The sequence below is a fragment of the Pseudoalteromonas sp. NJ631 genome (assembly GCF_000276645.1).
GTDB classification, from domain to species: domain Bacteria; phylum Pseudomonadota; class Gammaproteobacteria; order Enterobacterales; family Alteromonadaceae; genus Pseudoalteromonas; species Pseudoalteromonas piscicida.
Genome location: NZ_AKXJ01000004.1, coordinates 1 through 57,671, shown reverse-complemented (window position 1 = coordinate 57,671; position 57,671 = coordinate 1). Strand labels below are relative to the sequence as shown.

Annotated in this window: 46 protein-coding genes (1 of these 46 running past the window's edge); 18 read left to right on the top strand and 28 right to left on the bottom strand. The window is 43.5% G+C overall.

The window, feature by feature from the left end:
* Nucleotides 1–185 carry the final stretch of a TonB-dependent receptor gene (locus tag A587_RS0109025; protein ID WP_017217311.1) on the top strand. 2,269 nt of this gene lie to the left of the window's left edge, so 185 of the gene's 2,454 nt are visible here — the last part of the coding sequence; the start codon falls outside the window, past its left edge; its stop codon occupies nt 183–185.
* A 107-nt stretch (nt 186–292) separates the two neighbouring features.
* Here A587_RS0109025 and upp read toward each other — a convergent pair whose 3' ends face one another.
* The 4 genes from upp to A587_RS0109005 form a co-directional block, all read right to left on the bottom strand.
* Nucleotides 293–925: a uracil phosphoribosyltransferase gene (upp, locus tag A587_RS0109020; RefSeq protein WP_017217310.1), complete on the bottom strand. Its 633-nt coding sequence runs from the start codon at nt 923–925 to the stop codon at nt 293–295.
* A gap of 12 nt (nt 926–937) precedes the next feature.
* Nucleotides 938–1,486: an NAD(P)H nitroreductase gene (locus A587_RS0109015; protein WP_017217309.1), complete on the bottom strand. Its 549-nt coding sequence runs from the start codon at nt 1,484–1,486 to the stop codon at nt 938–940.
* A gap of 185 nt (nt 1,487–1,671) precedes the next feature.
* Nucleotides 1,672–2,379, bottom strand: coding sequence for an HvfX family Cu-binding RiPP maturation protein (locus tag A587_RS0109010; protein ID WP_017217308.1), 708 nt, complete (start codon nt 2,377–2,379; stop codon nt 1,672–1,674).
* A gap of 63 nt (nt 2,380–2,442) precedes the next feature.
* Nucleotides 2,443–4,404 (bottom strand): FAD-dependent oxidoreductase, encoded by a 1,962-nt coding sequence (locus A587_RS0109005; RefSeq protein ID WP_017217307.1) that lies wholly within the window; start codon nt 4,402–4,404, stop codon nt 2,443–2,445.
* A 212-nt stretch (nt 4,405–4,616) separates the two neighbouring features.
* Here A587_RS0109005 and sppA point away from each other — a divergent pair, with 212 nt between their 5' ends.
* Both sppA and ansA read left to right on the top strand, forming a co-directional pair.
* Nucleotides 4,617–6,497, top strand: coding sequence for a signal peptide peptidase SppA (gene sppA, locus A587_RS0109000; RefSeq protein WP_017217306.1), 1,881 nt, complete (start codon nt 4,617–4,619; stop codon nt 6,495–6,497).
* Nucleotides 6,498–6,568: 71 nt separating this feature from the next.
* Nucleotides 6,569–7,579 (top strand): asparaginase, encoded by a 1,011-nt coding sequence (gene ansA / locus A587_RS0108995; protein ID WP_010376991.1) that lies wholly within the window; start codon nt 6,569–6,571, stop codon nt 7,577–7,579.
* Nucleotides 7,580–7,668: 89 nt separating this feature from the next.
* Here ansA and gndA read toward each other — a convergent pair whose 3' ends face one another.
* Entirely contained in the window at nt 7,669–9,042 is a 1,374-nt protein-coding gene (gene gndA / locus A587_RS0108990; RefSeq protein WP_010376989.1) for an NADP-dependent phosphogluconate dehydrogenase, read from the bottom strand.
* Between the two features lie 442 nt (nt 9,043–9,484).
* Here gndA and pyk point away from each other — a divergent pair, with 442 nt between their 5' ends.
* Nucleotides 9,485–10,918 (top strand): pyruvate kinase, encoded by a 1,434-nt coding sequence (gene pyk, locus A587_RS0108985; RefSeq protein ID WP_010376985.1) that lies wholly within the window; start codon nt 9,485–9,487, stop codon nt 10,916–10,918.
* Nucleotides 10,919–11,049: 131 nt separating this feature from the next.
* On the opposite strand, the gene A587_RS0108980 is transcribed toward pyk, so the two are convergent.
* The 6 genes from A587_RS0108980 to A587_RS0108955 form a co-directional block, all read right to left on the bottom strand.
* Entirely contained in the window at nt 11,050–11,874 is an 825-nt protein-coding gene (locus tag A587_RS0108980; protein ID WP_010376983.1) for a LytR/AlgR family response regulator transcription factor, read from the bottom strand.
* A complete protein-coding gene (locus A587_RS0108975) occupies nt 11,874–12,944 on the bottom strand; it encodes a sensor histidine kinase (RefSeq protein ID WP_017217305.1) in 1,071 nt (356 codons plus the stop codon). The genes A587_RS0108980 and A587_RS0108975 overlap by 1 nt, the downstream gene beginning before the upstream one ends.
* A gap of 173 nt (nt 12,945–13,117) precedes the next feature.
* A complete protein-coding gene (locus A587_RS0108970) occupies nt 13,118–14,674 on the bottom strand; it encodes a SulP family inorganic anion transporter (protein WP_017217304.1) in 1,557 nt (518 codons plus the stop codon).
* Between the two features lie 204 nt (nt 14,675–14,878).
* Nucleotides 14,879–15,337 (bottom strand): Lrp/AsnC family transcriptional regulator, encoded by a 459-nt coding sequence (locus A587_RS0108965; RefSeq protein ID WP_010376979.1) that lies wholly within the window; start codon nt 15,335–15,337, stop codon nt 14,879–14,881.
* A 111-nt stretch (nt 15,338–15,448) separates the two neighbouring features.
* Nucleotides 15,449–16,090, bottom strand: a complete 642-nt coding sequence (locus A587_RS0108960) for an MBL fold metallo-hydrolase (protein WP_017217303.1) — start codon at nt 16,088–16,090, stop codon at nt 15,449–15,451.
* Between the two features lie 2 nt (nt 16,091–16,092).
* A complete protein-coding gene (locus tag A587_RS0108955; RefSeq protein WP_026000935.1) occupies nt 16,093–17,880 on the bottom strand; it encodes a M14 family metallopeptidase in 1,788 nt (595 codons plus the stop codon).
* Between the two features lie 126 nt (nt 17,881–18,006).
* On the opposite strand from A587_RS0108955, the gene A587_RS0108950 reads away from it, so the two are divergent.
* Nucleotides 18,007–18,840, top strand: coding sequence for an SDR family oxidoreductase (locus A587_RS0108950; RefSeq protein WP_017217301.1), 834 nt, complete (start codon nt 18,007–18,009; stop codon nt 18,838–18,840).
* 95 nt (nt 18,841–18,935) lie between these two features.
* Here A587_RS0108950 and rplT read toward each other — a convergent pair whose 3' ends face one another.
* The 4 genes from rplT to thrS all read right to left on the bottom strand — a co-directional run bounded on the left by rplT (nt 18,936) and on the right by thrS (nt 22,223).
* Nucleotides 18,936–19,295 (bottom strand): 50S ribosomal protein L20, encoded by a 360-nt coding sequence (gene rplT / locus A587_RS0108945; RefSeq protein WP_010376973.1) that lies wholly within the window; start codon nt 19,293–19,295, stop codon nt 18,936–18,938.
* A gap of 15 nt (nt 19,296–19,310) precedes the next feature.
* Nucleotides 19,311–19,511, bottom strand: coding sequence for a 50S ribosomal protein L35 (rpmI, locus tag A587_RS0108940; RefSeq protein ID WP_010604868.1), 201 nt, complete (start codon nt 19,509–19,511; stop codon nt 19,311–19,313).
* Between the two features lie 181 nt (nt 19,512–19,692).
* Nucleotides 19,693–20,256 (bottom strand): translation initiation factor IF-3, encoded by a 564-nt coding sequence (gene infC / locus A587_RS0108935; protein ID WP_017217300.1) that lies wholly within the window; start codon nt 20,254–20,256, stop codon nt 19,693–19,695.
* A gap of 56 nt (nt 20,257–20,312) precedes the next feature.
* On the bottom strand, nt 20,313–22,223 hold the full coding sequence (gene thrS / locus A587_RS0108930; protein ID WP_017217299.1) for a threonine--tRNA ligase: 1,911 nt from the start codon (nt 22,221–22,223) through the stop codon (nt 20,313–20,315).
* A gap of 229 nt (nt 22,224–22,452) precedes the next feature.
* On the opposite strand from thrS, the gene A587_RS0108925 reads away from it, so the two are divergent.
* The 4 genes from A587_RS0108925 to A587_RS0108910 all read left to right on the top strand — a co-directional run bounded on the left by A587_RS0108925 (nt 22,453) and on the right by A587_RS0108910 (nt 27,226).
* The gene (locus A587_RS0108925) at nt 22,453–23,445 is read left to right on the top strand and encodes an endonuclease/exonuclease/phosphatase family protein (protein ID WP_010376969.1); all 993 of its coding nucleotides are present in this window, start codon (nt 22,453–22,455) and stop codon (nt 23,443–23,445) included.
* A 34-nt stretch (nt 23,446–23,479) separates the two neighbouring features.
* Complete coding sequence (locus tag A587_RS0108920) at nt 23,480–23,926, top strand: DUF3010 family protein (RefSeq protein WP_010376968.1); 447 nt, start codon at nt 23,480–23,482, stop codon at nt 23,924–23,926.
* A gap of 178 nt (nt 23,927–24,104) precedes the next feature.
* A complete protein-coding gene (locus tag A587_RS0108915) occupies nt 24,105–25,292 on the top strand; it encodes a hypothetical protein (RefSeq protein ID WP_017217298.1) in 1,188 nt (395 codons plus the stop codon).
* A gap of 89 nt (nt 25,293–25,381) precedes the next feature.
* On the top strand, nt 25,382–27,226 hold the full coding sequence (locus A587_RS0108910; RefSeq protein WP_017217297.1) for an ABC transporter ATP-binding protein: 1,845 nt from the start codon (nt 25,382–25,384) through the stop codon (nt 27,224–27,226).
* Here A587_RS0108910 and A587_RS0108905 read toward each other — a convergent pair.
* Nucleotides 27,210–27,812: a TetR/AcrR family transcriptional regulator gene (locus A587_RS0108905; RefSeq protein ID WP_017217296.1), complete on the bottom strand. Its 603-nt coding sequence runs from the start codon at nt 27,810–27,812 to the stop codon at nt 27,210–27,212. The genes A587_RS0108910 and A587_RS0108905 overlap by 17 nt on opposite strands.
* A 418-nt stretch (nt 27,813–28,230) precedes the next feature.
* On the opposite strand from A587_RS0108905, the gene A587_RS0108900 reads away from it, so the two are divergent.
* The 5 genes from A587_RS0108900 to A587_RS0108880 all read left to right on the top strand — a co-directional run bounded on the left by A587_RS0108900 (nt 28,231) and on the right by A587_RS0108880 (nt 38,347).
* Nucleotides 28,231–29,403: an efflux RND transporter periplasmic adaptor subunit gene (locus A587_RS0108900; protein ID WP_017217295.1), complete on the top strand. Its 1,173-nt coding sequence runs from the start codon at nt 28,231–28,233 to the stop codon at nt 29,401–29,403.
* 4 nt (nt 29,404–29,407) lie between these two features.
* Nucleotides 29,408–32,581 (top strand): efflux RND transporter permease subunit, encoded by a 3,174-nt coding sequence (locus A587_RS0108895; protein WP_017217294.1) that lies wholly within the window; start codon nt 29,408–29,410, stop codon nt 32,579–32,581.
* Nucleotides 32,582–32,810: 229 nt separating this feature from the next.
* The gene (locus A587_RS0108890; protein ID WP_017217293.1) at nt 32,811–34,520 is read left to right on the top strand and encodes an AMP-binding protein; all 1,710 of its coding nucleotides are present in this window, start codon (nt 32,811–32,813) and stop codon (nt 34,518–34,520) included.
* 234 nt (nt 34,521–34,754) lie between these two features.
* Nucleotides 34,755–36,686, top strand: coding sequence for a S41 family peptidase (locus A587_RS0108885; protein ID WP_017217292.1), 1,932 nt, complete (start codon nt 34,755–34,757; stop codon nt 36,684–36,686).
* A 218-nt stretch (nt 36,687–36,904) separates the two neighbouring features.
* On the top strand, nt 36,905–38,347 hold the full coding sequence (locus A587_RS0108880) for a catalase (RefSeq protein ID WP_017217291.1): 1,443 nt from the start codon (nt 36,905–36,907) through the stop codon (nt 38,345–38,347).
* A gap of 57 nt (nt 38,348–38,404) precedes the next feature.
* Here A587_RS0108880 and A587_RS0108875 read toward each other — a convergent pair whose 3' ends face one another.
* The 12 genes from A587_RS0108875 to A587_RS0108820 all read right to left on the bottom strand — a co-directional run bounded on the left by A587_RS0108875 (nt 38,405) and on the right by A587_RS0108820 (nt 53,759).
* Entirely contained in the window at nt 38,405–38,851 is a 447-nt protein-coding gene (locus tag A587_RS0108875; RefSeq protein WP_017217290.1) for a hypothetical protein, read from the bottom strand.
* A 343-nt stretch (nt 38,852–39,194) separates the two neighbouring features.
* Nucleotides 39,195–40,532 (bottom strand): sensor histidine kinase, encoded by a 1,338-nt coding sequence (locus tag A587_RS0108870; RefSeq protein WP_017217289.1) that lies wholly within the window; start codon nt 40,530–40,532, stop codon nt 39,195–39,197.
* Nucleotides 40,529–41,848 (bottom strand): sigma-54-dependent transcriptional regulator, encoded by a 1,320-nt coding sequence (locus tag A587_RS0108865; RefSeq protein ID WP_017217288.1) that lies wholly within the window; start codon nt 41,846–41,848, stop codon nt 40,529–40,531. The genes A587_RS0108870 and A587_RS0108865 overlap by 4 nt, the downstream gene beginning before the upstream one ends.
* Nucleotides 41,849–41,908: 60 nt before the next feature.
* Nucleotides 41,909–43,129, bottom strand: a complete 1,221-nt coding sequence (locus A587_RS0108860) for an ABC transporter permease (RefSeq protein ID WP_017217287.1) — start codon at nt 43,127–43,129, stop codon at nt 41,909–41,911.
* Between the two features lie 2 nt (nt 43,130–43,131).
* A complete protein-coding gene (locus A587_RS0108855; protein WP_017217286.1) occupies nt 43,132–44,493 on the bottom strand; it encodes an ABC transporter permease in 1,362 nt (453 codons plus the stop codon).
* 9 nt (nt 44,494–44,502) lie between these two features.
* Nucleotides 44,503–45,198, bottom strand: a complete 696-nt coding sequence (locus tag A587_RS0108850) for an ABC transporter ATP-binding protein (RefSeq protein ID WP_010376940.1) — start codon at nt 45,196–45,198, stop codon at nt 44,503–44,505.
* Nucleotides 45,199–45,239: 41 nt separating this feature from the next.
* Nucleotides 45,240–46,508, bottom strand: coding sequence for an efflux RND transporter periplasmic adaptor subunit (locus tag A587_RS0108845; protein ID WP_017217285.1), 1,269 nt, complete (start codon nt 46,506–46,508; stop codon nt 45,240–45,242).
* A 774-nt stretch (nt 46,509–47,282) separates the two neighbouring features.
* Nucleotides 47,283–49,178, bottom strand: a complete 1,896-nt coding sequence (locus tag A587_RS0108840) for a propionyl-CoA synthetase (protein ID WP_017217284.1) — start codon at nt 49,176–49,178, stop codon at nt 47,283–47,285.
* Nucleotides 49,179–49,452: 274 nt separating this feature from the next.
* Nucleotides 49,453–50,118 (bottom strand): GntR family transcriptional regulator, encoded by a 666-nt coding sequence (locus A587_RS0108835; protein ID WP_017217283.1) that lies wholly within the window; start codon nt 50,116–50,118, stop codon nt 49,453–49,455.
* Between the two features lie 139 nt (nt 50,119–50,257).
* Nucleotides 50,258–51,754 carry an aldehyde dehydrogenase (NADP(+)) gene (locus A587_RS0108830; protein ID WP_017217282.1) on the bottom strand — a complete coding sequence of 499 codons (1,497 nt, stop codon included), beginning with the start codon at nt 51,752–51,754 and terminating at the stop codon, nt 50,258–50,260.
* Between the two features lie 84 nt (nt 51,755–51,838).
* Nucleotides 51,839–52,840 carry a 4-hydroxyproline epimerase gene (locus A587_RS0108825; RefSeq protein ID WP_017217281.1) on the bottom strand — a complete coding sequence of 334 codons (1,002 nt, stop codon included), beginning with the start codon at nt 52,838–52,840 and terminating at the stop codon, nt 51,839–51,841.
* A 4-nt stretch (nt 52,841–52,844) separates the two neighbouring features.
* Nucleotides 52,845–53,759 carry a dihydrodipicolinate synthase family protein gene (locus A587_RS0108820; protein WP_017217280.1) on the bottom strand — a complete coding sequence of 305 codons (915 nt, stop codon included), beginning with the start codon at nt 53,757–53,759 and terminating at the stop codon, nt 52,845–52,847.
* A 228-nt stretch (nt 53,760–53,987) separates the two neighbouring features.
* On the opposite strand from A587_RS0108820, the gene A587_RS0108815 reads away from it, so the two are divergent.
* The 4 genes from A587_RS0108815 to A587_RS0108800 all read left to right on the top strand — a co-directional run bounded on the left by A587_RS0108815 (nt 53,988) and on the right by A587_RS0108800 (nt 57,578).
* Nucleotides 53,988–55,223, top strand: a complete 1,236-nt coding sequence (locus A587_RS0108815; protein ID WP_017217279.1) for an NAD(P)/FAD-dependent oxidoreductase — start codon at nt 53,988–53,990, stop codon at nt 55,221–55,223.
* Nucleotides 55,224–55,400: 177 nt separating this feature from the next.
* Complete coding sequence (locus A587_RS0108810) at nt 55,401–56,612, top strand: M24 family metallopeptidase (RefSeq protein ID WP_017217278.1); 1,212 nt, start codon at nt 55,401–55,403, stop codon at nt 56,610–56,612.
* 119 nt (nt 56,613–56,731) lie between these two features.
* Nucleotides 56,732–57,043, top strand: a complete 312-nt coding sequence (locus A587_RS0108805; RefSeq protein ID WP_010371442.1) for an antibiotic biosynthesis monooxygenase family protein — start codon at nt 56,732–56,734, stop codon at nt 57,041–57,043.
* Between the two features lie 223 nt (nt 57,044–57,266).
* The gene (locus tag A587_RS0108800) at nt 57,267–57,578 is read left to right on the top strand and encodes a hypothetical protein (protein WP_010371443.1); all 312 of its coding nucleotides are present in this window, start codon (nt 57,267–57,269) and stop codon (nt 57,576–57,578) included.
* Nucleotides 57,579–57,671 lie beyond the last annotated feature (93 nt).

The window sequence follows — 57,671 nt, the reverse complement described above, 5'->3', positions numbered from 1 at the left end:
AGGGCTATACGTTAGTGGATATGTCATTTAACTATGACTTTGAGTTTATGGGCAGTGACATGGTTGGTTATGTTAACCTTGATAATTTGACTAATGAACTCGGCTTTGTGCATAGCTCGTTTATCAAAGAGCAAGCCCCACTTCCAGGTCGTAACATTAAGCTTGGTATCAGAGGCTACTTTTAATACCGATTCCTTTCTTTTATAGAAACCAAAAAGCTACCTCTTATAGGTAGCTTTTTTATTTAACTTGAAACTGTGATACCTCAATTTCATGACATTAAATCAGTAAGTTATGCGCGAGTACCAAAGATTTTGTCACCAGCATCACCAAGCCCTGGGACTATATATCCTTTTTCATTTAGATGACTATCCAGCGAAGCGGTATAAATTTCAACATCTGGATGCGCTTCTTCCACCAGCTTTACTCCCTCTGGCGCTGCCACAAGTACAATCGCTCTGATCTCTTTTGAACCTGCTTTTTTTAGCATGTCGATAGTAGCAATCAGTGAGCCACCTGTCGCAAGCATTGGATCAATAACTAATGCAAGTCTGGCATCGATATTGCCCACCAACTTCTCAAAATAAGGCACAGGCTCAAGTGTTTCTTCGTTACGCTGCAAACCCACAACACTTACTTTAGCTGCCGGGATCAACTGCAGTATGCCATCTAGCATCCCCAAACCCGCTCTTAAAATTGGCACTAAGGTGATCTTTTTGCCCGTCAGCCTTTTAACTGTTAACTCGTTACCGTCCCAAGCAGAGATGACCTGATCGCTCAACGTCAAATCTTTTGTTGCTTCATAAGTGAGTAAGTTGCCAACTTCCGAGACAATTTCGCGAAAATTTTTGGTTGATATACCCTGCTCTCGCAAGAGTCCAAGTTTATGCTGAACTAATGGGTGATCAATTACATGTAATGCCATGGCTGCGTATCCTTATAAACTGCTAAAGAAATCTTCTGGTTTGTGTCTTATAGGCTTAGTACATTGCACCGTAGGCGTGCCTAAATAAAGATAGCCAACGATTTCATCTTTTTCATCGAGACCAAGTTGCTTTTTCACTTCTGGACTCTGGGCAAAGTAGCCCGTTCGCCACACACCAGACAACCCCTGTGAAAAAGCCGCTTGCTGCATAGCAAGTACACTACAGCCTGCACTTTGAATTTGCTCAATACGAGGCACTTTTGGATGTTCTTGATAAGGAGATATTGCGATGATCAACATTGGCGCGCGCTCTGGTAACTGTCTCGCTCTATCTATTATTCGTTGTTCTTGCTGCTCTTTTACCGCCGCTTGATAGTAGATTTCACCTAGCTTTTCACGGCCTTTTTCTTCTACTGTAATAAATCTGAACGGTGTTAAGCCACCATGATCTGGCACTTTTAGTGCTGCTTTTTTAATGATTTCTAACTGAGCCGGATTAGGTCCAGGAAAAGACAGATTGCTATCTGACTGGCGTGTTAAGAGTAATTCTATGGCGTCCATTAACTCATCCCGTGTTGTGCCTTCAAAATGGCCGTGAATTATACCAATTTGACTTATTACGTGTCTCGAAATAGACCAAATACTTAAGCAAATTGGTATTACGTGGCTTGTAGTCTAACATTTTCCCTTAAATTCGACCACGCGACATCACGGATTTCTGAATAGCATCCTTGCAATATTTCGTTTTACTCTGGAAGTAAATCGCGTTGTTTCCTATCAATAAGTATCCTCAACCAATAGTCGACACTGACATAACGTCCACCACCGGTAAAAAATAGTGAAAGTAGTAATACAAAGTAAGTTGCCGCAAATTCAATTCCATTGTTTAAAATAACAATACTGCCTTTTTCGTAGAGATAATTCGGTCTGCCATTTTCTTCGACTATCTCTTTAATTAAATCCAAACGTTGCTTTGCTGCTACGCTATTTTCTAAACTCACTTTGGCTTCGTCAAAGCCGAGCCAATCTAATACTTTAGCGGCGCTAGTATCAGGATTTGTTGGTGTTACCGAAAACCAACCATGCTCCAAATGCACCGTAGTTGCAGCAACAACCATAGTCACCATGAGCGGAATAGACACTAAACGAGTAAGCAGGCCAAACAAAACCAACCAACCACCTAAAAACTCCGTCCAAGCGGCGAGAAACGCAAGCAAGTCAGGGAAAGGTAAACCTAAGCCCCATTCACTATTGCCAAACCATGCGACAATATTGGGATCGGCGAGGAGGCGTTGTAAAAATGTCGCGTCTGGATTAGACAAATTTAATTTATTGTAACCTGCGATGATCATAATTGGCGCGAGAATAAGGCGCATGAGTAATGGCGCGATACCAGAAAAATGTTGAGATAAATGTTGTAGTTGCCGATACGGCTTTAGTAGGTTGGCAAGCATATGCGGTCCATAGTTGATGTTTGAATTATCAGTATAGACCGCAGATTGGGTTGGATTATTTCGTTAGATCTTTCTTGCTACCTGAAGTGCCTCTGCAATCGCTCGCTTAGCATCAATCGCTGCCGCCAGTTTAGCACCACCAATAACGTGCTGATTTTCAGGTAGTGCCTCTTTATCGAACAAGCTATCGTTAGAAACTTGTCCAATACAAGCAATGACTGTATCTACATCTAACAGCTGTTCTTCACCTGCTACTCTTACAGTCAAACCTTGATTATCAAAGCTGATATATTCGCATTCTGCAATTTGCTGAACATTGTGATGTTTTGCAACAGCTCTGTGGATCCAGCCAGTGGTCTTACCTAAGTCTTTACCAAAACGTCCTTCAGAGCGTTTTAACATATAAATCGGTCTTTTCTCTTGTGATGGTTGCGCTTCGCATTCTATTCCCCATTGAGATTTAAAATCAGGAATCGTTTGTTCTCGCTGTTCAGTTAAAAACGCTACCATGTCAAAGCCAATACCACCTGCGCCTAAAATAGCAATTTTATTACCTAATTCTACTTCACCCTTAATAACTTCGTCATAGGCAAACACACGTTTCCCATCTGCGCATTCAATTTTCGACATCCGTGGACTTACACCCGTTGCAAATACCACATCATCAAACGCACTTGCCATTGTTTCTTCGTATGGTGTATTTAGGCAAAGCTCAACACCTAAGCGATTTATTTCGCTGACATAGTATTTAAGCGTATGTTGGAAGTCTTCTTTACCTGGTATTCGCATCGCTAAATTAAACTGACCACCAAGTTCGCTACCTTTATCAATCAGCTTAACTTGATGGCCTTTTTTAGCGAGATAATAACTTACAGACAGTCCAGCTGGTCCTGCCCCAACAACGAGTACTTGTTTTTTCCTTTGGGCACTTTGAAGTGGATAATCCAATTCAAATCCCGCTTGTGGATTCACCAAACATGTTGCTCGTTTGCCTTTAAATACATGGTCTAAACAACCCTGATTACAACCGATGCAAATATTGATTTGCGCCGAGCGCTGCTCTTGATATTTGTTAAAGAATTCAGGATCAGCGAGTAACGGACGCGCCATAGAAATAAGATCGGCATCTCCTTTAACTAAGATGTCATTAGCAAGATCTGGGGTGTTAATCCTATTTACTGCTACAACAGGTATATCAACGGCTTGTTTTAATCTATGTGACGCTTCACGATAGGCACCAGGAGGCACCATGGACGCAATTGTTGGAACACGCGCTTCGTGCCAACCAATACCGGTGTTAAGAATATCCACACCTGCCGCGACCAACGCTTTGGCTTGAAGCACAACTTCTTCTGGTGTTGAGCCATTTGGGATTAAGTCCATGACCGACAGACGAAAAACGATAATGAACTTATCGCTCACTTTTGCTCTAACCGCTTTTACAATATCGGTTGCCAATCGCATTCTGTTTTCTAAGCTACCACCATACTCATCAGTACGCTTATTGGTATGCCCCGCCATAAACTCATTGATTAAGTAGCCTTCTGAGCCCATGATCTCCACGCCATCGTAGCCTGCTTTTTCGGCTAATTTAGCTGAGTGAGCAAAGTCTTTAATCGTACCTTTGATCGCGCTTAAGCTCATTGCTTTTGGTTTATATGGATTAATCGGCGCTTTAATCGCACTAGGTGCAGTGTTGAATGGATGATAAGCATAGCGCCCTGCATGTAGTAACTGTAGACAAATTTTGCCACCATGTTTATGTACTACATCAGTGTATGCTTTGTGTTTAATTACATCGTATAACGAGTTAAAAGAAGAAGAAATGGGAGTCAACTTACCGCGTAGGTTTGGACTGTAACCACCGGTTACGATCAGCCCCACTCCACCTTTTGCGCGTTCTTCATAAAACGCAGCCAGTCGCTTTCGGTTGTGCCACCCTTCTTCAAGCCCGGTATGCATTGATCCCATTACCAAGCGATTTCGCAAACTGGTATGTTTAAGTTGTAGTTCTTGTTCTAACATTTGCCGCCCCACAAAACTGGTCTTACCTGTGAACATTAACGTTTTTTTATTATTTGGCAAGTCTTAAGGAGAAAGAAATTAACGAATTTGGCAGCATTGGCGATATTTCAATCATGAAAATACTTCGTTACGTTTTTCTATTATTCATGAAACTCGCTCTGATATATGATAAATGTATAGAGTTGTATTGAAGTTAAGCATAAGGGATCATTTTGAAACTGATAGCGAATATTTTTAAAGGCATTTGGGCCACACTGAACTTTTCCAGGCGATTAATTTTAAATCTGCTGTTTTTATTCATTCTTATCGCCATCGTGATAAGTATTGTATCGGGTGAGGATCAGGTTAAGGTCGAAAATAAAAGCGTACTACGTTTAAACCTGAACGGTATCATAGTCGAGCAATTAACCTATGTTGACCCTGTTGAGGCGGCCATGAGTGATGCTTTTGGTGACTCAGAAGAGCCAAGTGAAATTTTACTAGATGATGTCATCGATGTTATCAATAAAGCAGCTCAAGACGACCGAATTACAGTGATGTATCTTGATTTACAACGTCTTCATAGCGCCCATCTCGACAAATTACGAGATATTAAAGACGCGCTCGCGAATTTCAAAACGGCGGGCAAAAAAATCTATGCCCACGGCGCCTATTACACTCAAGCTCAATATTATCTCGCCTCAGTAGCCGATGAAATTTCTCTACATCCTTACGGTGGAGTTAATATCACCGGATTTGGCATGTATCCGCTGTATTTTAAAGAAGCCCTTGATAAGCTAAAAGTTACACAGCATATTTTCCGCGTTGGTACATACAAGTCAGCCGTTGAGCCTTATATTCGCAGCGATATGTCACCTGAAGCAAAAGAGTCGAATCTTGGATGGATCACCCCGCTTTGGACACAATATAAAACAGAAGTAGCCGAGAACCGCGGTTTCGATGTCGCTAATTTTGATGAAACCTTCGCTGCATTAACAGACAAAATGGAAGCGGCACAAGGCGATTCCGCCAAATATGCTATCGACAACCAATGGGTCGATGCGTTAACGACCAATCAGGCATTTGCGCAGAAACTGATCGATGAAGTTGGTCTCGATGCAAAAGGAAAATCTTTTAAACAGGTCTCGTTCAATCAATATCTATCGACCTTGCCGCCTAAAGAGTTTGCAGAAAATCCATTTACCGAAAAAGTCGCAGTGGTTGTTGCTAAAGGTCAAATCTCTGATGGCAAGCGTAAAGCAGGTGCTATTGGTGGCGATTCAACAGCTGCACTACTTAAAAAGGCCCGCCTTAACGACAAAGTGAAAGCCGTTGTACTAAGAATTGACTCTGGCGGTGGTAGCATGTTTGCTTCTGAAACCATTCGTAATGAAGTTATTGCACTAAAAGCCGCTGGAAAACCCGTGATAGCATCAATGGGTTCAGTTGCCGCTTCTGGTGGTTATTGGATTGCAGCATCAGCTAATGAAATTTGGGCATCGCCAAGCACTATCACCGGTTCTATTGGTGTATTTGGCATGATCATGACCTTTGAAAATGCAGCAAACTCATTAGGAATTTATTCTGATGGTGTTGCGACAACCGAATTAAAAGGCCAATCTCCATTCAGAGGGATAGATGGTGGCTATAAAAACCTTATCCAGATGGGGGTTGAAGATGCCTATGATAAGTTTATCTCTATGGTTGCAACCGAGCGAAACCTTGATAAGTCAGCGGTTAACGATGTTGCGCAAGGACGTGTATGGCTAGCAACTCAGGCGCTTGATTTTGGCTTAGTTGATAAGTTAGGCAACAAGAACGATGCCATTGAAGCGGCAGCAAGTCTTGCTAATTTAGAGATGTATGATGTTATCACTATTGAACAAACACTCACCGAGCAAGAAAAGCTGATGCAACAATTATTTGGTGCGTCTATGGTGCAAAGCGCCATTAGTGCCCTTGTACCTGAGCAATCGATATTCGCAAAAACTGCATTAAATGCCCTAGACAGTGTTAGCAATACAATAGCACTACAAACTCAGATGTTAGGCCAGCTTAACGATCCTAACCATGTCTATACGCTTTGCTTAGTGTGTAACGTTTCACCTGAGTAAAATCGATTAAGCACTGCAATTGTGGTGCTGTAATTGTTATACTGAGCCCAGATTTTATTCTGGGCTTTTTTATGAAAAGAAAAAAAATATATATCGCCTATACCGGTGGTACCATTGGTATGAAGCAATCCAGTCGCGGTTACGTTCCGGTTGCAGGATACCTAACAGATACGGTAAAAAATAACGCCGAGTTTACTCGCGACGAAATGCCGCTTTTTGATATTCATGAATATTGCCCGTTAATTGACTCGTCAGATATGTCACCGCATCACTGGCAGCTTATCGCGGATGACATTCAATCAAAATATCACGACTACGATGGTTTTGTGGTGCTCCATGGCACAGATACAATGGCCTATACTGCCTCTGCACTATCCTTCATGTTTGAGAACTTAACTAAACCTGTGATAGTGACCGGCTCTCAAATTCCGTTGTCACAACTGCGCTCTGATGGTCAAGTAAATCTGTTAAACGCGATGTATTTGGCTGCTAACTACCCTATCGCCGAAGTGAGTTTGTTTTTCAACAATAAACTTTACCGCGGTAATAGAGCAATCAAAGCTCATGCTGATGGCTTCGATGCATTCGCTTCTCCAAACCTTTCGCCGCTGGCACAAGCAGGGATCAATATTCAGCTGATCGAAGGGAAGCTAAGCCCTTACGTTGAGCAAAGCTTGCAAGTCACCAAGATTTCACCTCAACCTATCGCGGTAATGCATTTGTATCCAGGGATCTCAACTGAAATCCTTAAGAACCTAATGCGTGGCGAGATGAAAGCGTTAATCTTATTGAGCTTCGGTGTTGGTAACGCGCCACAAGACGAGCATTTTTTAACTGAGCTTAAAGCAATCAGTGACCGCGGAGTAGTGATTATCAACCTCACCCAATGTATTCAAGGAAAAGTGAATATGGGCGGCTACGCGACAGGAAATGCGTTATTAAACTGTGGTGTGATCAGTGGCTACGATATGACACTAGAAGCGTGCTTAACAAAGCTACACTATTTATTTAGCCAGCAGCTAGAGCTTGAAACTATCCGCCATTTGATGCAAGACAATCTGCGCGGTGAGCTAACTCGATAGCAGTAAAGCGAAAAAGTAACACAATAAAAAAGCCGTGGTATCGTTACCACGGCTTTTAAATCAGCTCGAAATGCTCCGAACGTCGATTATTATCTAACTTTTGCTTCGATATCGACAAGATCAGTAAGGTGACAGGTTTCACCACTGTGTGTCTTTATGCCGTGCTCACCAAAGTAATCACGCTGTGCTTGCACCAAGTGTCCGTTGCTTGGCGTGCTCAGTGTTGCAATATAAGTTTGCGTCGCAGCAAGCACTGGGAAAGACAAACCAGTCGCCACCGCTTTACCTGTAATACTACGTAGTGCAAGTGCAGGCTTCTCAAGTGAATCGATAAATTCAACACCTTCAGCGATATCGTCTAAGTAATCAGCTCGGATAATACAGCCCGCACGCCAGGTTTGTAGCGTTTTATTGAGATCCACTTTCCATTGGTGTGCACGAGACGCACCCTTAATCAGTGCAAGACCTTGGCGGTAACATAGTAAACTGGCAAAATAGAATGCGTCTTTTAACTCGTCTAAATCAACCTCAATTGTTTGCGTTGATTTATTCGCATACGTCATTTCTTTCGCAGCTGGAGTATCAATAGTGTTGGTGAGATGGCGAGCTTGTACCGCAGCCACAAGCGAAGGTACGGCAATACCAAGCTCCAGTGCGTTTTGCGCCGTCCAAAGGCCAGTACCCTTAGCTCCTACCTTATTGTCGATGAGGTCGACTAAAGACTCGCTCTGCTCTGTTTCTAGACTTAAAATGTGGCTAGAAATTGCAAGTAGATAACTATTTAATTTACCTTCAGACCAAGATTCAAAAATCTCAGCAACTTCTTTAGGAGAGCGACCGGTACCCAGACGAAGCAATTGATAAAGCTCCGCAATGAGCTGCATCAACGCATACTCAATACCGTTGTGCACCATTTTAACAAAGTGACCGCTGGCCGATTGCCCCACACGCGCGAAACATGACTCGTTGTTGTAGCTCGCAGCAACCTTTTCGAACCAAGGCTCGATACGCTCCCAACCACCTTCTGACCCACTTGCCATCATTGCAGGACCATGACGTGCACCTTCGGCACCGCCTGAAATTCCCATAGTGGCAAACTCAAATTTATTCTGATATTTCAATTTACGTGCAATACCATCTTTGTAATTACTGTTACCACAGTCAACGATGATATCGTCTTTCTCAACTCCAGCTTCAACCAAATCGCTACAAACTTTATCTACTAGTTCACCTGCTGGAACGAGTAATAAAATCGAGCGAGGAGTCTCTAATCTTCTGATCATATCACCGAGATCAGACACTATGTGTAAGCGCTCCGCCATACCTAACGACTGTGCGCAACTCAATAATTCCGCACCTACTTCGGGGTTCTTGTCGTAAGCGACTAAGGTCATCCCCTTCTCAATTAGATTTAGCGCGAGGTTTTTACCCATCACACCCAAACCAACTAATGCAACCTGCATTTAGTTTCCTCCTCGGTAACATCAAAACTTTATGCGTTCGTGTATGTGCATTATACCTGAGCGACCATGATTGACCAGCGAGACACACAATTCACTGATATCATATCGGTCCCAAAAATATGACAGCTAACACAATTCACTGTATAGCAATATAGTGACAGCAGCACGAATTCACCAATTTTGTGATAAATCTCAAATACTCCCCTAAGCTGTAAGGTAAAATATTCGAGATTGACGGCCACTGACACCGGTGTCATAATGATGACATATAGATCATATAACTTAATTCGAGTGTTAAAAAGGGTTTTGCATAATTCTTTATGCTCTAATTAGTTAAATCGTGATTTTACAATGTGACATGTGTAAAAAAACAGCAATTTTGATTTACTTTTAACACATTCATAAGTTTTTGCTTACCTTGATAAGCTAACAGGAGAATCTGATGCTTAGACGCACAAAAATCGTCGCAACACTGGGGCCAGCGACGGATAGAGATAACAACTTAGAAAAAATCATTCGTGCCGGTACCAACGTAGTCAGACTAAACTTTTCACACGGTGTCGCTCAAGATCACAAAAATAGAGCCGAAGCCGTTCGCGAAATTGCTAAACGCTTGGGTGTAAATGTAGCGATCCTTGCAGATTTACAAGGTCCTAAAATCCGCGTTTCAACATTTAAAGAAGGCAAAGTGTTCCTAGAAGTGGGTGCAAAATTCACTCTCGACGCAAAAATGGAACCTGGCCAAGGTCACGTTGAAGCTGTGGGTATCGACTATAAAGAATTACCGAATGACGTAAAACAAGGTGATTTACTGTTACTGAACGATGGACTTATTCAGCTTGTTGTTGAAGAAGTACAAGGTCACTTGGTTCATACCAATGTTAAAGTTGGCGGCGTGTTGTCGAATAATAAAGGGATCAACCGGTTAGGTGGCGGCTTAACAGCACCTGCATTTACTGACAAAGACAAAGAAGACTTGCTCACAGCAACAGAAATTGGTGTGGACTATATCGCGGTTTCGTTCCCTCGCAGTGGTGACGACATGCGTTACGTTAGAGGACTGGCGGAGAAAGCAGGTTCTAATGCACAATTACTTGCAAAAATTGAACGTGCAGAAGCGGTTGAAACCGTAGAAGCGATTGACGACATCGTACTGGCTTCTGATGCGGTGATGGTTGCCCGTGGTGATCTAGGTGTAGAAATTGGCGATGCAGCTCTTGTTGGTAAACAGAAGCAAATTATCAGCCGTGCTCGCTCACTAAACCGTACGGTGATCACTGCCACTCAAATGATGGAGTCAATGATTGACAACCCAATGCCAACTCGTGCTGAAGTTATGGATGTCGCAAACGCAGTGCTTGATGGCACTGATGCGGTAATGCTTTCAGCGGAAACCGCTGCTGGTGATTACCCAGAACAAACGGTCGCGGCAATGGCACGTGTGTGTTTAGGTGCAGAATCCCAACCGCAGATCCATATCTCTAAACATCGTTTAGACAGCCGTTTTGCTGATACCTGTGAAACTATCGCGCTGTCGGCAATGTACGCTGCAAACCATTTAGACTCAGTAAAGGCAATTGTTGCACTAACTGAATCGGGTAATACCGCAAAATTGATGTCTCGTATCAGTTCTGGATTGCCTATTTACGCACTGTCTCGCCATCAATCAACACTTGGGCAGGCATCACTCTATCGTGGTGTATATCCGGTAAGATTTGACTCGACGCAATGCTCAGATGATTCAACTGTTCGTGAAGCGCTTGATACGCTAGTAGCTGCAGGCTCATTGGAAAAAGGCGACACAGTGATCATCACACACGGTGATAAGATGGAAACTATCGGCGCCAGTAACACGCTGAAAATCGTCACAGTGTAAAAGCGTTGAACTAGGTAGCCTTGCTGCCTAGTTCATCTTTCCTTAGAATACTCTAAAGTGTACAAGCACATAAAATACACTACGTCACCGTAGGCTAAACACGGTGCAAATCACTTTAGCTCGCTATCGTATCAGCTTGCGAGTGCGGCCTTTACTTTATCACGGTAACTACGGCTGACTTTAAGCTCTTGACCATTCTCAAGTACCAATAAATATTCGCCACTGCTTTGCGTGACCAGTTTACTGATCTGCTTAGTGTTAACAATTGCAGAGCGATGTACGCGCACAAATAACGTTGGATCTAACTCTTGTTCTAGATCTTTCATTGTTTTACGTAAAATATGAGTCTGACCATCGCTACAGTGTAAGCACATGTAGTCACCGGCTGCATCAATCCACTGAATTGACGATGTAGATACTCGAATGATTTCACCCTGCTCTTTTACCGCGAGCGACTCCGGGAATTTTTTATCTTCAATTGTATCTCCTGTTGCAAGTTTTTTAAGGATTTCTTCACAGTTATTACCAGTGATCCCTGCAACAAAGCTGGCTAGCTTTTTCTTATGCGCATTGTCTTGTTGTGTTTTTAAATAGCTTTGCACTTTCTCCACCGCCTGTTTTAATCTGTTGTCATCAACGGGTTTTAAGATGTAATCCAGCGCATGGATCTCAAATGCCTTTACAGCATATTGATCGAACGCGGTTACAAATACGATAGCAGGCAATGGTTTAACACTTTCACTTAACGCTCTCGCTACTTCAAAACCGTTCATGTTCGGCATTTGAATATCGAGAAAGACCAGATCTATGTCCTCAGATTTACATAGATCGATTGCTTGTTGACCACTGCCACACAATTCTACAACTTCGATTTCAGAAAAATCTCTTAACCTTACCGCTAGCCCTTTTCTCGCTAACGGCTCGTCATCTACGATTAGTGTTCTAATTTTGCTCATTACTTCTTCGCCCTTTCATATGGAACGCGAATGTTTACCTTCAAACCAGTTGGCTCATTATCCGATAGCACAAATGAATAGTTGTTTTCGTACAAGGTTTTTAAACGGTCTTTGGTATTCGCTAAACCCACTCCCTGTGCACTTTTCAGTTGCCCATCTTCCAGTTCCGCGCCAGGACCATTGTCTCCTACTTCCAAGAGTAGTTCATTGGCAAACACCTGCGCTTTTATTTCAATTTTGCCGCCATGCTCCATATGGGCAATTGCGTATTTAATGCTATTTTCAATGAGTGGTTGTAGGATCAAGCTTGGTACTAGTGCCTGTTCGGCTTCTTCTGTCACATCAAGCTCAATAGATAAGCGCTCATCAAAGCGCACCTTCTCAATTTCTAAGTACAGCTTTAACGCATGTAGTTCTTGCTCAAGCGGTACCTTTTTTATTGGATCTGTGTTCAATGTATGACGCAAGAAATCACTGAGCCTTGAGACCATTTGATTCGCATCTTTATTCTCTTCAACCAATATAAGCGTTGAAATTGCATTAAGGGTATTGAATAGAAAATGCGGATTCAATTGATATCTCAGCATTTTCAATTGCGCTTCATGGGCCATAGTATTGGCTTTCAAAGCTTTTTGACGCTCACTCTGTAGCAACTGGTAATACTTAATACCAAAGTACAGCCCACTCCAACAGAGTATGATATAAACAGAGTCTAGTCCCTGCTGTAAGTAATAAAACCACTCATCCGGTCGATATCCGTGGCGATATATTTCCCAATGATTAAACTTCTGAACTACCGCCCATAGTGTTCCAGTTACATATGACGCCGTAAACACAACGAATATCAGCACCAACGGTGTTGCATTCCAAATTTTACGATAGAGGTATCGTAGCGGTACGGTCATCAAGCAACCTGCATAGGCATTCAATGCAATGACAAACACATAAATATCACGCATTTCAAAGACTTTTGAGCCAATATAGTTAACTAGCGCGTAGCCCAGCCAACCGGCTATTTGTAATACCCAGAAAAATCTCTGCCTGTTATCAACCAGTGATTGCCACTTCAAAATGATTATACCTCTTCTATCTTAACTGGATTATATCTCAGCATGTCGTCTCTATTCACTGCTGGTGGTCTCAGTTTTTACACACCTTGCCGCAAATAAAAAAGGCACCTTAGTGCCTTTTTTTAAAATAAATTAACCAGTTAATTTATATTCATCTATTCAAACTGTCGCTCTTAAGCAAGCTTGTCGGATGCCACTTTATAAGTAGGATCTGCTTGGCCGTCTAGCTCAACGAGATCTTTAGCCTTACTTAGCAATACTTTACAGTCTTGGCTTAAATGGCGAAGATGAAGCGTTTTACCAGCCTTTTTATAACGTTCAGCTAACGCATCTATCGCTTCAATTGCACTGTGGTCAGCAACACGGCTATGTTTAAATTCAACAATGATATCATCTGGATCATTGTTAACATCAAACAGCTCAGCAAAGTTTTTCACCGACCCAAAAAACAGAGGTCCGTGTAATTCATATACTTTCGAGCCTTGCTCATCAATATAATTATTGGTGTAAATATGTTTCGCATGCTCCCACGCGAATACGAGTGCCGAAACAATGACACCAACGCAAACTGCGATGGCCAAATCTGTAATCACTGTAACCCCCGACACCAAGACGATTACAAATGCATCTGATTTAGGGATCTTTCTTATTAATCTAAAACTTGACCATTCAAAAGTCCCTAATACCACCATAAACATTACACCAACTAACGCCGCAAGCGGGATCATCTCGATAAGGCTTGCCGCAAACAGAATAAATACAAGTAGTAATAATGCAGCTGTGATACCTGACAAACGGCTACGTCCACCAGAATTAATATTGATCATTGATTGCCCAATCATCGCACAGCCACCCATCGCACCAAACACACCACAAGTAACGTTAGCCGCACCTTGACCAATACATTCTCGGTTACTGTGACCACGTGTTTCGGTGATTTCGTCGATTAACGTGAGCGTTAGTAGAGATTCAATCAAACCAATCGCCGCTAGGATAAGTGCGTATGGGAAGATGATTTTAAATGTTTCAAATGTCCATGGCACTTCTGGGATATGGAAAGCAGGAAAACCACCAGCTATCGTTGCATCTACGTTACCTGACATATCTTTCAGATAATCAAGCACATTACGAGCATCTAAATCTAAACCAATAACAATACCGGTTACCACTAAAATCGCCGCTAGACTCGAAGGCACAGCGGCAGTCAACTTTGGCAAAAAGTGAATAATGGCCATAGTCAATGCCACCAAGCCAGCCATAATATATAGCGCCTCACCTTGCATCCACGTAAGATTACCCTGTTCGTCAAGTACTTTGAATTGTCCAAGCTGGGCGAGGAAGATAACGATAGCTAAGCCATTTACAAAGCCTAGCATTACAGGATGCGGTACCATACGTATAAACTTGCCGAGCTTAAATATACCCGCGAGTATTTGTAAGAGGCCCATGAGTAATACGGTTGCAAAGAGATACTCTACACCATGCTCAACAACAAGACTCACCATTACCACGGCAAGAGCCCCTGTTGCACCCGAGATCATACCTGGCCTACCACCAAAGATTGAAGTCACAAGACCGACAATAAATGCTGCATATAAACCGACTAATGGGTCTACTTGTGCAACAAAAGCGAAAGCCACAGCCTCAGGCACAAGTGCCAAAGCGACCGTAAGCCCAGACAGTACATCGTTTTTAGCAGAGCTAGGCGCTTTGCTGATAAGATTAAACATCAATATCCTCTGGTGTGAATTGACTATGAACACAAAGGCGGCGGATTTTAGCAAAAAGCAGCGCCTTTAACAAATAAGATACAAGCTTGTATCGCAAACTCGTTTGCAATACATAGCTCAATAAAGCGGCCTACATTGTAGTATAGAACAATGGTGAAAAGATGACGGGAAGCCCTACCAAACGATGTAGGGCAACAAAATGTATTAAAGTGGTAAGGAAGTGCTGCGCTTAACGCAAGTCATAGTAACGTTTGAGTGTACTTCTTGGACGAATTCTAAATTAAGTAAGTTATCACGAACAAATTGCTCATAGCCTTCAATGCCTTTCGAAATGATACGCAACATAAAGTCCATGGTGCCTGCCATAGAGTAGCACTCTGTCACTTCGTCATAACTTAAGATCAATTTTTCAAACTCGGCAAGGTTGTTGCGGCCATGGTTTGAAAGCCTAACATGCGCATAAACCAACATATCAAATCCGAGTTTTTTCTCATCCAGCAATGCAACTTTGCCTTTGATATAACCGTCTTGCTCTAATTTAGCGATGCGACGCCAACAAGGTGACTGAGATAGTCCCACTTTATCAGCGATTTCAGCGGTAGAAAGACTTGCGTCTTGCTGTAACAATGCCAGTATCTGGCGATCTACTTGGTTCAATGACATATCTATTCTAGTTTAATTAGCACATCAGTCTATTAACCGATGCTGATTGTTATTCCCTGAAGCATAGCAAATTAAAAAATGCACATCACTACTATGCCACTTCCACTATATTTAACCAAATCGGCCACTCATAAAAGGATTTGTCGCCTTTTCGAAGCCAATTGAGGTATTTTCACCATGGCCCGAATGCACCACGACCTCATCAGGCAAAGTAAACAGTTTATCTTGTATAGACTGTTTTAGTTGAGCGGCATCGCCTTTTGGAAAGTCGGTACGACCAACAGACCCTTTAAACAACACATCTCCTACTAAAACCTGTTTTGAGTTTGGTTCATAAAATACCACATGCCCCGGAGTATGCCCTGGGCAATGTCTGACTTCGAGTGCTAGGTTTCCCACCTTAACCTTATCACCATCATTTAACCACTTTGATGGTAAAAAAGCAGCATGATTAGGAAAACCAAACATCTGTGATTGCATTGGTAAGGCTTCTAACCAAAATTGGTCGCCCTGATGAGGCCCAATAATCTCGATGTTAAAATATTCACTTAATTCTGTACTCGCTCCCACATGATCAAGGTGCGCATGGGTAAGCAAGATCATGCTTGGCACTAACCCCTGAGTGTCCAACTGCGCGATAATTTTTTCCGCTTCACCACCTGGATCTACAATTGCAGTGGCTTGTGTTTCTGGACACACGATAACACGACAATTTTGCATAAACGGGGTAACTGGAATTGTGAACACTTGCATGGTTAGTTTGCTCCAAACGACATCAAAACAGGATATTTAAGATACGCATTATCATAAAACGGAGTTCTTGCATAAAGCCACTCCATTCGAGCTTTTGGATCATTTGCAAACTGCTTGTCTTCACGTATTTTTTTATCGAAGGCTAGCGCCATTGCTGGATTTTGTTTTAGCATTTTTCGCGCAAAAGGTTCAAGTGCATAATTTTCAACATATTCTGTACGTTGGAAAATAGTATTGAACTCCCCCCAAGCAAAAAATGAGTCTGGCGCCTCTGGATGTAGCAAGTGAGTCACCAGCTCTCCAGATTTTTGCGCCGTTGCTACTTTATACCACCCACTGAGATCGACCTTGTCTGAGAGCTCCTTAATGTCAAAAGTCGCATTCACTCTAAAGCGCCCTTCAAAAGGAGCAGTATCGAACTTGTAGTCTTTTACTGTAGCTTGGCTTACTTTTTCCACTACCGTTCCATCCGGCAGTGTAGAAACGGTAATTCCGTGCAGTTTTAATTTTTCGACCACTTCCGGATATGCCGGGGGAATGTAAAACTGCTCAGGTACATTCACCGTTGTTTTTACTTCCTTCTGCCAATAAATTGGCAGCTTTTCATAGTCTTGCGGCTCGCCTAAATACTTCGCTTCCAAATGACCAGACAATGCACTTTCAAACTGCTTGTATTTGATGCCTTTAAATTGAATGTAGTCCGGCTCTTTTGCATAGCTGCGTTCGACAACCAATTGTTTCGGTGTGAATTCAGCCTCTTTTTGAACCGCTTCTCGTAATGCCTGAATATTGCTTGAAAGGCCACTGATAACGCCATCCATAAACACATAAGTGCCTAACACGCGCTGCTTATAGGGCTTCAATGAGTGATTCTCTACCAGTATGGTCGGCAGTCCTTTTAAATCTCCCCAACCATTTGAAAATCGTGGTGTTGCCACCCAACCAGCCAACCCTTTTTTAAAGTCTCGCTTATCCATCACAAATACAAGTGGACCTGGAATATGCCCTTGAGCGGCAAGCGCTGCATTAATTTGTGGCGAAATCTGATTTTCTAACACCTCTGCTATTGCAGGTGACTCACTTGCAAAAGTTGGGTTAAAACCATAAGTGACATCGTATTGGTAGTCTGCGCCATCCGTTACATGAACATCGATGTACAGATCCGGATTGTATTCGTTAATCACCTGCATGACCGCCTTGACTCCTGGCGTGTCCAATTTAGTGTAATCACGATTCAGATTTAAGTTATTGGCATTGGTTCTAAAGCCCATAACAGTCGGGCCGCGTTGATTTATACGGTTAAACTCGCTGCGCCTTTCATGCCCATCGACGTTGAGAATAGGGATAAAGAGTAAATTCACTTTCGTCAAGATATCGCGGCGTTTACCGGTTGCAACATCGCGAAGCAACATAAACATTGCATCTTTGCCGTCAATTTCTCCGGCATGAATACCAGCTTGTACTAAAATGGTTGGCTTACCATTATTAATAACATTTGACTTGTCACCGCCCTGCTCCGTTGCAACAATCATTTTAATTGCACGATTACTATTGCTAAACCCAATCGTCTCTAGCTTAAACTGGGTCGGATTGGCAGCCACTAGGCGGTCAACGAATGCCATCGTGTCTGCATAATCAGGAGAGTCTATCGCACCGCTTAGTTCAAAATCAGTCGTTAATGGGCCTTGTTGTTGTAATAGTTGTTCACTTTTGCCCTGCCACTCTATCAAAGGTGGTAAATGACCGTTCATACCTAGCATTGCAGTAAGCATAATAATGCTGGAACTCATCATATTTCTCTATTCCTCTGCTTTTATCTGCCAATTATATCAATATTTTAGATATCGGCTTACAATGTGCGGTGATTCAACAAAAATTTGCAGTTAATCGCAGATAACCATAACTTTAGGGATCAAATGAGCGTACAAAAATCAATTTTAATCACAGGTTGTTCTAGCGGGATTGGTTATTACTGCGCTGTGCAATTGTCAAAAGCAGGATATCAAGTTATTGCTTCGGTTAGAAATGCAAAAGACTTGAATAAATTTGAAGGCACAGACATTCAATGTATTTTGCTCGACTTAGCGTGCGAGCAAAGTATAAATGATGGCTTTAACCAAGCTTTGACAATCGCAAATGGTCAGCTAGACGCGTTGTTCAATAACGGTGCCTACGGCCAACCTGGTGCGGTAGAAGACTTGCCTACAGAGGTGTTACGGCAACAATTTGAAGTTAATTTTTTTGGCTGGCATACGCTCACCTGTCTCGCAGTTGAGCAAATGCGTAAGCAAGGCGCAGGCCGCATTATTCATAACTCATCCGTACTTGGGTTAGTTGCTCTGCCATATCGCGGCGCCTATAACGCGAGCAAATTTGCACTTGAAGGACTTACCGACACCTTACGCATGGAGCTTTCAGATAGCAATATTCAAGTTAGCCTAATAGAGCCAGGTCCAATCGTGTCTAAATTTAGAGAAAACGCAAAACACGCCTTTTTAGCGAATATCGATCACGAAAATAGTGTACATCACAATGCATATCAGGCGCAGCTTAACCGCTTAGGCTCAGAAGAAGCACCACAAAAATTTACCTTAGGACCAGAAGCTGTTTATAAAGCGCTGCAACACGCACTGAGTGCGAAGACTGCAAAGCCGAGATATTACGTTACGTTTCCAACCTATTTGATGGGATACTTAAAACGAATATTGAGCAGTAAGATGCTGGATAAAATCTTAATAAAAAACCGCTAACGCTTGCGTTGATAACGAGTATAAAACTAAAAAAGGAGCCTAAGGCTCCTTTTCAATACCAGGTTTAGTCCTAAGACTAATTCTAGTTCCGCTTATTAAGCAGCTAGACCATCTTTTGCTTTAGCAACTAGTGCTGCGAAAGCTACTTGGTCGTATACTGCGATATCAGCTAGGATCTTACGATCGATTTCAATCGATGACTTTTTAAGGCCATTGATGAAACGGCTGTAAGAAAGACCATTTTGACGTGCAGCTGCGTTGATACGAGCAATCCATAGTTGACGGAAAGTACGTTTCTTAGCACGACGGTCACGGTAAGCATATTGACCAGCTTTAGTTACCGCTTGGAAAGCTACGCGGTAAACGCGTGAACGCGCTCCATAGTAACCTTTAGCTTGCTTTAATACTTTTTTGTGACGTGCACGTGCAACTACGCCGCGTTTAACTCTTGCCATTTCTGATATCCTCTATTAAGCGAATGGTAACATACGATCGATTAGGCCTAGGTCATTCTTATGAACCATAGACTTAGCACGAAGGTGTAATTTACGCTTTGAAGATTTCTTAGTCAGAATGTGACGAAGATGCGACTGTTTACGCTTGTAACCGCCAGAAGCAGTCTTTTTGAAGCGCTTAGCAGCACCTCTGTGTGATTTTAGCTTATAAGCCATTTGCAATAACTCCGAATGATATTGCTTTAACACAATGTAAGTAGGCGGAGATAAACTCACTTGTAGGCCTAGCTTACTACCTAAAACCGGTGAAGGATCAATACCTTACTTTAAAACCGGATAACGCAGGTGGCGTTAGCACTTGAGACCTGCGTTAAATTCGATGCGTATTATGCCGAGATTAAGACTTTTTAGCAATAGGCGCCATCATCATTATCATCTGACGACCTTCTACTTTTTTCGGGAAAGACTCAACTGATGCGATATCTTCCAATTCAGTCTTGATACGTTCTAGTAGATCAATACCAATCTCTTGGTGCGCCATTTCACGACCACGGAAGCGAATTGTGACTTTAGCTTTGTCGCCACCCTCAAGAAACTTGCGAAGGCTACGTAGCTTGACTTGGTAATCACCAACATCTGTACCAGGACGGAATTTAACTTCCTTAACCTGAATTTGCTTTTGCTTTTTCTTTTGTTCTTTTTGGATTTTTGCTTTTTCAAAAAGGAACTTACCGTAGTCCATCACTTTACAAACCGGTGGCTCAGCATTTGGACTGATCTCAACCAGATCTAGACCTGCTTCATCCGCCATGTTTTGTGCGTCTCTTGTTGAGACAATGCCAGCTTGCTCGCCTTCAGCGTCAATTAAGCGAACCTCTTTCGCTGTAATCTCTTCGTTAATACGATTTTTCTGAGCGTTATTTTGCCCTTTTTTGCCGCCTCTAATGGTACGTTCCTCCAAAAAATTCAAAAGTAAATGCGTGCACCAGAAAAAGTAAAGTACACGCAAGTTTATATTTATAGTCGATTTTTAATCTCTTCGCTAACTTTAACGATGAAATCATCAATCGATAATTTACCTAAATCTTCACCAGTACGGGTTCTTACTGCAACTTCTTGTTGCTCGACTTCTTTGTCACCCACCACTAGTAAATAAGGTATACGTTTTAAAGTATGCTCGCGGATTTTAAAACCAATCTTCTCATTTCTCAAGTCGGCACAAGCTCTTATTCCAAGTTTATTCAACTTTTGTACAACTTCGTGGACATAATCCGCTTGTTTATCCGTGATATTCATGATCACAACTTGTTTCGGCGCAAGCCAAGTTGGGAACTGACCAGCATATTCTTCCGTTAGAATTCCAATAAAGCGCTCTAGTGAACCCAGAATTGCGCGGTGGATCATAACTGGTGTTTTGCGCTCGTTACTTTCCGCAACATAAGTTGCACCTAAACGACCTGGTAGTGCGAAGTCTAATTGCACTGTACCACATTGCCACGCACGCTCTAAACAATCATACAGCGTGAATTCGATCTTAGGACCATAAAACGCCCCTTCACCCGGCAGATATTCAAATTCGATGTTGTTAACTTTTAACGCTTCAGCCAATGCAGCTTCCGCTTTATCCCACATTTCGTCCTCACCAATGCGCTTTTCTGGACGAGTCGAAAGTTTTACAACAATCTTTTCAAAGCCAAATGTCGAGTATGTGTCATATACCATTTTGATACAGGCAGATACTTCATCCATGATTTGCTCTTCTGTACAGAAGATATGCGCATCATCTTGAGTAAAGCCACGAACGCGCATCAAGCCATGTAGTGCGCCTGATGGTTCATTACGGTGACAACAACCAAACTCAGCCATACGTAATGGTAAATCACGGTATGACTTTAGCCCTTGGTTAAAGATCTGCACATGACCTGGGCAGTTCATCGGCTTAATAGCATACTCACGTTTCTCTGACTCAGTCGTGAACATCGCATCTGAGTACTTGTCCCAGTGACCTGATTTTTCCCACAAGCCACGGTCCATCATCAACGGACCTTTTACTTCTTCGTACTGATATTCGCGTAGTTTTTCACGAACAAAATCTTCAAGCTCACGATAAATGCTCCAGCCATCATTATGCCAGAATACCATGCCTGGCGCTTCTTCTTGCCAATGCCACAGGTCGAGTGCTTTACCAATTTTACGGTGATCACGCTTTTCAGCTTCTTCTAAACGCTTAAGATACGCCTTTAGCTGCTTCTTGTCAGCCCAAGCTGTACCATAAATACGCTGTAACATCTTGTTTTCTGAATTGCCGCGCCAATATGCGCCCGCCACTTTCATAATCTTGAAGTGGTGACAGAATTTCATATTTGGAACGTGCGGACCACGACACATATCAACATATTCTTCGTGGTGATATAAACCTGGGCGGTCATCTTTCGCGATATTCTCGTCTAGGATTTCCATCTTATAGGTTTCACCGCGTGCTGCAAATGCATCGCGCGCTTCTTGCCAGCTCACCTTTTTCTTTACTACGTCGTAGTCGGTTTTTGCCAACTCCAACATGCGCTTTTCAATCGCTTCAAGGTCTTCTTGAGTAAGCGAATGCTCTAGGTCAACATCGTAATAGAAACCGTTGTCGATGGTAGGACCAATCGCCATCTTAGCTTCTGGGAATAATTGTTTTACAGCGTGACCAATCAAGTGCGCACACGAGTGACGAATAATCTCAAGACCGTCGTCGTCTTTTGCGGTGATGATTTCAAGCGCTGAGTCATTTTCGATGAGGTCACAAGCATCAACACGAACGCCATTTACACGGCCAGCAATCGTTGCTTTCGCAAGGCCAGGACCGATGTCTTGAGCGACTTCTAGAGTAGTGACAGGGTTTTCAAAAATACGCTGACTGCCGTCAGGGAGAGTAATAACTGGCATGATAAATCCTATTTACAGTGGTGACACCTACAATGCATCACATGTATGTAATTAATTTTAAAGTGTGCCTATCAACGCTTTTACGAATAAGCATTGTCTTGCGCGAATTATCGCGGCTCATCCGAGGACTTTCGAATAAGAATCACTATTCTCGCGTGTTACTTGGCTAAGTGCAAGCCTAGAGCTAAAATTAATCTATTAATTTACAAAAACTATTTTGGGATTATTCGTGGCCAAAAAGCGTTATCGGTTTGCAACCTTTAATCTACTAAATTTTGCAGCGCCGCCTTATTCTTTTTATCAACTGCATGAGCACTATAATGAAACACAGTGGCAAACCAAAACTCAGTTTATCACGGGACTTATTCAGCATATAAACCCCGATGTCATTGTGTTTCAAGAAGTCTTCTCACCCGATAGCTTACAGATGCTGTGCGAAGACTTGGGTCTTGTTCACTTTGCCACAGTCGATGCGCCAAGTCCTGATCACGTATACCCATCGGTATTGTTTAAACCCGTGGTCGCTATTGCATCAAAACTACCATTTAAATCCTTTGCGCCGTTAGAGCCCTGCCCCGAGTTACTTGAATACCTTAATAATCAACATCAATTTAAATTCAATCGCACCCCGATAAAATGTAAGTTCGACATTCCAGGCTTCGGGTTACTCGCGTGTTATGCCGTGCACTTTAAGTCTCAACGCGTGCATTCAATGGCCCACATGCTGGGAGATTCCAATCAAGACGACCCGCTACTTACATTACTTCACGAAACCGTAGGTACGATGCAGTCGCAAATCTCACGTTCACTCGAAGCTTCCATCATTTATTACGATGCATTAAAAACACAAAGAGAGAAACAGGCTGCAACGTTGGTGATGGGCGACTTTAATGATGCATTAGACAGCCCAGCATTATCTTTTATGACGCAAGCCTTTCCACCCGTCCTTGCTAGTAATGGCTTTGACAGTGTCGGATTGTTCGACAGTTTTCTTTACGCCGACAACAACCACAAAGTAAAGCCAGCCAGTCATTACTATCAAGGTGAAGGTAACGTACTTGATTACATTCTTTGTTCAAAAGAATTCAATCCCAACCGAGAAACGCCCAGAGTGAAGTCGTTACATTACTACAGTTACGATGCTCACCTTGATCCGAAGCGTATGGACGAAGATATTTGCTATTCTGACCATGCAGCGATAGCAATAGAAATAACACTGTGAGATAATTCAATTTTTGCATAATCTGGACACGAAAATGAGAACACTTGGGGTTGAAATTTCAGGCAGCGAAGCTCTGCTTTGTATGCTAACGAAAGAAGATGATGTTTTTGATATCAGAGACATTCGTCAGCGCCGCTTTACGTTAAGTAACCAAGGGACAGAACTTGATGAAATGCGCAAGTTCCAATTCGACTTTGCAAAACTAGTAGAAGATTACGGCGTAGATTCTATCGCCATTCGTCAGCGCCCACACAAAGGTAAATTCGCAGGTAGTGCGGCTGGTTTTAAAATGGAAGCTGCAATCCAGTTAATTTCAGGTGTGGACGTGCAGTTACTATCTAGCACTGAAGTTAAAGAGCAATTAAAAAGAAACCCAATTCCTGTTGACTATGAAGACACTGGGTTGAAAAAGTTTCAAGAGCAAGCTTTCATCAATGCCTATGTTTATATTCTTCGTAAAACATACGGCAAAGAAGAATAATCATATCAAGGGCCAGCAGTTACTTAGCTACTGGCCTTTTTATTTGCTTCCACATTTATCTCCCCTGTAAATAATTCAAATATAAAATACTTGTAAAAAATTTGCTTTTATTTGATTCAGCCCTCCTTACTTTTATGCTATTAATATAACCGTAATAAACCGCAAGGAGTGGATTTAGGTGTTACCTCAACAATATGGAAAAGCCGTTATTTTTTGCGCATGTTCGCTGATATCCGTACCAGCATTTGCAAATTCAAGCGCTAACCCTGCTTCTTTAATCTTTGGTGTTAACTCAGATAAACGTGTGTTTGAAAACACACAGTCACTTGAAAGCCAAATTCCAGTCAAAGGACATTTAGATAGTAGCTCAGCAAACATTCAATATGCAGCAACCTATCATTCTATCGTCGGCAATTATTTTGAAGCAGAAAAACTCACCTCTGGGGTGATCAATCCAGATATGTTGCTAAACGATTATCGGCTAGTTCCTGCGTTAGAAATCATAGAACAAAAGGCTGCTGACACGCGTATCACTATGGTAAACGAGGCGTATCATAATGCTAAACACCGAGCGCTAACGATTGCCCTATTGAAGCCTTTATATGAACAAGGCTATCGCTACCTTGCATTAGAAGCCCTCACTCCACAGGTAAGCGTTGAGCAGCAAATCAATAAACACGGCTTTATAACATACGAACATGGGATCTACACCATGGAAGCGACTTACGCGAGCTTGGTATTTGAAGCCAAATCACTTGGCTACGAGATTATTAGTTACGATCACGATTCACAGCAAGGTAGAGCCAAAGCCGCAGCTGAACACTTAAAAGAAAAAGTATTTAATAACAATCGCGATGCAAAACTACTCGTTCATCTAGGATTTTCTCAACTAGATGAGCAAAACCAACTGGCGAGTGAACTCAAACAAACATTGAAAATTAATCCACTCACCGTTGATCAGGTTCGCTTATCTGAGGTTCAATCAGTGAGTGGCAATACTCCTTTGCTGCTTGCACGAGTAGCAAGCCAATCTCAGCACTACTCTTCAGATCCACAACGATTTGATCTTTCTGTAACTTGGCCCAGAACCACGATAATCAATAATAGGCCAAGCTGGCTCTCCTCAACGTTTGATCTACAACAACAATCACTCGGTGTATGTAAAGAGGTTTTTCCATGCTATTTAGAACTGTCATTTTTTGTCGATGAAGGTAAAAAACTCGTCCCAATCGACAAAATTACAGTAGAAAAGCCACATGATCAGGTCTATTTAAAGCACTATTCTACGCCACTGACTTTGAGTAGTTATAATGCTGTCACTGGTGAGCTCATTACACAAAAACAACTCAACCAAAAACAGCTATAATTATTCGTGCAAATTAGGCACCAATCTGTGACTCGCGCATTTCATACTATCAAGGTAGACTAGCTTCTGAACAAATTTAGGGATCATCCATGTATCGAGTATTTGAACGCTTTACCAAGCCCTTTCCCGAGCAAGAAGTTGGTCAGCCACCACAAGGTTTGTTGGCTTTCTGTCGCTTCTACACTAAGGGAATGGAATTACCCTTGTTATTTATGTCGCTAAGTGCCGCGATCCTCGCAATTTTGGAAGTAACATTATTTGGCTTTATGGGTGATTTAGTTGACTGGCTCTCAACTTATACACCACAAACTCTGTTTGAGGCCAAGCAAACCGAGTTAATTCGAATGTCTGTGATCACGTTAGTGGCATTGCCACTGTTAGTCTTTTTTCACAGCGCCATTTTACATCAGAGTTTATTGGGTAATTACCCAATGGCTATTCGCTGGCAGGCACATCGCTACTTGCTAAAGCAGTCTATGACATTCTATCAAGACGAGTTTGCAGGACGTATTGCAACTAAAGTGATGCAAACCGCCCTAGCCGTGCGCGAATCAGTCATGAAACTACTCGATGTGCTGGTATATATTTTAGTGTACTTCACCGCAATGCTCGCGCTTGTTGCAAGCAGTGATATACGTTTGATGATCCCGCTGGTTATTTGGCTTGGCTGCTATATCTGTTTCCAATTTTATTTTGTTCCTAAGTTAAAACGTGTTTCTAGTGAACAGGCTGACGCGCGCTCGGAAATGACGGGAAGGATAGTTGATAGCTACACCAATATTTCAACCGTAAAGCTTTTCTCTTATACCAAACGAGAAGAAGAATATGCTAGAGATAGCATGGATGTATTTATTCAACCTGTATATAAGCAAATGCGCTTAGCAACTAGCTTAAACGTTAGTATTCAGGCCTTAAATTATCTTTTGGTATTTTCCGTCGCGGCACTTTCCATCTACTTATGGTCATTTAATGCAATAACCGCTGGTGCAATCGCAATTACAGTAGGCTTAGCCTTACGACTAAATGGTATGGCGCAGTGGATAATGTGGGAAATTAGCGGCCTATTCGAAAATATTGGTACAGTTGCAGACGGCATGAACACGCTCTCAAGACCGCTTGATATTGTTGATCAACAAACAGCGCCGCAGTTAGATTTTAAAGCCGGAAAAATCGACTTTTGTAACACTACCTTCGCTTATAAGCGTAAGGATGCAGCGAGACAACATAACGTCATCGACAACCTGAACCTACATATCAAACCCGGCGAGAAAATTGGTGTGGTTGGTCGCTCAGGTGCAGGTAAGTCGACTTTAGTAAACTTACTATTGAGATTCTACGATACTGACGGCGGTAGCATCGAAATTGATGGCCAAAATATTGCTAAGGTAAAACAGGAAAGCTTACGACGTCATATCGCCATGGTGACGCAAGATACTTCTTTGCTCCATCGCAGCGTACGCGACAATATCCTTTATGGTCGCCCTGATGCATCAGAGGAAGAATTAATAGCCGCAACAAAAGAAGCGCAGGCTTACGATTTTATCCAAGACTTAGAAGACAGCCACGGAAATACCGGCTTTGACGCACAAGTCGGTGAACGCGGTGTGAAACTATCAGGTGGCCAACGACAACGTATCGCCATTGCCCGTGTATTACTAAAAAATGCGCCAATTTTAATTTTAGACGAAGCCACTTCTGCTTTGGATTCTGAGGTTGAGCAAGCCATCCAGGAGAGCTTAGATGCACTGATGGAAGGTAAAACCGTTATAGCAATTGCCCATAGATTATCCACGATTGCACAAATGGACAGATTAATCGTAATGGATGAAGGTCGGATAGTAGAAGAAGGAAGCCATCAATCCTTGCTAGCCTTAGGTGGTATTTACGCCAAACTTTGGTCGCATCAAACCGGTGGATTTATTGGGGTTGAGTAACGCCGTTACAAAATAGCGCGACCGCCTTTTCAACTAATATATCAAGCTCTGCTTCTGGAAGCGGAGCTTGCCATTTTATCGCACGTTCCCAATAGCCTAGCTTTTTCAGTGCGCCCCAAAAGTACGCTGCAGCAAAGTCCGCATCAAAACTACCAAGACACCCTGAATTCGCCGCATCTTCGAACCATTGGATCATCGCGGCTTCACAATGACTAAACTTTTCATTTAAATTCTGTGCTTGCTCAAAGCTACGCATCGATTCAATCATTACAATACGCGACAAACGCATATAATCCTCGTCATTCAACAAAGTCATTGCGCTTTTCGCAAGATGTTGCAGTTGCACTGAAAAGTCATAGTTTGGGATAAATTGTATCGCAGTTATTGGCTTAATCCGCTCAATTAACAGCTCAACAACGGCATCAAAGAGCTCGTCTTTGGTCGAGTAATGTTTGTATAACGTGCGCTTTGATACTTCCGCTGATTGACTGATCGACTCCATCGTCGTCGCCTGCAAGCCTTTTTGAGCGAACTCTTCTATCGCTGCACATAAAATTGACTGCTGTTTTGGTGAAAGTTGCGTCATTTACTTATTCTGTCTTTAATTAATAGTGGGAAAAGCGAGCCTTTGTTAGCTGCTACTCACATGGTCAGTTGTATACCAAGAACCTCCTCTCTATACAGAGATAAGCCTTCTTTGTAATAAATCAACATTCCCTTTATTTTAATCAATAAAGTCGTTAATAAAAAGTACACATGATCGTATACCTAAATTGAAGAAAAGTACACGCAACCGTTTACCTTTTATTTCTTTAAGTATACACTACCGTTTACTTGTTTAATTGTCGAACAAATAGCCTTTACTTTGGTGTGGTTAAGGTATGAAATGAAGTCACTTGTCTGATTGCATCCAGTCGAGTGTGCGTTATTAAAGGCAAATTGCAAGGTAGTTCCCCGTCGAAGCCGGGGCAGCATACAATGATAATATAGGAATTGGAGTGTTCATGTATCCAGCATCAATACGCAGTCGTGTTAAACACCTATCTTTTTTAATGCTCACGTTAGGCACTTTGTCAGCGTGTTCAGAAGCACCACAGCAAGGGGGCCACGCAATGCCGCCTGCGCAAGTGAGTGTACAACAAGTTACTACTCAATCAGTGCCATTCGATATCGAACTTCCAGCGACCCTCGCGGGTGATAAGGAAGTAGAAATTCGCTCTCGAGTTTCTGGGATAATCGAATCTCGCAACTTTGAGGAAGGTCAGTTTGTAAAAGCTGGTCATTCACTATTCACCATCGAACTTAAACCTTTTGAATTAGCGGTAGACAAAGCGCAGGCAGCACTTCAGGCAGCAAAAGCAAACGTTGATCAAACTAAGCGCGAGAGCGAAAGGCTTGAGCGTTTGAAGAATGAGCGTTCGGTATCAAAGCGCGACTTTGATAACTCAGTATCGGCCTACGATATTGCAGTTGCGAATTTAGAATCTGCAAAAGTCGCATTGAGTGAAGCTAAGCTAGACCTTGAATACGCCAAAGTTGAAGCGCCAGTTTCTGGTATCGTGGGTCGTGAGTTAATGTCAGAAGGCAGTTATGTTTCCGGTCCGAGTGTACTATTAACTGAACTTACTGACATCAGCACTATTCGTGCTCGCTTCGGCTTTTCAGAGCGTGAGCAGCTAACAATGCGCCAAGATGTAGAAAATGGCTCATTGTCATTACCAGCTCATAATGAATTTGATACCACGATTATTCTGCAAGACGGTTCACTCTATGGACAAGCCGGTAAAGTAAACTTTAGCGACGTTAGGGTAAATCGCTTTACGGGTACCAGTGAGTTACAAGCTCGTATTCCTAATGAAAACGGCGAGTTAAGACCGGGTCAATTTGTGCGAGTTAAGCTCTCTGGTGCGGTACGCAATAACGCTATTGTGCTTCCGCAAAGAGCGGTACTAGACAATGGTACGGGGAAATTTGTGTACATTGCTACCAAAAATGAACAAGGTGCAACCGTAGCCCTACCTGCGCCGGTCAAAGTTGGTGAATGGGTCAAGCTTAATAATGAAAATATGTGGGTTATTCGCGAAGGCTTAAAAGAAGATCAACCTGTCATCGTTGAAGGTATGGCGAGGATCTTCTTCCCTGGTATGCCAGTATCTGTGAGCGAGCAAGGAGAATAATCTGATGTTCTCCAAATATTTCATAAACAGGCCTATTTTTGCCTTTGTTATCTCTATCGTGATAGTGCTTGCCGGGCTTGCTGCAATGCGTAGTTTGCCTGTCGCACAGTATCCCGAAATTGCACCACCTCAAGTTGAGGTGCGTGCAGTATATCCTGGTGCATCAGCGGATGTACTAGAACAAACCGTAGCAACTCCTATCGAAAACGCGATTACCGGTGTTGAAGGCATGATGTACATGACATCAACCAGTACCAACTCCGGTGTAACGACTATTGCAGTAACTTTTGAGATTGGAACGGATGTTGATCAAGCCGCGGTAGATGTTAACAACCGTGTTAAGCAAGTCGAGGCTCGTCTCCCTGAAGAAACTAGACGCCAAGGCGTGGTAGTTCAAAAGACATCTTCTAACTTCTTACAAGTACACGCATTCTATTCGCCAGATGGTACTCGAGAAAGTCTCTGGACATCTAACTACGTCACCATGAATATCCTTGACCGCGTCAAACGTATTCCTGGTACGACTAACGTGCAGATCTTCGGTGCTAAAGACTATGCCATGCGTATTTGGTTGCGCCCGGACATTATGAGTCAACTGCAAGTCACAGCAGACGATATAGCGGGAGCAATTAGAGAGCAAAACTCTCAGTATGCAGCGGGTAGTATCGGTGCAACACCGACTTCTCAAGACGCGCAATCGCTAGTTTATAGTGTCACCGCGAAAGGACGTTTATCGACGGCTGAAGAGTTCGAAAATATCATCGTTCGTGCAAACCCTGATGGCTCAACACTGCGCCTTAAGGATGTTGCTCGCGTAGAGCTTGGTTCTAAAGACTATAACTTCCAAGGTACTATTAACGGTAAGGAAGCGGTATTACTCGGTGTATTCTTGCAACCGGGCGCGAATGCGCTTGACGTGGCTAAAGCAGTAGAGGCTGAAATTGAACAGATCAAACCTCAGTTCCCCACAGGCCTCGCTCACGTTAACTCTTACGACACCACACGCTTTGTAGAAGTCTCAATTCGAGAAGTGTTAAAAACGCTTGGTGAAGCAATGATTTTGGTATTCTTAGTGGTTTACCTGTTCTTGCAAAACTGGCGCGCAACGCTAATTCCAACGCTTGCAGTTCCGGTCTCGTTACTTGGTACATTTGCAGGTCTGTATATGCTCGGTTACTCGATTAACACGCTAACGCTGTTCGGCATGGTGTTATCGATTGGTATCGTGGTAGATGACGCCATCGTGGTACTTGAGAATGTCGAGCGTATTATGCATGAGCAAGGCTTGCAGGCTAGAGAAGCCGCAGTTAAAGCGATGCAGGAAGTAAGCGGCCCCGTAGTCGCGATTGTATTGGTATTGTGTTCGGTGTTTGTACCTATCGCTTTCCTAGGTGGGTTAACAGGCGAACTATTCCGCCAATTTGCGATCACAATCTCTATCTCTGTAAGTTTATCCGGTGTGGTTGCACTGACGATGACACCTGCACTTTGTGTATTGCTGCTTAAGCACGAGCACAAACAAGATGCCAAGTTTTTCTTGTGGTTCAATGACTGGTTCCATCGTGTAACCGGACGCTATGTTGGCGCGGTTAGCTTTATGGTTCGCCGTGGTTTTGTAGGCCTAACATTGATGGTAGCGATGATTGGTGCGACAGTATTCCTGTGGCAAAAAACACCAAGCTCTTTGGTTCCAGACGAAGACCAAGGTTACTACATGATTGCTGTGTTCTTGCCTGATGGATCTTCATTAGAGCGCACCGCTAAAGTGGCTGATGAAGTAATCGCTGCTGCGAAGTCAAACCCAGCTAACGAAAACGTCGTGGCGTTTACGGGGATGGACTTCATCGGTGGTGGCTTCAAAAATAGTGCGGCGACTATGTTCGTGACGCAAACACATTGGGATGAACGAGATGTGTCGGCGAAGGAACTTGTTGGTGAGCTATTTATGAAAACCGCGCATATTAACGAAGCATTAGTGCTGGCGTTTAACCCACCGCCAATTTTCGGCTTGGGTACAACAGGCGGATTTGAAGTCTTCTTGCAAAATAAAGGCGGCTCTGATCCCGCTAAATTGAAGCAAGGCATGCAGATGATCATGGCCGAGGCGCAGAAGAGCCCTATTCTTACAGGCATTCAAACGCTATGGCGTCCTGATGCTCCGCAGCTAAAGGTGCATATGGATCGTGAACAAGCGCGTGCCATGGGGGTTAATATCAATTCTGCGTTTAACGCACTTGCAGCCAATTTAGGTAATTACTACGTCAACGACTTCAATAAGTTTGGTCGTGCATGGCAGGTGATTATGTCCGCAGAAGCAGAGTTTAGAATGACACCGGAAGATGTTGGCCGCATTTATGTGAAAAACAATCGTGGCGAAATGGTACCAATTTCTGCATTTACGGATGTTGAGTATAGTCGCGGTCCGGAAACCATGAATCGTTACAATAACTTATCTGCAGTTAAGTTAATGGGCGAAGCAGCACCTGGCTACAGCTCAGGTCAAGCTATCGCGGAATTTGAGCGTATCGCCAACAAAGTGCTACCACCAGATATGACTTACGAGTGGACGGGTTCCGCGTTCCAAGAAAAGCAAAACTCTGGCACAACCGGTATTGCACTCGGTATGGCCGTGATCATGGTATTTTTGATCCTCGCAGCACTTTATGAGCGCTGGTCATTGCCATTCTCGGTTATGTTAGCGCTACCGTTTGGTACTTTTGGTGCGTTGGTCTCAATCTGGATTGCAGGGCTGACCAACGACGTTTACTTCCAAATCGGTTTGGTTACCCTACTTGGCCTCGCCAGTAAGAATGCCATTCTTATTGTCGAGTACGCGCTAATGAAGTATCAAGAAGGGTGGAGTCCAGCAACCGCAGCCCTTGAAGCGGCAAGACTGCGTTTTAGACCTATTATCATGACTTCACTTGCTTTCATACTTGGCGTAGTTCCACTGGTGATGAGTTCTGGAGCAGGCGCAGGAGCAAGACACAGTGTCGGTACCGGTGTAATGGGTGGTATGCTCTCGGCTACCTTCCTCGCAGTATTCTTCTTGCCGCTGTTCTTCTATTGGCTAATGGCAAGACGGATGTCAGAGAAGCGTTCTAAGCAAGAACTTTCAGATGAAATCGCGCAGCATCATAAAGATGAGCATGTCGATACAGATGAAGGATTAGCTTAATAACAATCCCTTAAGTTAAACCACAAAACGCCTGAACTTTCAGGCGTTTTTTTATATGTTTGATAAAGCTACTACCGCCTTTCTACTATCTTGCCATCACACTCTTTATCACTATCCATTAGTCGTAATTTCATGCTTTTCGTCCAATTGCACTTGATTTTGTCGACAATTAGGTTATCACTGATAAAGCATAATGATAAAAACTAGAGATCAACAGCAAGGACAAGATATGACAACAGAGAGCCAATTAATAAATGCAAGTACACTTACAAAGAGTTACTTCAAAGGCCCCCAAGTAGCACCGCTGACTCAACTCACCATAGGGCAATATCTAGAAGATATTGTCGACAATTATCCAGAAAGAGACGCCATTGTTGTCTCTCATCAATCAGTTCGATTAAATTATCGTGAGTATCTGGCAAAAATAAATCAACTTGCTGCAAGTCTTTTAGCTGTAGGCATACAACCTGGGGATAGAGTTGGGATTTGGTCTCCAAACAATCTTGAATGGAGTCTAGTGCAATTCGCAACCGCTAAAATTGGTGCAATTATGGTGTGCATTAACCCCGCCTATCGCCCAAGTGAGCTTGAATACGTGCTAAACAACGTTGAGTGTAAGATGTTAGTTATGGCGAAGTCTTTTAAACATAGCCATTACGTCGACATGATAAGAGAGCTGGCACCAGAATCCTATGACTGTATGTTTGGCGAATTATCTTCACAGCGCCTTCCCTCACTCAAACAGATTGTGCTTATCGACGAGGATATTGAACCAGGTCTAATGAATTTCAGCACCTTGTTATCTAAAGCTAATGATGCGCACTATCTTGAGGCAAATGCGATTGCAGCCAACCTCAGTGCCTGTGATGCTATCAATATTCAATTTACTTCAGGTACTACTGGCAACCCAAAAGGCGCCACCCTCACCCACAGTAATATCCTCAATAATGGATTGCTCGTCGCCAATGCCATGAAGCTCACAGAGCAAGATAAGCTTTGTATTCCTGTGCCGCTTTATCATTGTTTTGGCATGGTGCTCGGTAATCTCGTTTGTATCAGTAAAGGGGCGTGCGCTGTATTCCCTAACGATAGCTTTGATCCACTTATCACTTTACAAGTTGTTGAACGAGAAAAATGCACCGGGCTTCATGGTGTACCGACAATGTTTATCGCACAATTAGAACACTCAGACTTTACGCAGTTTGATTTATCTTCGCTGCGCACTGGGGTGATGGCAGGTTCCACCTGCCCAGAAAAGGTCATGCGCCAAGTACAAACCCAAATGCATATGACCGATGTACTCATTGGTTACGGGCAAACCGAGTGCAGCCCAATCAACAATATTACCGAGATCGATTCGCCTGTAGAAAAACGCGTGCAGACTGTTGGTCGCGCGATGCCACATACCGAGGTCAAAATTATTGACGAGCTAGGACATATTGCCCCAATTGGTACGCCTGGTGAAGTATGTGCCAGAGGATATTGTGTAATGAAAGGATATTGGCAAGACCCAGAAAAAACGGCGGCGACCATAGATGACGACGGCTGGCTACACTCTGGTGATTTAGGGGTAATGGACGACGAAGGTTTCGTTAGCATCGTCGGCCGCATAAAAGACATGATCATTCGCGGTGGCGAGAATATTTACCCCAGAGAAATTGAGGAGGTGCTTTATCATCATGATGATATTCAGGATGCCGCTGTATTTGGGATCAAAGACGAAAAGTATGGTGAGGAAGTATGTGTTTGGGTTCAACTTAAGCCCGGACACTATATTTCGGAAGAAGATATTCGTGTATTTTTAAAAGATAAACTCGCCTATTTCAAAGTACCAAAATACATCAAATTGGTTGACGCCTATCCGATGACGGTAACGGGTAAGCTACAAAAGTTTAAAATGAGAGATCAAATGGAGCAAGAGTTACATCAAACAGCGTAATTTGCGTTCGACATCTTTGTTGCCACGCAAAAGGGTTTTGCGTGGCAAATCAAATAATCCTCTAAAGCACAATCCTGCTAATAATCTCTTTAGTTAGCCTGCAACGAGTAAGAAGTTCGGTTTAATCAACACACATAAAAGCAATAAATTATTATCATTTTGTTTAACACCTATCGACTTTTGTACCCAAAAGATATAAAACAGTTTTGTTTCCATATACAGGACAATAACAATATGTTTAAATTATCAACAGTTGCCAGTCTTTTGGCATTAAGCTTTACATCGGGTGCTATGGCACAAATATCCTATCTTGAAGACACACGCGACCAAATTAGTATTCAAGATTATAGTTATGAACAAAAAGCGCTTGTAGCTGAGCAAGCGAAACTATTGCTTGACGGTTTATACGTCAATAAATACGCAAAAAACCTGTACTACGGACTTTCTCCGGCCGGACACTTAGATCCAGTAGTTGCAGTAGACGACTTAATCAATAACATGGGAAATCTAAGTTCTTCTCAATTTCATCAGCAGCTGCAAAAGATCTTCTTATCTCAGCGAGATTTTCATTTGGACTATAACTACCCGGCACCAATGAAAAACTTTGTTTCTTTTGTGCCAGTTCATTTTGCACAAACCGTTAATGCAGATGGCAGCAAGGAAGTACGCGTAAACCGCATCTGGCAAAACTACACCGTACTTGCACCAGATACATCAACGGTTTCTTTAGGCGATAAAGTCATTGCATACAACGGCCAAGCAGTGACTGATGTGGTAAACAACACACTATTCCAAGGCGGTGGGGCTAACCCAGATGGCGGGTTTGTTGGTGCATTAAACAACTTAACTATCAAATCACATAATAAACAGATGCCGCCACAAAATGACGCGCTAACGCTTACTTTAGAATCTTACGAAACGGGCGAAATATATAGCGTTAACTTGCCTTGGTTGGTTTATAACGGAAATCCGAGCACACAAGCGAATACAGAAGATAATACAGCGCAGTTTACGAAAAGTATTAACTATGAATTTGCTACATTTAAAGAGTTAGAAGCGGCAGCTCAAGATAGTGCTTTTGCCCTAGCAGCCAATGCCACAGCTGAGCCGACGGTGACATGGAATAAAGTACAAGTAGACGGCGAGTCAGTCGGCTATATTAAGATTGCCTCTTTTTCACCAAAAAATGGAACTAATGCTGCCCTTGTTGCCATCATAGATATCTTAGATAACCAGTTGAGTGACACGAAAGCACTTATTATTGATGTTAGAAGCAACCCTGGCGGTAATATTCTATACAACGACTATTTACTACAACTGTTTACACCAAAACGTGTTACTCCATCTCATGTACGTTTTATAAACACACCTGAGAACCATCATATTCTAAATAATTCGCTGTTCGGTACTTACCTCAGTGATAATTGGCACCAAGTATTGGCTGACGTACAAGGTACTAATGAACAATACTCTGCTGCAACCTCATTCATGACAAAAGATGCAGCAAACCAGATTGGTCAGGCATACTATGGTAACGTGGGGGTTTGGGCTAACGCTAACACCTACTCTGCAGGTGATATGTTCACATGTGGTATGCAAGATAACGGTATTGCTACCGTATTTGGACAGCACGAACGTACTGGTGCAGGTGGCGCAAACGTAATTGAGCATGGTTTATTTGTACAGTACGTGGGTGCACCATATCAAGCGCTACCTTATGATCAAAGTATGCGGGTGTCTTGGCGTCAGTCAGTACGTCAAGGTCATCACATCAATGCGCTCATTGAGGATTACGGCTGTGTTGCCAATGAAGTTGTCAGTTATAACGTTGAAGACATATTCGATGGTGATGCTCAAGATTTCAATACGATCGCTCGTAAGTTACTCGCAAAACCCACGGCGCGCGCTACGGTAGCATTTAATTCAGATAGATTTGCGTCGGTTGCTGAGACTAACGGCGTGTATAATTTTGATGTAACCAATACAGAGTACGTAGACGTGTACATTGATGGTACTAAAGTAAAACGTATATCTGCATTTGCGTATGGTACCCGAGCTAAAACGATTAGCTACACATTACCAAGTAACGTAACGACAGGTACAGTGCAGTTTGTTGGGTTAGATAGTGGTAAAACACGTTTATGGAATTCAACGAGGTTTTTCTAAAACTTTAGCTACGATTAATTTCTAAATATGCAGCGGATTAAACCGCTGCATTTCAACCGCCTACATATTTCATGTAGCGCTTACATCACTCTGAAAACTTTGCTCAGTAAAACTCACACCCCCGCCGACAATATTTATAACAACCTGTTTTTATTGCACTTTTATTTTGGTTCATTTATTGCTGTTAATTTCTAAATTTTATATGAAGGAAACGAGCAATGACCAAGTGTCCATTAACCACCACTGCTGGTAATCCAATCGCCGATAATCAAAATAGTTTGACCGCTGGCCCTAGAGGCCCCTTATTGGTTGAAGATTACCAGTTAATCGAAAAACTTGCGCATCAAAATAGAGAGCGTATACCAGAGCGTACCGTGCATGCTAAAGGATGGGGGGCGTTTGGAACATTTACGGTAACAAACGATATAAGCCGATATACCAAGGCAAAGCTATTTGGTGAGATTGGTAAGCAAACTGACATTCTGATGCGCTTTTCAACGGTGGCGGGTGAAAAAGGGGCTGCGGATGCGGAGCGTGACGTTAGAGGTTTCTCGATAAAGTTTTACACTGAAGAAGGAAACTGGGATTTAGTTGGTAATAATACTCCCGTATTTTTTGTCCGTGATCCGTATAAATTCCCAGATTTTATTCACACCCAAAAACGCCACCCTAAAACGAACCTGCGTTCCAACACCGCACAATGGGATTTTTGGTCATTGTCGCCAGAAAGTCTGCATCAAGTATTAATTTTAATGTCTGACCGTGGCTTGCCAACGGATGTGAGACACATGAATGGCTATGGCTCTCACACCTTTAGTTTGATTAACGAAGAAAACCAAAGAGTTTGGGTGAAGTTTCATATGAAAACCCAACAAGGCCACCAGCATCATACCGATGAAGAGTCAAAATCAGTCATTGGCGAAAGCAGAGAAAGTTTTCAAGAGGACTTGCTTGAGGCCATAGAACGCGGAAATTACCCTAAATGGGACATGAAAATACAGGTGATGACTGAAGCGCAGGCAAAACAGTTCCAACACAATCCGTTTGATTTAACCAAAGTCTGGCCGCATGGCGACTTTCCACTCATCGATGTTGGCACACTCGAACTAAATCGCGTACCAGACAATTATTTTGCTGAGATAGAACAAGCCGCATTTAGCCCGTCTAACGTGGTATCTGGCATTGGATTTTCTCCAGATAAAATGTTGCAAGCACGCATTTTCTCCTATGCTGATGCGCACCGCTACCGACTCGGTACGCATTATGAGGCATTACCTGTTAATCGCCCAAAATGCCCTGTGCATCATTACCACAAAGACGGTGCAATGCGATTCTTTAACAATGAACCCGGTGGTAACGAAGATGCTTACTACGAGCCTAACTCGATGGGAGGCCCAAAAGAGAATCCAGAGTATAAACGCCCTGCTCTTGAACTTGAGGGAATGGCGGATAGATACGACCACCGCAAAGACAATGATGATTTTTCACAGCCTCGTGCTCTATATTGCTTATTTGATGATGCCCAAAAGCAGCGCTTGTACGGCAACATAGCACGCGCGATGGCGGGTGTACCTGAACATATCATAGAACGCCAACTTGGGTTATTTAAATCTGTTCACGAAGAACTTGAAGCCGGCGTTAGAACGGCACTGAATAAATAAGATTAACTAACCAATCTGAACAAAAAGCTAGTACCTGAGTGCTAGCTTTTAAAGCTGCTAGATTTGTGACCATGCCTTTTTGGTTCCAAGCGCGTAAGCCCCTCCTATTACCAAACAAATTGAGGAACTCACCAGCCAAAACGTCATGCTGTTATCAGGGATCGTTGGCATGATAAAAACAAAGCCAATTCCCCTTATTAAAAAGATTGCACTGATCACACACAGGGCGATTTTAAGCATAGGTAATTGTCGGATCCGTTTCGCCCCTGAAAACGCGTAGCATGACCAGAGCAGTAAAATCGTAGCGATAACGGCAGTGACAATGTGTGGATAAATAAGCCCTTGCTCGGCCATAGTAGCCATTTCCTCACCAGCACCAAAAAATCGATACCAAGGTGCACCAAAGATGATGCAGCCAATGTGCGCCACTGCTGCAATGACTGTAGACACACCCGCGAAGAGTAAAAAATGGTTGGTCGTTTGAGTTTGCGCGTTCAAATTCATTTCCCTATATTGTCAACTTGCTTGAGTATCGCTGTTCTGCCTTTGCCTGTCGATAGATATGCGCTCAACCGGTTTTATTTGTAGGTCGTGATTTATCTGACCAAAGGATTTCTGCCGCCTAAGATACGGCATTAAAACCCAAAGATCGCGGGGTGAACCCGCTCCCACCCTACATACGTTTAGTAAAAAGTGAAGTCAATAAAATAAACCTGTGAAGCTTATTATTTGTAGGTCGTGATTTATCACGACAAAGAGATTTCCGCTGCTTAAGATACGCCATTAAAACCCAAATATCGCGGAGTGAATCCGCTCCCACCCGATATGGGTTGGTGCAATGACAACGCTATGCTTTAGGTGCAACGAGAGGCAGATCAAACTGCACCATTAGTCCACCTTTTTCGCGATTAAATAGCTTAAGTTGTCCACCGTGGGCAATGGCGACTTCATTACAAATACTAAGTCCTATGCCTGTGCCACTGGGTTTAGTAGAAAAGAATGGCAGTACTGCGTTTGCTAGCTTTTCTTCTTCCATTCCTACACCTCTATCAACAACCACGACTATCAGACGTTGATAATCAACCAGCAGCTTCACGCCTATTTCATCTATTTTAGATCCTGACTCATGGGCGTTTTTAACCAAATTAATCATCACCTGCTCTACCTGTATGGGATCAAAAAAAGCGCGCTCCAAAGGAAGTGCTGCCAGCAAAGTAAAGTCATAAAGCTTACCAACGGTATCAAGTAAGGGCTGCAACGGTTGCTCTGTAATATTTGGCGCAGGTAATCTTGCAAATTCGCTATATTTAGCCACAAATTCACTCAAGTTCTCGGTGCGGCGGTTAATCGTCGAAAGCATTTCGGGCAATAGTTGAATAAGGGCGTGGTTTTGCTCTTTGGCGCTTCGCTCTACAATTGTATTTGCCGAGTTGGTCAACGAAGAAATAGGCGCTAATGAATTATTGAGCTCATGACTTATCAGCCGAATGGCGTTTTTCCAAAGCCCTACCTCTTGGCGGCTCATTTCGCTAGATAGGTTTTGACACATAAGCAACACATGCGGCTGGTGGTTGAGTGTAATACTCTGCCTTGAAAAGTAATAGCTCTGCTTTTCATCATTGGCTTGAAAGGTCACAAACCCAGATTCTTTTTGTAGCAAAATGCTTTGCAGTTTAGGATCTGCATTTGCGATGGCATGATGCAGTACAAGGCCACTTAGAGATTTTTTGTTATTAAGTAATTTCCCAGCTTTTTCGTTGGCATATACAACCTGATCAAACTGATTGAGTAATATAATCGACACCGGCGACACCTGCAAAATGGTATCGAGTAGTAACTCCCTTTGGCTAGTAGCGTGGCGCTGCTTTTTTAGTGTTGTCGATAAACGATTATATTCCAAAATTAGATCAGACATTTCTATGCTTTCAAAATGCGTAATTTGAACTGAAAAGTCTTGATCTTTAAAACTGCGGATCCCGTCCGTTAAGCAATCTATGATCCGTTGTTGGCGAGAGAAAAAGTAACTGATACCGATAACGCCTACTACCGCCGCAACAAGTAGCCCCAGTGGAATTGCCAGAGTAAATGGTATTGCAAATAAAGCTGCCAGCCATAGAATAGCCGCAAACACTAATAGTGATACAAATAGGCATGCAGACACCGCTGCTTGAAGAGACACCATCATTTTAAGCCAAACTTCTCCATTCTCCGGTATAGTGCTTGCCGACTTAACCCTAGCTTTCTTGCGGCTTTACTGACTACGCCATCAGCGCTGTCTAATGCGGCTTCGATATCTGCTTGTGTATATTCAAGCGGCTCTTCATGTTGTGGTGTTTGAATTGCTAAATGCTCACATTCAATTTCTTGCCCGGGACTCAATAGCACAGCACGACCTATGGTGTTTTCAAGCTCCCTGACGTTTCCAGGCCAAGTATGATGCTTTAACTGCTTCATTGCCGCGTTGCTTATCGTTTTATTGCTCGGTAAAAAATGCTCCACCAACACCGTAATATCTTCTTTTCGTTCAGACAATGGCGGCAGTTTAAGCTCAATCATATTGATCCGATAATACAAGTCTTCTCTAAAACTACCTGCGCGAATGGCCTCTGGTAAATTACTGTTGGTGGCACTTATTACCCTTACGTTGACCTTTTTTGTCACCGTGCTGCCAACGCGCTCAAACTCACCGCTTTGTAAAACCCTCAGTAATTTTTGTTGCCCTGCCAAAGACAAGTTACCGATTTCATCCAAAAACAAGGTGCCACCATCGGCGGCTTCAAAGCGCCCAGCCCTCGATTTTTGTGCGCCTGTATAAGCACCACTTTCAACCCCAAATAACTCGGCCTCAATGAGGTCCGCCGGAATGGCCCCCGCATTTACCTTAATAAAGGGTTTATGTTTATAGCTGCTATTGGCTTGCACGATTTCTGCAATTTTCTCTTTGCCTGCGCCGTTTGGTCCTGTGATCAGAATTGGCGCATCGGAGTGCGCAACCTGAGTAGCCATCTCAAGTAAGCTCAGCATGGCAGGATCGGCAACCACCACACCACACAGGTCGTATTGCGCTCTTAGCTTTTGTAATCTGGCGTTGCGCTGATTAGCAGCACTACTCACCTGCTCTTGCAATTCACGCATTTCGAGCAAATTCTTCACTGAGGTGACGAGTTTATGGTCTTTCCAAGGTTTGGCTAAGTAGTCTGCCGCACCATCTTTAATTAGCTCTACCGCCATTTCAAGGTTTGTCCAAGCCGTCAATAAAATGATTGGCAAATCTGGCTCTAAATCTCGAATGGCTTTATACAAGGCTTTACCTTCCGCACCGCTGGTGGTGTCTCGGGTAAAGTTCATATCTTGAATAACTAAGTCGAATTGTTTGCTACGAACCTTCTCTAGACCCAGCTGCGGAGAGGTAACACCTTCACACGGAATATCGTTGAGCATCAAAAGGACTTTAATGGCTTGAATTACATCCGGATTATCGTCAATTACCAATACACTCATGAACGCTTTTGATCCTAATTTGTAGATTTAGCCCCTTTCGGGGCTTTGTTGTTTTTATTATTAACTCGATTTAGTTACTTGTGCCGGGGACACTTTCGCCGCTTCTTTGGCAGGCAGGTACACCGCCAATGTACTCACAAGCCAAGTAAAAATAGCTACCCCAACCAATAACGGGATCTCTACCACACTTTGCACGCGAACATTATTCATCAAAAAATAGTAAAGCAAAATCGAGAGACCAAAGCCTAGCACTAAACCGATAAAGACTAAAATTGTATTTTCTTTAATTAAAGACCACATCACTTTACCTTTAGATGCACCTAACGCACGAAGGACACCATGATCTTTCTTTCTTAGGCTAACAGAAAAGCTGACAAGTGCGATAATACCAAGCGCGGTGACCACGCATGCTATGATGCTTATACCTGCCATGGTGAGTGCAAAGGTGCTACGGCCATCCCACAAACGTTTTTTTGCTCTGGCAACAAACTCTACTCGCTCAACCATTCGTCCGTTGGTGTGATAAAGTGCCGTTTCAACTTCTTCTAGCACTCGCTCAGACACGCCTTTTTCAACTCTGACTAAATAATTGGCCCGTTGACGGTTACCCCAAATGACTTCAGGTACAACCCCCGAATTGTAGGGTTGTTGATTGTATGTTGCTCCTTCTCCAAGCATTTTACCTTTATAAACACCAACTACTTGATGTGGAATGCGTTGTCTTGAAATATACACCGTCTGTCCAAGGGCAGAATCATCACCAAATAAGGATGTGGCAAGGTCGTCACTAATCATAATAACGCCTGCATTTTTTGTTGCCTCATCACCTTTGATAAATTCGCTGGCATAAAATCTACGCCCCTCAACGAGCTCCAGCCCAAGCACATCCACCCCTTTTTCATCTAAGCCAAAGTAGCCGAACACGCTGTAGTCTGTTTCTGGTTGGGTATCTTTAAAAATGGTCCATCCAGGGCCTAAGCTGTTTAATACCAGCTCTCTACCAGCATAAGATGCGGCGACGACCCCCGGAACATTTTCAATCGCTTGAATATCCTTTTCAATAAGTGACTGCACGTCTACCGAGGTATCAAATACTCTCGTCGTTACATTGAGAATTTGTTGCTCTTCCAACTTTGAAGGAATTAGCCAGTTTTGCAGCGTTGCATAGCTAATAAACGCGGTATTGCTGACAATCATCACGGTGATCGCGATTTGTAGAATAATTAACAGTGCAATACTTTTTTGCTTTAAGATCAGTTTCAAAATATGTTTAATCGCCATACTTACCCCCTTAACTCTGTAGCTGGTGATACACGGCTACTACGATACACCGGATATAATCCAGATATCCCAACCGCCAAGAAAATACCTGTCGTCGTCCAAAGTGCCAGCTCACCATCGAACTGATAGATTTGACGAACTTGCTCGGCAAACGCCATATAATCCGTCTGATACATACGCAAATGGAACATCAACTCGAGTCCTGCAAATGCTAGTACAAAACCAAGCACGACAGAGGCAACTGTGAGCATCAAAATCTCTAAAAAGTGAATTTGCATTATGACCCCACGGTTTGCGCCGAGCGCTCGATAGAGGGAAATAAGCTTTCGATTAGCTTGGAATTTGGCGAGCAGAATGCCAACGGTATTCACTAAACAAATGCCAAATAGTAAATACGCAAACGTCAGGTAAATGGCTTCCCATGCCATAAAACGCTGGATCAAAATATAGAGCTCGCCCATGCTATAAAAGTCGGTAAGATTTTTATGTTGAAAGCGACCGACCGCTTGCTGATTTGCAATATAGCTATTCAACCACGTTTTTAATTCCGCGAGGTGTGCTGTTCCCATATCATTTTGGTATTGGAACCAAACCGTCAAATAACCACATTCAGCACTTTTCAGCATGTCGATATTGCCGCTACGCGGGTTAGTTTCGGTGTATAAATCGTCGGTTCTACACGATACTTGCCCTGTTCGTGGAAAGTTTTGCACATAGGCATAATTTAGCGGGATAAAAGCATCGTGATTGTAATTATTACTAAAGCTCAAATCTTGGAAACGACGTTTATAATTGCTCAAATCAACCACGCCCACGACTTGTATTTGTTCGCCTTGAACTTGAATAAACTGCCCGACAGAATTCGCCCCACCAAAAAGATGATCATTAGCATTTTTACTGATCACAGCGACCGCTTCACCACTTTGCTGGCTTTGTTCACTCCAAGAAGCTCCGTGAATAAACGGCGCATCTAGTACACTAAACATCTCTCTATCTGTGCCAGAAGCTTCTACACTAATAGGCCTAACTGAGTTATCCGCCAGCCCCACAATAAACTCTGTGGTGTAGTTAAATGATAGATGCTCGTATGGTATATCTGCTTGCTTAAGCGCCTCTGCATCTTGATATGTCCAGCGAGGAAATTGGTTGAAATCGACAACGTCTTGGTCGCCATCAAAAAAATTCAGGCCCGCGGTGTACAAGTAATCACCCTTATGACCAATCACCTCACTACTGCTTTGTTTTACAATGGCTGACATCGTCAACATTAACGTGATCCCAACTGCAAGGTTGATCACCATCAATGCACTTAGCTTGGGTTTTTGCTTTAATCCCTGCCAAGCTAACAGTATTAGCTCTTTCATTGCTTGCTCCTACACTGCCAATTCGGTTAACTGAGATTTAGTGATGTCGGTTAACTCACCATCAAGAATTTGGATATTACGACCCGCTCTTCGAGCCAGCTCATTGTCATGGGTTACCATAATCAATGTGGTGCCCGCCTGATTCACTTCTTGTAATAAATCCATCACTTGCCTTGCCATTAAGCTGTCTAAATTACCCGTTGGTTCATCCGCTAAAAGGAAGCGCGGTTTCCCCGCCAGCGCTCTGGCAATAGCCACACGCTGCTGCTGCCCACCACTCAACTGTGCCGGATAGTGCTTCATTCGGCTTGCAAGCCCAACGAGTTCAAGCGCTTCTTCAATGCGCTTTTTACGCTCACTGGCTTTTATTCCCCTAAAAATAAGGGGAACTTCAACGTTGTCATATAAAGATAAGTCGCTGATAAGATTAAAGCCTTGGAAGATAAAGCCAATTTTTTCGTTTCGTAGTTGTGATAGCTTTTTATCGTTAAGATTGGCAACGTTTTCACCATCTAGAAAATAGTCACCGCGCTCAAAACGCTCTAACAAACCGGCAATGTTCAAAAAGGTCGTTTTGCCTGATCCTGACGGGCCTGTGACCGCAATAAACTCCCCTTCTTCAATGGTTAAATTGACATTGCTGAGCGCATGGGTCTCAATCATATCTGTGCGATAGATTTTGCTTACTTCATTCATTTTTAACATTGTCTATTCCTTCTCATTCTTATTCGGTACGCAAGATGAAGCTACTTCCCGAGTAACACTCGCGCTTTGTTATTGAACGGATCTAAACTTGAGATCACGATTTCTTGTCCTTCATTCAGGCCCTCGATAATCTCAACTTCAGAAATACTTTTTACACCGAGCTGAATGGGTGTTTGATCAGCCTGCTCTCCGACAACCGCATAGGTAAAACGCCCAGCGCCGGTTTCAACAAATGCACCACGCCTTACTTTGAGCACGTCTTGCTTTTGCGACAGGATAATTCTTGTAGATACCTTTTGGTTTTGGCGAAGACCGCTTGGTTGTTCATCAAAACGTACTCGCGCACTGACACGGCCAGCTTCAATTTCTGGGGAAATAGCGACCAGTTTTGCATGATATTGGTATTGATTGATAAATACTTCCGCGGCCATGCCGACCCCCAGATTGTCGGCATAAATTTCTGGTATTTGCGCTTCAACCTCAAGCTCAGAAAGGTCAACCAAGGAGATTAATGCCGCATCTCGCTGTACAAACTGCTTTTGCTGGACATGCACTGTACCAACAATACCTGACAACGGCGAAATAATGTTAAGAGCGGCTACCTGACGCTGCACTTCTTCTAAAATATGCTGTTGTCTGGTTAGGCTCAGCTCACTACTTTTTAGCTCAAACGCAAGTCGCTCTTGCTCAAGCTTTAGCGAATCGATGGCGTGACGCTCTTGTAGCTGCGCGCGCTTAAGTTCAACCATTGACTGTTCAAGCTCTAGTTTTGAGATAATTTGCTTTTCGATGCTTTGTTTTGAGCGTGCCATTTCCCGCTCTGCTGCTTCTAAGTCTACTTTCGCCATTTCCATGCGTTGTTCGGTATCGAGTAGCTGCTGTTTAATCGAGATCCTTTGGCGCTCAACTTCCGTTTGTAAACGTTCAAATGTCGCCTCTTCTTGTAGTAAACGGTTGGTTAGCTCTGGACTGTCGATATTAAGCAACGCTTGCCCCGCTTTGATGGCATCACCGGGTTTAACATTGAGTGTTACTGTGCCCGATGCGATGGCGTATAAGTCTGGATTATTCGCAGCGAGCGTACGCCCTTCAACGCGAATATCTTCGCTGATATCTCCTCTCACTACTGTGGCGAGACGTACTTGCTCGCGCGATACGGTCTGCTCTGCTGACAGAATCGTGTTAATGCTTGGCCAAGCACTGGTTAATCCAGCTAAGGTGATGCCAACGGCCAACAACGCAATCACCGGCTTTTTTATGGTTCGCTTTTTTGCGATTTGTTTGTCTTGCGCACTTGTATCTTTAATCATGCTACCTCCTTGCGGACAAGTGGGTGTCCGCGATTATCATGAATAACTAATAACAAGTAGCGTGCCAGAATTTATGCTGTTGTTTTATATGACATTTATGAGATTTAACGGCTTTATTCAAGGGGATTGGACGGACACCGGACAGTTTGCGGACAATAGCTGAACGTAACTAAAACTGGCTGTTCGTGACTTACCGCAACATCAAATTTTAGTGGGAACCACAATTAAAAGATCGCGGGGTGAACCCGCTCCCACCTAATATTGCTGCACGCTTAACACAAGTTACTCTAATAGCTCAGCAACACAAGTAGATCGTGGCTTAAACTGGTAGGTCGTGACTAAAACTGGGAGGTCGTGATTTATCACGATATCAGATTTTAGAAGGAACGACACGCCAAAAGATCGCGGGGTGAACCCGCTCCCACCTAATATTACTGCGCGTTTAGCACCAAGGTCTACCCTAATGACTCAGCAACACGCTGGTTCGTGACTAAAACTGGTAGGTCGTGATTTAGCGACATCAGATTTTAGAAAGAGCAGCACTCCAAAAGATCGCGGGGTGAACCCGCTCCCACCTAATACTCTTGCGCGTTTAGCAAAAGGTCTACCCTAATGGCTCTGCAACACAGCTAAATCGCGACTAAAACTGGTAGATCATGATTTAGCGACATCAGATTTTAGAAGGAGCAGCACTCCAAAAAATCCTGGGGTGAACCCGCTCTTAACTAATGTTGATGCGCGTTTAGCGTTAGGGGTAACCTGCTAACACAAAAACTATTGGTGCTGGCTCACATCCCACAATTGCTTTAGCTCTTCAATAATGGCGGGGTCGTCAATGGTAGATGGCACGATAATGTCTTCTCCGTCTACCAGCTGGCGTAGGTTCTTTCTAAGAATTTTACCCGAACGGGTTTTGGGTAAACGCTCAACCACTTTAATGGTTTTAAGGCAGGCAATCGCGCCGATTTTTTCGCGGATCAGGCCTCTTATCTCCTCGGCAATTGCCGATTCAGTGGTGTTTACGCCATCTTTCAATACCACCATGGCAATGGGTACTTGGCCTTTTAACTCATCTTTACCGGCGAATACGGCGCATTCTGCAATTGCATTGTGGCCAGCAACGATTTCTTCCATTTCACCGGTTGACAGTCTATGCCCGGCTACGTTTATTACATCATCAGTGCGGCCCATAATAAACAAATAGCCGTCTTCATCAAAATACCCGCCATCACCAGAGAGATAATAACCAGGGTATTGTGATAAGTAACTGCCTTTAAAGCGCGCCGTGTTATTCCAAATAGTGGTTAAACAACCGGGAGGAAGTGGCAATTTAACCGCAACAACACCTTGTTGATTGGCTTCACATGGACTGCCGTCCACATCAAGGATCTCAACTTGATAGCCCGGTGTAGGAACTGTGGCACTGCCCGCCTTTGTAGGCATCAATTCGATCCCAACTGGGTTAGATGCAATTGCCCAGCCCGTTTCCGTTTGCCACCAGTGGTCGATTACTGGTAGCTTTGTGGTGGACTGTAACCAGTCGTAGGTGGCAGGGTCGAGTCGTTCACCAGCTAAAAATAGCGTTTTTAGACTGCTGGTGTTGTAATTAGCCAAAAGCGCTGCGCTCGGATCTTCTTTTTTAATGGCACGAAATGCCGTCGGTGCACTAAAAAGTGCTGCCACTTGGTATTCTTCGACCACTCGCCAAAACGCCCCTGCATCTGGAGTTTTAATCGGTTTTCCTTCGTATAATACGCTGGTGCAACCATAAATCAGCGGGCCATAAACAATATAAGAATGCCCCACAACCCAGCCAATGTCGGATGCAGCCCAAAACACTTCACCGGGCTCCATGCCGTAAACGGTTTTCATACTGTAGTTTAATGCCACAGCGTGACCGCCCTGCTCTCGCACTACTCCTTTGGGTGTGCCTGTGGTGCCAGAGGTATACAAAATATAAAGCGGATGGGTGCTTGGTAACGGCACGGCATCAAAGGATTCTGGCGTGTTTGCCACCACAGCCCAATCTAGGTCCCTTGGCGATGACATCTGCGCTTGATATACCTCACGCTGTAACACAATACAATGCTCTACTTGATGCTTTGCCAACGAGAGCGCCTCATCCAGCATAGGCTTGTATTCAATGGTGCGGCCTATTTCAATTCCGCAAGAAGCGCTGATCACTAGCTTTGGTTTCGCATCATCTATTCTCACCGCAAGTTCATGAGGTGCAAAGCCGCCAAACACAACCGAATGTATAGCACCCACGCGCGCACAAGCAAGCATAGCAACGACCGCTTCAGGCACCATGGGCATATAAATTACGACCCTATCCCCTACGCTTACACCAAGCTGATTTAAGCCAGCTGCAAAATGGCTCACTTGAGAGAGCAACTCTCGATAGCTAATTTTGCGTTTGGTACTGGTCACCGGCGAGTCATAAATTAATGCGGTTTGCTCGCCTCGGCCTTGGTCTACATGATGGTCAAGTGCCAAATAACTGGTATTCATCAAACCATCACTAAACCAATGACTCAGTCCCTCTTGGTCTTGGTTATGTCCGATTTGTGGTGACGTATGCCAATCAAGCCGTGCCGCTTCTTTAAGCCAAAATGCCTCAGGGTCTTGGGAAAATGTGTGGTATACCTGTTGATAGGATGTTGTTGTCATATTAAGTTACTCAGTTTCGCTGGAACTTAGTAAAGATAGATAAAAAACCGCCAAGTTTTGATGAGACTTTAGTCTTGCGAGGATGATGTGGATCAATGTTGGGGGCGTTAGATATGATTATGTTTGGGTAAGGAGCTGTCTCTAGTACGGGTGTTAATAAGCACTTGTTCTTCTAATTAGATATAAATGTAATCACAGCGTCCTGAACAATAGCCATGAGAATAGATATGACTATTATTCAGAAATCCACTAGGGCCAATACGACCAAATTTACCTACTGCTCGCTTTCAAGCTTTAGCAGCAGCGCTTTAATATCATCCTTTGCGCCAGTAATATGTTTTTTCAAAAAGTCACAGGCCCCTCTGGTATTTTTATCGCGGCATAGCTCTAATAGCTGGCGGTGTTCCTCTGGTGCGGTTTTAATGCCGCCAGCGAGTAGAATGTGCATGCGCACGTAGCGCTCCGAGTTTTTACTGTACACATCCACCAACTCACGGGTTTGTGGGCGCTGTGCTTTGCTGTAGAGTTTACTGTGAAATTCGGCATTAAGCTTACCAGTTGCCAGTTGTGTATCGCCAGCGGCGGTGGCTTCTTCAAGCTCGGCTAAAATGGCTTCGGCTTCTAGCAGATCACGTGCGGTTAACTGGTCGATTGAGTGACGTAACAACTCAGCTTCCAACAATGCGCGTAGATCAAATATTTCATCGATTTGCTCGGCACTTAAGCGCGTGACCGTCGCACCTTTGTGCGCTTCGAAGTTAACTAAGCCTTCGGCTTCTAGTTGCAGGAGTGCTTCTCTAACAGGAATACGGCTTACATTTAACTCATCTGCCAGCGCGGCTTGCCTCAGCGGCTCGCCCGCTTTGATTTCGCCAGTGAGGATTTTTTCACGAATTGCTTCAGCAACTAATTGAGTTCGAGTTTTATGTACAATCGCCATAGTATTTAGTAATTATTGTTTTATGAACTCATTATAAACGTATCTGAGTTCAAATTGCATGTTTGTCGAGTATATAAGTTTGATGTGCGAATTATGTCTGAATAAAAAAGCCCATAGCAGTACTATGGGCTTGGTTTGCTTAACTTTGTATACAAATTGGTCTTACGAATCGTTTGAGCGCTTCTAGCCCTACCGATGTTGAACGTACATCGGTTGATGACGGAAACGGCCCACCATGGTTCATAGTGGCACACACTTCAACGCCTGTTGGCATTTGCCCGTAAATCAATCGACCTACGCGGTATTGTAACGCCTCTATGATGTCTTCGGCTTGATGTAGGTCAGACTCAGTGCCATGAATACTGGCGGTGAGCTGTCCATCTAAATCTTCGATTAAGCCTTCAAGCTGCGCTAAGTTGTCATAGCTCACCACTAAAGCACTTGGCCCAAATACTTCTTCTTTAAGCGTTGCATCGGTTGCAAAGCTTTCACTATCCGTTAGGAACAAGTGGGCGCTTGCGTGAAACGGCTGTGCTTGTTCGCTGGAACTCAACAGCGTTACCTGAGAGTGTGCTTTTAGCGCCGCAGTGCTGTTTTGATAAGCTTTTAAAATACCCAGAGTCAATAAAGTATCAGAAGGTGCTGCGCTAATATTTTGCTTAGCCGTCTCGATAAATGTTTGTGAATGATTGCTTGGCACCAACCAAATACCGGGGCTAGTACAAAATTGACCATTACCCATAAGTAAGGACTGGACAAATTGTGCACCAAGCTCTGCGCCTTGCGACTGTACCTTTTCAGGTAAGACAATTTGCGGGTTTACGCTGCCAAGCTCACCGTAAAGCGGGATAGGTTCATGGCGCTTCGCGATGGTGTCTTGCAATGCTTTTGCAACGCCAAAGGAGCCTGTAAATCCAACCGCTTTGATAGGCTCGGCTTTAACCAGCCAATGCGCGACATCGTATGCTTTCGCTTGCAGCATTGAAAACACCCCGCTTGGCATATCGCACTTGCTTATTGCTGTGGCGATGGCCTTAGTCATTAGCTCACACGTTGCTGGATGCGCTGGGTGACCTTTATATACCACAGGGCAGCCAGCGGCTAATGCAGCTGCGGTATCGCCCCCAAGCGTAGAGAAGGCATACGGGAAGTTTGACGCGCCAAACACCGCAACAACGCCAATAGGAATATGCTTAAGCTGTGTTTTTGGCTTAGGCAGCGGCGTGCGATTTGGGTCCGCTTGCTCTTCCTTAGTCAGGCAAAGCTCAGCTAGGTTATCTCTCAGCGCTGCGGCAAATGCGTTTAATTGGTTTACCGTGCGGCCACGCTCGCCCTCGAGTCTTGGCCTTGGCAGGTTAGTTTCTGCCATTGTGGTAGTTATTAGCTCGTCACCTAAGGCAAGAACTTCTTGCGCTATGGTCTCTAAAAACTCTGCTCGAGCAGTCATCGACGTTTTACGATAAGCCTTAAAAGCCTGCTCTGCTGCATTAACGGCTTCCTCTACTTGTGCTTCACTAGCGTTAAAAAATGGTTGCGTTAACGCTTCATTGGTTGCAGGGCAAAACGCGTAAAACGTTGTTGCCGTTTGTGCGGCTTGCCACGCACCGTTAATGTAGCTCTTTCCTGATAAATTCATTGTTAGCTCCTGTTTTCTTTCAGTCTTAATGACTAGGGCCTGTTGATCTTTCAAGTTTATTTTTGCAGCAAAGGCCAACAAGCCCTAGAGCACCTGAAAACCAAATGCATACGGATCTTCGTCATCTACAGTGATACAATTACTTCCCGTTTGACGTGCCCAACCTTGAATACTTGGCAGAATTGCGGCTTTTCCCGCCACTTCAGTTGTGCCTTCGACCTTACCGATAAATTGGCTGCCTATGATGCTCTCGTGAACAAACGTATCGCCATCTTTTAGCTGTCCTTTTGCAAACAGCTGTGCCATTCGTGCACTTGTGCCTGTGCCACAAGGCGATCTATCAATCGCTTTATCGCCATAAAATACCGCGTTGGCCGCATGACTATCTGGATGTTGTGGCTTGCCTGTCCATAACACATGGGAGGCGCCACACACGGTGGAGTCTTCAGGATGAATTGGGTTTATTTGTGCGTTAACTGCCGCGCGCACTTTGGGGCTCCACGCCAGTAATTCGGCAGCACAGCTTTGATCCACACCAGCAAATAGACTTTGAGGCTCAACAATAATGTAAAAGTTACCGCCATAGGCAATATCAACGATGAGCTCCCCTAGCCCATCAACGTGGACAGGCACCGCTTGGTACGCCAAAAATGCCGGCACATTGTAGAGCTTTACCCAAGTCACTTTACCAGCCTTCATCTCATAATAGGCATTCACACGCCCCGCAGGGGTGTCAAGCTTGAGTACACCCTGTTCCTTTGGAGTAATAAGGCCGCTTTCAAGGCCAAAAGTGACTGTCCCGATAGTGCCGTGCCCACACATAGGCAAGCACCCAGAGGTTTCGATAAATAGGATTGCCACATCCCCATCTGCGGTAGTCGGTGGATATAAAAAGGCACCCGACATCATGTCATGGCCTCTGGGCTCAAACATCAGTGCGCGCCTTATCCAATCGTAGTCACGTAAAAAATGTTGGCGCTTTTCACTCATGCTCTCGCCCAAAAGCGTTGGATGACCGCTTGTGACCAAGCGCACGGGATTGCCACAGGTGTGGCCATCTATACAATAGTAGGTGCCTAAAATCATACGCTTAGTCCAAGTTATATTGGCTTAAGTCAATTCGATTTGCCATCGCTTCATCGTACAAGCGACTCACGTAAGCCTTTTGCTCTTGGGTGAGTGGCAATCTTGGTGAACGAGTCACTTCACTACCGCGTCCAGCCAAATGTTCTGCATATTTGATGCACTGCACCAGTGTGGGAATAGTATCTAAGCGTAGCAAAGGTAAGAACCAACGCCACAGCGCACGCGCTTCTTCATAGCGACCTTGTTCAGCAAGCTTATAAATAGCCACAGACTCGCGTGGGAATACATTGGTCAATCCCGAGATCCAACCTGTCGCGCCAAGCATTAGGCTTTCCAGTGCGATATCATCAACACCACCAAATACAACGTAGCGATCGCCAAATGCGCTAAACAGCTCACTAATACGGCGGGTATCTTCCGTCGCCTCTTTTACAGAAACAATATTGGGCTCTTCAGCTAAGGTTTTCATGCCCTCAATAGACACATCGACACCGTAGGTCACCGGATTGTTGTAAATCATAATAGGTAATGCTGTGCTTCGCGCTACCTGTTGGTAATGATGAATCGCTTCGCGCTCGGTTGAGCGGTAGACCATCCCCGGCAATACCATTAGTCCATCTATGCCGAGCGCTTCTGCATCCTTGGCAAACTCGACAGCAAGTGCAGTTGTAGTTTCAGCCACACCACTAAGTAGTGGCACTCTATCACCTACCACTTCTGTTGCAGCTTTTAACACTTGGCGTTTCTCGTCAGCCGTGAGTGAGCAGTTTTCACCGACGGTGCCTAATACTATGATGCCATGAACCCCTTCGTTAATCAGGTTATCTATCATCTCTTTGGTAGTATCAAAGTTGATGCTTTCATCATCATGGAATTGAGTGGTTACTGCTGGATATACACCCTGCCAATTTACGTTCATGGTTCTCGCCTTTCATTAGGTTGTTTAGTTATTGTGCTTGCCATAATAGGTATATTGTATACAATAATCAATATTCAAAAGAGAGATTTTTTAGTCATCAACTCAAATGACTGGCCTAAATGTCTGTAATCTTATGACTTATAAGTGGTAATTTTTTTCTTTTTGGTATTTAAACGAGGCCTGATTGATGTCTATGTGGAAATACAATTTAGGATGGTGAGGTGAATTGTGGAAAGTAATAATAAAATTGCAGTGATCGGCGCAGGGATCATTGGGATCACCACCGCGCTGCAATTAGCTCGACGAGGCCACGCTGTTACCTTGTTCGATAAAAACCGGCCCGCGGAGGGATGCTCTAAGGGTAACGCTGGGCATTTTGCCACAGAACAGGTATTCCCCATGGCTGATGCAGCTTTACTAACAAAAGTGCCTGCCATGTTAGTCAATCCGGTGGGGCCTTTGCGAGTAGAGACCACCTCTTTACTCAAAAATATTCCTTGGTTTCTACGATTCTTAAAGCAAATGAAAAGTAGCTGTTTCCACAAAGGTACAATCGCACTTAGAAGTTTAAATGAACGCGCACTACCCGCATACCAGCGTTTACTTGGTGATAAGTATCATACACTTATATCTAGCAACGGCAGTTTACTGGTATTTGAAGGTGACGAAAGCTCTGCGCGTCAAAGCTATAAAAAATACGCCGAACAAAACATCTCAGTGAGCTTACTTACAGGTGATCAAGCCCGAGAAATGGAGCCGATCCTATCAAATACCATTACCTCGGCACTGTATTTTGATAAAGTCGCGCATAGCACAGATCCCTACGCTCTCTGTTTGACGTTATATGAGCAGTTTATTCAGCTAGGGGGAGCATTCCAACAAGGCTCTATCGACGATATTACCCACACAGAGCATGGCTACACACTTCACTCCAAAAGCCACAAGATGACCTTTAACAAAGTCGTTGTGGCAACCGGAGCTGCAAGTAAAACGCTCTGTGCGTCTTTAGGTTATTCACTGCCCATTATTGCCGAGCGTGGTTATCACAACATGTTGGCAATGAATAATACGCTTACACGACCTGTCGCATCGAGTGAACGAGGGTTTATCATGACGCCCATGTCACGAGGTTTACGACTGGCCGGAACGGTAGAGTTTGCCGCACTGGAGAGTAAACCCAACTACAGCCGTGCTCGCGCATTGTTACATCACGCAAGTATTCTATTAAGGCAAACTCTGCCACAGCATAGTGAAGCGCTTTGGGTTGGCTGCCGTCCCTCACTCCCAGATTATTTACCTGTCATCGGACAAGCGCCAAATCATCACAACCTGTATTTTGCACTGGGTCATCAGCATTTAGGACTGACCCAAGCCGCAATTTCAAGTGAATGTATCGCAGATCTTATTGACAACAAGCCCAACGACATCGATCTTACTCCCTTTAGTATTGCTCGATTTAATTAGTAATAGCAATTTGCTTGATTAAGAGGTCTATTTGAAGCAAGAAAATTTTACCGATAGCAAGGCAAAAATTTTGTGATTTAGTTACGCTAAATAAGAAATTTTTAACGCAGTTAGCGGAAGATTTACTCCTTCAAATTGAGCAAGTATCAAGTCAAATTGATATATAGGATCACAAAAATGAAAGGTATTGCATACCAGAGCGCAAAACAGGCGCTAGATAACTTAGAAGATATGACCAAAGGCGTAGCGCCAATTGGCGAAAGCGAGTATTTAGCAAGAATAGAGAAAGCTCAACAATATATGCAGCAGAACAACATTGATGCACTCTATTTAAATGCTGGTACAAATTTAAAATACTTTACTGGTTTGCAATGGTACGCCAGTGAGCGTTTGGTCGGTGCTATTTTACCCGCCAATGGGCAAGTTCAGTTTATCGTCCCATTTTTCGAGATCGGCTCAATCAAGGATTATTGGCTGATTGAAGGTCCTATTCATGCTTGGCAAGAAGAAGAGTCTCCTTACGAGTTCGTCGCAAACGTACTTAACACACTCAATATTGATAGCACAGGCACACTCGCCATTGACGAAAGCACAGCGTTTTTTGTTGCTGATGGGATCAGACTCGCGGCACCTGAGCTTTCGCTTATCAATGCAAAGGCAGTAACAGCGCATTGTAGAATGCATAAATCGGCCAATGAAATTGCCCTTATTCAACGCGCAATGGACATGACGCTTGCCGTACATAAAGCAACGGCATCTATGCTGTATGAAGGGATCACGACAACCGAAGTTGAAGCCTTTATTAATGAAGCGCACAAAAAAGTGGGGGCGCCGGGCAATTATTTTTGTATTGTGCTATTTGGTGTGGCGTCGTCATTCCCACATGGTGTAAAAAATCCACAAACGCTGAAAAAAGGCGATGTGGTTCTCGTCGACACTGGCTGTAAGTTACACGGCTACCTTAGTGATATTACCCGTACTTATGTTTTTGGCGACCCCAGTGAAAAGCAAAAGTCCGTTTGGCAAATCGAGAAGCAAGCGCAAATTGCAGCATTTAATGCAGCCAAAATTGGTGCGCCCTGTGGCGCTGTTGATAAGGCCGCGAGAGAGTATATTGCCAGCAATGGGCTCGGTCCTGATTATCAACTACCAGGTTGCCCGCATCGCACTGGGCATGGCATCGGCTTAGATATCCACGAATGGCCTTATTTAGTCAAAGACAACCCAGAACCGCTTGCAGCCGGAATGTGTTTTTCAAACGAACCTATGCTGGTTATTCCTGATGAATTTGGCATTCGCTTGGAAGACCATTTCTATATGACCGACGAAGGTCCACGTTGGTTTACTGAACCTGCACATAGCATAGAAAATCCTTTTGGGGTTGAATAACCCTAGCGATAGCTACATGGTGAGATGCTCTGATAAGCAATTCACCATTTATCGTGATTGATTTAAGCAGGGGTTAATTGGTATAAACTTAACACCTGCAATTTACTGCGTCACAACTTATGATAGCAACTACTCCTCCACCACCCTATTACGCTGTAATTTTTACCAATATTAAAAATAAAGACGATGAAGGCTATGCGCAAACCGCTTCGCGAATGGTCGAACTTGCTCAGCTTCAACCCGGGTTTTTAGGGTTAGAATCTGCGCGTGAAGAGGTTGGGATCACCGTTTCTTATTGGCGCGACCTAGAATCAATCAAAGCATGGAAAGCCAATGCTGAGCATATTGAGGCACAAAAAAACGGCAACAAAAAATGGTATCAAAGTTATACAACTCGTATTGCTAAGGTAGAGCGAGAATATAGCTTATAAGGCTACTAACGATTACCACCACCGACAAAATTGTCTTGCTCTAGCTGTTTTTATCTCTAGCAAGACAACTTCAAATTACGACAAAAACCCTTCAAATAACAACTAATATAAAAATTGCAACTTTTAAATAAAAAAATTCATAAATTACTGGTGGCATATTTTAAAAACTCTTCTATGATAAATTCTCAAATCAACGTAAGTTAACATTTTAAAGGAAAATAGAATGAAATCACTCATTGCGTTATCTATGGTATTAGGAGCATCGGTAGTATCTGCCCAAGAAGTTACTTATTATTCAAGTGAGTGCTATTATGCAGCTAATGGGATAACAAGCGTTAATGGCGTACTCTATAGTTATTCAGCTTCGGAGCGTTCAAATACGCCTTGGTATTTGACTGAAGAAGAAGCCACATGTGAAGGTGGTAAGGTGATACTTGGCACTTACAGGAGCTTTTTTGGTTCTTCAGTAATGTATAGAGATGTATATACCCCACTGCAAAGTAGTAAATTAAATACTAAAACCGTTAACGAGTAATCCTAGATTATAATAAACCACTATAACTCCTATATTTATAATAGTGGTTTATTATTAAAATAAATTAATTAATTTTCTTTATTCTATTTTTAA

Coding starts and splice junctions, on each gene's coding strand:
- A587_RS0108900 (WP_017217295.1), top strand. CDS start 28,231: ATGTATCCAGCATCAATACGCAGTCGTGTTAAACACCTATCTTTTTTA.
- A587_RS0108845 (WP_017217285.1), bottom strand. CDS start 46,508: ATGATTAAAGATACAAGTGCGCAAGACAAACAAATCGCAAAAAAGCGA.
- A587_RS0108800 (WP_010371443.1), top strand. CDS start 57,267: ATGAAATCACTCATTGCGTTATCTATGGTATTAGGAGCATCGGTAGTA.
- A587_RS0108890 (WP_017217293.1), top strand. CDS start 32,811: ATGACAACAGAGAGCCAATTAATAAATGCAAGTACACTTACAAAGAGT.
- A587_RS0108905 (WP_017217296.1), bottom strand. CDS start 27,812: ATGACGCAACTTTCACCAAAACAGCAGTCAATTTTATGTGCAGCGATA.
- A587_RS0108960 (WP_017217303.1), bottom strand. CDS start 16,090: ATGCAAGTGTTCACAATTCCAGTTACCCCGTTTATGCAAAATTGTCGT.
- A587_RS0108875 (WP_017217290.1), bottom strand. CDS start 38,851: ATGAATTTGAACGCGCAAACTCAAACGACCAACCATTTTTTACTCTTC.
- A587_RS0108955 (WP_026000935.1), bottom strand. CDS start 17,880: ATGAGTTCCAGCATTATTATGCTTACTGCAATGCTAGGTATGAACGGT.
- A587_RS0108865 (WP_017217288.1), bottom strand. CDS start 41,848: ATGAGTGTATTGGTAATTGACGATAATCCGGATGTAATTCAAGCCATT.
- A587_RS0108805 (WP_010371442.1), top strand. CDS start 56,732: ATGATAGCAACTACTCCTCCACCACCCTATTACGCTGTAATTTTTACC.
- ansA (WP_010376991.1), top strand. CDS start 6,569: ATGAAAAGAAAAAAAATATATATCGCCTATACCGGTGGTACCATTGGT.
- A587_RS0108950 (WP_017217301.1), top strand. CDS start 18,007: ATGAGCGTACAAAAATCAATTTTAATCACAGGTTGTTCTAGCGGGATT.
- A587_RS0108830 (WP_017217282.1), bottom strand. CDS start 51,754: ATGAATTTATCAGGAAAGAGCTACATTAACGGTGCGTGGCAAGCCGCA.
- A587_RS0108825 (WP_017217281.1), bottom strand. CDS start 52,840: ATGATTTTAGGCACCTACTATTGTATAGATGGCCACACCTGTGGCAAT.
- A587_RS0108835 (WP_017217283.1), bottom strand. CDS start 50,118: ATGGCGATTGTACATAAAACTCGAACTCAATTAGTTGCTGAAGCAATT.
- A587_RS0109005 (WP_017217307.1), bottom strand. CDS start 4,404: ATGTTAGAACAAGAACTACAACTTAAACATACCAGTTTGCGAAATCGC.
- rplT (WP_010376973.1), bottom strand. CDS start 19,295: ATGGCAAGAGTTAAACGCGGCGTAGTTGCACGTGCACGTCACAAAAAA.
- A587_RS0108980 (WP_010376983.1), bottom strand. CDS start 11,874: ATGAGCAAAATTAGAACACTAATCGTAGATGACGAGCCGTTAGCGAGA.
- A587_RS0108970 (WP_017217304.1), bottom strand. CDS start 14,674: ATGTTTAATCTTATCAGCAAAGCGCCTAGCTCTGCTAAAAACGATGTA.
- A587_RS0108965 (WP_010376979.1), bottom strand. CDS start 15,337: ATGTCATTGAACCAAGTAGATCGCCAGATACTGGCATTGTTACAGCAA.
- A587_RS0108855 (WP_017217286.1), bottom strand. CDS start 44,493: ATGAAAGAGCTAATACTGTTAGCTTGGCAGGGATTAAAGCAAAAACCC.
- A587_RS0108820 (WP_017217280.1), bottom strand. CDS start 53,759: ATGAACGTAAATTGGCAGGGTGTATATCCAGCAGTAACCACTCAATTC.
- A587_RS0108870 (WP_017217289.1), bottom strand. CDS start 40,532: ATGATGGTGTCTCTTCAAGCAGCGGTGTCTGCATGCCTATTTGTATCA.
- A587_RS0108840 (WP_017217284.1), bottom strand. CDS start 49,178: ATGACAACAACATCCTATCAACAGGTATACCACACATTTTCCCAAGAC.
- rpmI (WP_010604868.1), bottom strand. CDS start 19,511: ATGGCTTATAAGCTAAAATCACACAGAGGTGCTGCTAAGCGCTTCAAA.
- upp (WP_017217310.1), bottom strand. CDS start 925: ATGGCATTACATGTAATTGATCACCCATTAGTTCAGCATAAACTTGGA.
- A587_RS0108850 (WP_010376940.1), bottom strand. CDS start 45,198: ATGTTAAAAATGAATGAAGTAAGCAAAATCTATCGCACAGATATGATT.
- A587_RS0108860 (WP_017217287.1), bottom strand. CDS start 43,129: ATGGCGATTAAACATATTTTGAAACTGATCTTAAAGCAAAAAAGTATT.
- A587_RS0108920 (WP_010376968.1), top strand. CDS start 23,480: ATGAGAACACTTGGGGTTGAAATTTCAGGCAGCGAAGCTCTGCTTTGT.
- A587_RS0108810 (WP_017217278.1), top strand. CDS start 55,401: ATGAAAGGTATTGCATACCAGAGCGCAAAACAGGCGCTAGATAACTTA.
- A587_RS0108895 (WP_017217294.1), top strand. CDS start 29,408: ATGTTCTCCAAATATTTCATAAACAGGCCTATTTTTGCCTTTGTTATC.
- pyk (WP_010376985.1), top strand. CDS start 9,485: ATGCTTAGACGCACAAAAATCGTCGCAACACTGGGGCCAGCGACGGAT.
- A587_RS0108880 (WP_017217291.1), top strand. CDS start 36,905: ATGACCAAGTGTCCATTAACCACCACTGCTGGTAATCCAATCGCCGAT.
- A587_RS0108910 (WP_017217297.1), top strand. CDS start 25,382: ATGTATCGAGTATTTGAACGCTTTACCAAGCCCTTTCCCGAGCAAGAA.
- A587_RS0108885 (WP_017217292.1), top strand. CDS start 34,755: ATGTTTAAATTATCAACAGTTGCCAGTCTTTTGGCATTAAGCTTTACA.
- gndA (WP_010376989.1), bottom strand. CDS start 9,042: ATGCAGGTTGCATTAGTTGGTTTGGGTGTGATGGGTAAAAACCTCGCG.
- A587_RS0109010 (WP_017217308.1), bottom strand. CDS start 2,379: ATGCTTGCCAACCTACTAAAGCCGTATCGGCAACTACAACATTTATCT.
- thrS (WP_017217299.1), bottom strand. CDS start 22,223: ATGCCAGTTATTACTCTCCCTGACGGCAGTCAGCGTATTTTTGAAAAC.
- A587_RS0109015 (WP_017217309.1), bottom strand. CDS start 1,486: ATGGACGCCATAGAATTACTCTTAACACGCCAGTCAGATAGCAATCTG.